The following is a 57,504-nucleotide window of genomic DNA, read 5'->3' as shown; positions in this document are numbered from 1 at the left end:
GTCACGATTCCGAATGCAGGTGAGGCCGATATGGTGAAAGCCGCACTGGCTGAACTGCAAAAGGATGCCGGCGACGGCAGCGTCTCTCTATGGAAGGACGTACATATTTTGGCCGTCACTCTCAATGACGGCATCGTAACGGTGGACATCCACATTCCGGACGAAGCCCGTCTGGGCGCGCCCGGCGAGCTTCAGATGGTCGAGACACTCAAGAGCACGCTGTTCCAATTCTCATTCGTGGAAGGCATCGACATCCTTGTCGTAGGGGAAGCGGTTGAGAGCATGATGGGCCACGTCGATCTGGATCATCCAATCGTTCGATAAGAGCTCTATCACTTACATTATTCGAAATCGACAAAGGAGACGACCTGGATGCCAATCGAATTATCCTGGAAAAAAATACTTACGGGAGCGCTTGCTGTTACACTTGTAACGGGAAGCGGTTCTGCCGTTTTATCAACACCTATCGCTGTACATGCCGCTGCGGTTACAGCTTCAACGCCGTTTCTTGATGTGAATGCGGGACACTGGGCCGAGAAGCATATCGCCAAGCTTTATTTCCAAGGTATTATTGACGGTTATAAAAATACGGCAGATGGCACGGCGACGTTCAAACCGGAGAAAAGCGTGTCTCAGCAGGAAGCCGTTTTGATGGCTTTGCGTTTTGCCGGTTTGATTGACAAAGCACCGACGAACTCTATGATTATCTTTGATGAATCCTTTGAAGTAAGCGAATTTTTCAAAACCTACATCGAGCTTGCCTTCAAGGAAGGATTGCTTGACCGTGAAGAAGAGTACGCGCTAGCCAAAGCGGATACCGAAAACGCTTGGGGCTCCAAGCCTGCCAGCCGTGAGTGGGTTACGAAATTGATTGTGAAAGCGATTGGACAGCAAGCAGTAGCAAGCCAACTTCAAAATGCGTCGTCGCCTTTCCAAGATGCCTCATCTATTAGTACCCGCTATAAAGGATTTGTAAACGCAGCATTCCAGCTTGGCCTGGTCAAAGGGATGACGGAGACTACGTTCGAGCCTGCCAAGACGATTACACGCGCCAGCTTGGCTACTCTGTTCAGCAGAGCACAGTCCAGCTATCCGGTCGACTATGAAGGCCAGTTGTCGGGCGTTGTATCCGATCTGACCAGCACGGGACTGACCTTGTACCAAGATGGGAAAGAGACGAGTTATACACTTGATTCCAGTACGGTATATTTCCATTTCAACTCCGAGAAGCCGATTACGAAGGACCAGCTGCTTGAATATGGCGACGTAACGGTTATCGGGAAAGATGGAAAAGCGCTGTACGTTGAGGTGGAGAGCGATACCCAGCATACGAAGACGGTAGAGGGCACGTTCCTAAGTTATAATGCTACAGACAAATCGTTTTATATCTGGGTGGACAAAGACCCTAAGCTTTTCGTTTTTGATTCTTCATTTATTGTAGAAGATGCTGATGGCAAAACAGTTACAATTGATTCGATTAAACGTGATGCGAAAGTAACCGTTGTACAGGATAGCTTCAGAAAAGAACCGCGGACACTGAAGCTAACGACTGCTGTTGCTCCTAATACGACAACAATCAGTGGTGTTTTCCAAGGATCAAATAAAGAATATATTACTATTAAACAAGATGATAAAACTCTGGTATCGAAGTTCTTGGCTAAAAATGTAACGGTACAAATTGATGGTGTACCTAACTCTTCAATAAGTGATTTGATTGCTGAGGTAGACAAGGTTGAGGTTACACTTGATGCTACAGAACAAGTTGTTTCCGTCAAGGTTTCGAATCGTCAAATGAATAAAATGTCAGCAGCTCAGCTCAAATATTTTGACGACAATAAAGGGTTAATAATGGTTGAGGATTCAAGCGGAAACAATGCTCAGGCATTATACATTACAAATGCTACGAAGTTTGCTTATCGCGGCGAGACCATGAAGCGCGAAGACGGAATGAAATTAATGAATCAATTCAAGAACATTATTGTCAGTTACTCGCATAATAACATTATCATTCTGGAGTTCGTGGACAAGTATGTAGGTGAACTCGTTACTTTGAACGAGACGGACCAGCAGGTAACAATCAAGATTGCTAATGGTGAATTGATTACGATTCCTTATAACAAATCTAATGTTGATCTGAAAGACAAGCCATCAGCTAATCTGAGCGACCTGACAAAGGGTGCGACGATTACACTTGATCTGGAGTATGACCAATTCTTGATTTACCAAATTAAGATCCATCAAAATATCCAGTACGAGATCGTATCCGTAGATTCGGTAAACAAGAAGCTGAGAGTCAAAACCGGAACACAAGCGGCGTTCGACCTCTCAACAGCAAGCATTGATATCTTCAAAGCCGACGGTACAAAAGGCGCGTTCAGCCAATTCAAGGCTGGCGATAAGATCAATGCTACGTATGTAGGCTCGACGCTGGAGAAATTGCAAAGCGTCACAACAACTTCCAACGGATAGGAAAAATGCCGTTTAAGCCATCATTCCTATAAAAGCAGGAACGTTTTGTGAAAAAAACTGCCCTTATGGGCAGTTTTTTTATGGAATTATGCGGATTTATGGTTGCGTACCGTGTCAAATTTCGCTACACTTTGAACGATAGTGCTAAACTGGAGGGGAATCATGAGTGCAAAGCAGAAGATGCGTCATATATTGGATACCATAGCAGAGATGTTCCCGGACGCGCATTGCGAGCTTATTCATGACAATCCGTTTGAGCTGACTATCGCAGTATTGCTCTCGGCTCAATGCACAGATGAGACCGTCAACAAGGTTACGGCAGGTTTGTTCCAGAAGTACAAGACGCCCGAGGATTACTTGAGCGTGCCTCTGGAGGAGCTGGAAGGTGATATTCGCCGAATCGGGTTGTTCCGAAGCAAGGCTTCCAATATACAGAAGTTGTGCCGCATTCTGATCGATAAATATGAGGGTGAGGTTCCAGCCAGCCACGAAGGATTGATCGAGCTTCCCGGCGTCGGGCGCAAGACGGCTAACGTCGTCATGTCCAATGCTTTTGGCGTACCAGCCATTGCGGTTGATACGCATGTCGAGCGAGTGTCGAAGCGACTTGGCGCAGCCAAGCCCGATGATACAGTGCTTGTCGTCGAGCAGAAGCTGATGAAGCTGGTTCCGAAAGAGGAATGGACACTAACTCACCACCGACTCATTTTTTTCGGACGATATCACTGTAAGGCGCAAAATCCGCAATGTCCTGTATGTCCCTTGCTGGATATATGCAAAGAAGGAAAAGCGCGTATGAAGCCAGCGGTTAAGACCAAAAATAAAGGTAAAAAACTAAATTAGCCAATGAAGGATGATGAATGATGAAATGCATTTCCGTGTACACGAACAACTTTGAGCTTTTTTCCGATATTTACGAGCAAGTGCTTGAATCCCCGCCGCAAGAAAATGAAGATATCGTAATCGATGGCATAACGGTAAGCGGCTCGGGCGATGTGCCTGATCAATATATCGACCGTATGCGCACGAAGCCTGAGGTTGTCGTCATGAGGGAGAAGGAACGCAACATTATGATTCTTCAGCATGGCAATGTATTCGAAATTTGCCTGCCGACTGACGAAGAGGAAGCCGTCTAGGATTTCTGGGAGATGACAACAATGACGGTACAAGGCATAGCGGAAGCACTTCGGACCGCAAGCGCCGCAATGACCGAGGCAGGAGACCCTATACGCGCGCGGCAGGCGCGTGAGCTAACTAGTAAGCTGACCGAAGGTCGGCTTACTGTTGCGTTATGCGGACATTTCTCGGCAGGCAAATCTACGCTGGTCAATCGGCTTTGCGGAGCTCAACTGCTCCCGTCCAGTCCGATTCCGACCAGCGCTAACGTCGTATCTATTAGAGGCGGCGAGCGGGCTTATGCGGAAGTAGAGAAAGTGACGGGAGACGGCACAACGATTCAAGCGGAAGTGCCGATCGGCGAGCTAGATCAATATTGTGTAGACGGCGAGCAATATACGTCCGTGTCGATTGTTTATCCAAGTGAACTGCTGGGCAATGAGACGGTCCTGCTTGATACGCCTGGCATCGACTCGACGGACGATGCGCACCGGATGTCCACGGAATCGGCGTTGCATTTGGCGGATGTCGTGTTTTATGTGATGGATTACAATCATGTCCAATCGGAAATCAACTTTGCGTTCGCCAAGGAATTGAAGGATTGGGGCAAGCCTTTATATTTTATTGTCAATCAAATCGATAAGCATCGTGACAGGGAGCTTAGTTTCTCCGATTATCGCAATAGCGTAGAAGAAGCATTTCAGGCATGGCATTTGGAGCCTGCCGGTATTGTCTATTTATCGCTTAGAAAACCGGAGCATCCCCATCATGAATGGCATAAGCTGACCGGTCTGATCAGCAAGCTGGCTGAGCAGCGCGAGGAGCTTTGCGCGTATAGTGTAGACGCTTCGCTCAGACATCTGACGGAGACTCATCTGAAGTGGCTTGAAGAGCGTCAGGAGCCGGAGCGCGAGCGTCTAATCGCGGAAGCCGGAGGCGAAGAAGCGATGGCAGCCGTGTCTGGTGAGCTGCAGGAGCTTCGTGCGCGGATTGACAACCTTGCCGCCCAGCAAGAAGTGTATCGAACGAAGCTGCGTCAGGAGCTTCAATCGCTGCTGGATAACGCGAATATTACGCCGGCGCCTCTGCGTGACTTGGCCCATGCCTTTCTGGAGAGCCGCAAGCCGGGCTTTAAGACCGGGCTTTTATTCGCGGGCGCAAAGACGGCCGCTGAGCAGGAGAGAAGGCTGGAAGCCTTCCAGGCGGAGCTGTCCAGTCTGGTAAGCGCATCGATCGAGTGGCATGTCAAGCAGCTGCTGCGCAAAGCGGCAGAGGCGGCGAGCTATGGCCTGGAGAAGCTGGAGGGAAGTCTGGCTTCGGAGCTTTCTTGGGCACCGGACGGTAATTGGCTGATCGGCAGAGTGAAGGCCGGAGCCGTCATGGGCAACGAATATACGATGACGTTCAGCAAGGAGCTAGCTGCAGACATTAAGAGCGTCTATCGTCAGCGTGCGCTTGACGTCATTGACGAAATTGCGGTCAGCGCATCTGCGGCAAGCGAAGCTGAGCGTGCAGAGGCAGGGCAGCGGCTGGCCGAGGTTCAAAGCCAGGCTAATGCGATTCACGAGCTGGAGAGCATAGCAGCGAAGCTGGAGCAGGATGCAGCCGAGATGCGGCGGATGCTGCCGGCGCCGATTGCGGCGCCTGTGCTGCCTAAGCCTGCTGAGACTGTGTCATCCTCAGCAACGGAACGCAGCGATGCATCTGCCCAGCTTGACGGCTCCGCTGCTGTAAAGGAAGAGCAAGTGCAGGCAACGCCTGTTGTCTCGCATCCTGACCGTCCTGATAACCAAGTGGCAGCTACATTGGAGGCAGGGGTGCATCGCAGCACTCAGGCTGCTTCGGGATTGAATAATGAAGCTGTTCGCTCCAAACAGGGCGAAGCTGCGGGCAAGCTCATTCAGGCGGCTGAGCTGATTTCTTCGCAAGCGGCGCTTCGCTCGGCTGCTCTTGCGATGCGTGAGAAGGCTGAGCGCCTCCAGAGCAGCCGGTTTACGGTTGCGTTGTTCGGCGCATTCAGCGCTGGCAAGTCATCGCTCGCAAATGCACTGATCGGCGACGCTGTATTGCCGGTGTCTCCGAATCCGACGACAGCGGCGATTAATCGTCTTATGCCCCCTACACCGGAATACGGGCATGGCGAAGCGCGTGTCGTGATGAAGAGCAGGGAGGTTGTACTAGCCGACTTGCGCTACTCTCTTGCGCTGCTCGGCGAGCAAGCATCCGAAGCCCATATGCCGGATGCGGCCTCAATCCTGAAGGCGATCGACAAGCTAACGCCGCAATCCATCGGCGCAGGCGGACGGCCTCATTACAGCTTCCTGCGCGCAGCGCGTCAAGGCTGGGAGCGGCATGAGCCGCTGCTTGGCAAGGAGCTGAAGACGGATCGGGCGGATTATGCCAAGTACGTGGCGGAAGAATCCCGTTCTTGCTTCGTTAACGAGATTGATTTTCACTATGAATGCGCGTTAACAGCCGAAGGCATTGTACTGGTGGATACGCCTGGAGCAGATTCTGTCAATGCGCGCCATACAGGCGTAGCGTTCAATTATATTAAAAACGCGGATGCGGTTCTGTTCGTAACCTATTACAATCATGCATTCTCGCAAGCGGACCGCCAATTCCTCGACCAGCTGGGCCGAGTGAAGGACCAGTTCGAGCTGGATAAAATGTTTTTTGTCGTCAATGCGGCGGATTTGGCTGCAGACGAAGAGGAACTGCAGGGTGTACTTGCGCATGTAGAGTCCAACCTGCTGCAGCATGCGATCCGTTCGCCAAGATTGTTCCCGGTATCCAGTATCGAAGCGCTTGACGGCAAGATGGACGCCGATCATCAGCTGCTGGAGCGGTCTCGTATGCCGCAATTGGAATCGGCTTTCCTATCCTTTATTACTAATGATTTGGGACGGCTCGCCGTAGAATCCGCTTATCAGGAGCTGGCCCGTACGATAGGGACAGTGAGCGGCTGGGTGCGCGGAGCCGAAGGCGACGCTTCGCAGCGTGAAGCGCAGCTGCGTCAATTATCTGATGCGGCAGGGCAGTCGGCGGCACTTGTGGATACGATGGCCGCCAGTATTATTCCGCATGGACTGAAGCAGGAAATCAACGAACTTCTCTATTACGTCATTCAGAGACTGCAATACCGATTCGGCGATTTCTATCATCTGGCCTTCAATCCGGCCTCTCTGCAGGACGATGGCCGCGATTTGCGCCGGATGGTATGGACATCATGGCTGGAGCTGCAAAGACTGATGCAGCGTGAGTTGTCGCAGGAGCTTCTGGCGACCACGCTTCGTATGGAGCGGGCGCTGCATACCAACCTCAAGAAGCAATACGATCGTTGCAGTGAAGAATTGACGGAGCTGCTTGCAGACTATTTGCCAGCACCTTATCCGGCTGAGAGCGTGCAAGCTCCCGAGCAAGCGAAGGATTGGGAAGCGGAGGGCATGGACGCAAAATGGCTGTGGAGCCGCTTCAAGTCGCCTCGCCAGTTCTTTGAGGGAGAAGGCAAAACGCAGCTGCGCAAGGAGCTGGAGACACGCATCGCACCAGAGCTTCAGCGCTGGATGGAAGTTGTCATTGCCGATTGGACCGTTCATTATGAGCGCGTCTGGCAAAGCGCTGCCGGCCAGGCTAGCGGCTTCTTGAAGCAGGATGTGACTGCCTTTGCCGATGGCAAGCGCGCAACGCTAAGCGACAGCGGGCAGCTGGAAGAGTTGAAGAAGCTTCAGGCGAAGCTTGCAGTAATCCAAGGCTAACAGAGGGACTGCTGTTGTCTCATCCGATTTATGGAATGCTTTCACGGAATTTCTTTTCCGGGAAAGCATTCTTTTTTTCGAGCACGCTTGGCTGAACTGGAAAAAAGTTTAGGTTGTCTTGTGTGAAAATATGCAAAAACGGAGTAATACGCACATTATGGTATCGATTCGGGACGATTTGGGAGGTTTAACCGTTTCCAATTCCGCTAGCGGGAGTTTAAGCGCTTCTACATAAAAATTCGCAAAATTATCGAATTTGCTCCTCTAAAGCGATGCTGATAAGATTCATTCATGCTTACATAACAGAGATGGGGAGTTGGGTTTCGTTGGACGTACTGAGGCAATTAAAGGCTTTTTATATGCCGGAGAGAAAGTTCTTAATTGCATCGATCTTGTTTTTGATGATCGCCACGGCGCTGGGGCTTGTCTACCCGAATCTGTTGCGTTATCTGATCGATGATGTCATTACACCGCGGAAGTTCGAGCTTGTACCGCAGCTCGCGCTCATTGTCGTGGGAGTCATTTCTTTGAAAGCGCTCAATCAGTTCCTGCATGGCTTTTTTGGCGGGAGACTGGGCAACAGAGTCGCCTTCCGCTTGCGCAACGCCTTGTATGACAAGCTTCAGACCTTATCCTATCAATATTACGACAAGGCCAAGACGGGCGATCTCATGTCGCGGCTTACAGCAGACCTAGAGGCTATCCGCAACTTTATCGGATTTGGCTTCGCCCAAATCTTGAACATGGTGCTCATGATTGCTTTCGGAGGCGCTATGATGCTGTATCTGAACTGGCAGCTGATGCTTATTACGCTGTTGCCGATTCCGATCCTCGCGATTCTGGCTCTTCGCTTCGAGAAGCTGATTCATCCGGCATTCCGTGAAATGCGGCAAGCGATGAGCAATCTGACGACGGCCGTTCAAGAGAACATTACAGGCGTTCGCACGGTCAAGTCCTTCGCCCGAGAATCGCATGAAGTATCGAAGTTCTCCGTACGCAGCGAAGCGTATCAGACGAACCAGGTAGGAGCGGCGCAAATCTGGGCGAAATTTTTCCCGGTTATGGAGCTGGTGGCCAATATGAGCGCAGTCATTCTGCTCATTACCGGCGGGATTATGGTCATTAACGGTTCGCTGCTGCTAGGCGAATTCGTAGCCTTCTTCAGCTTGATCTGGTATATTATCGGCCCTATGTGGGGACTCGGCTTTCATATTAACAACTACACGCAGTTCAAAGCGTCGGGCGAACGCGTGCTTGGCCTCCTGAACGAGCATGTACATGTGAAAAACGTAAAGGACGCTGTGGAGCTGGACGCACGCAACGTGAAAGGGCATGTCCGCTTTGAAAATGTGACGTTCAATTATCCCGATAAATCGGCCGCTCTGACGGCTATCGACATTGACGCTCCGGCAGGATCGGTGATTGGCCTGTTGGGCGGCACGGGATCGGGCAAATCGACGATCATTCAGCTTCTGATGCGGGCATACAACGTGAAGAATGGCCGTATCATGCTGGATGGGATGGATATCAAAAATGTGGATATCGAGTCGCTTAGACGGCAGATCGCGCCAGTGTTCCAGGAGACATTCCTGTTCTCGGCATCGATCCGCGACAATATTGCCTACGGTATCCGGGATGTCACCCAAGAGCAAATCGAGCATGCCGCCAAGCTGTCCAAAGCGCATGATTTCATTATGGAGCTGCCGCTTGGCTACGATACAGTCGTCGGGGAGCGGGGCATGGGCCTGTCCGGCGGACAGAAGCAGCGTATCGCCATTGCGCGCGCGCTGATCAAAAACCCGCGCATCCTGATTCTGGATGATGCGACAAGCGCGGTCGACATGGAGACGGAGCATGAGATTCAAGCGGGCTTCAAGGAGCTGATGGCTGGAAGAACCACGTTCATTATCGCTCATCGCATCTCATCCCTGCGTCACGCAGACGAGATTATTGTGCTTGATAAGGGGCATATCGTGCAGCGAGGCAAGCATGCTGAGCTAATTGCACAGAAGGGGCCTTACCGCGAGACCTATAAAATCCAATACGCGGACTATGTCAATGACGATGAGGATGAATATGCCGTGATTGATATTCAAGACCGGAGAAGGAGCAACGCAAAATGAGTGCAAAAGCATCCGCCAAAGGGCGAAGCCGCAATGAACGCTTCGTCTATCAGGACGACGAGGCGATTGAAAAGCCGTTTAACTGGGCGCAGCTGCGCCGTCTCTATACGTACATGATGCCATACAAGCGAGAGCTGATGCCCGTCCTTGTCATGATGATCATCGGCACGCTGACCAGACTTGCGATTCCGTTCCTGATGCTCTATGTCATCGACAGCATTCTGGATGCCGATAAGGGCTCTAAAAGCACCGGCATGCTGGCGGTAATCGGCGGGCTTATGCTGGCGCTCTACATTGTGCAATGGGCGTCTAACCGATACCGGATCAAGTATACAAGCATCATTGGGCAAAAGGTCATTTATGACCTGCGCAACCATCTGTTCCAGCATATCCAGAAGCTGTCGTTCCGCTTCTATGACAAGCGTCCGGCAGGCTCCGTACTCGTTCGGGTTACGAATGATGTCAATGCCTTGCAAGACTTGTTCACAAATGGTGTCGTGAATCTTCTGATGGACTGCATTCAGCTTGTGGGCATCGTCATTATATTGCTGGCGCTGAACGTCAAGCTGGGTCTGGCTGTTATGATCACCGTTCCGATTATGTTCATCGTATCGACCTCCTTGCGCAAGCGCATCCGCTTCGCCTGGCAGGATGTGCGGATGAAGCAATCGCGGATCAACGCCCATTTGAACGAAAGCATTCAAGGAATGAAGGTTACGCAAGCGTATGTGCAAGAGAAGGACAATATGGCCTTCTTCAACCATATGAACACGGACAATATTAAGTCCTGGAACAAAGCGTCCGCGCTGAACCAGGCCTTCGGCCCCGTCATTGAAGTGACGGCTGCCATCGGTACTTGTATCCTGTTCTGGTATGGCACGCATTTGATCCAGATTCAGGCGATCACGATTGGTCTGTTGTTCGCCTTCGCCAACTACATCGGCAACTTCTGGGAGCCAATTAACCGATTGGGCCAAATGTATTCCCAGCTGCTGATCGCTATGGCGTCCTCCGAGCGGATCTTCGAATTTATTGATGAAGAGACGACGGTAGCCGAGACTAAGGACGCCAAGCCGCTTCCTGCGATCAAAGGCGATGTCAAGTTCGATCAAATCATTTTCGAATACGAGAAGGACAGACCGGCGCTGAAAGGCATCAGCATCGACGTGAAGGCAGGCCAATCGATCGCCCTTGTCGGTCATACCGGCTCCGGCAAAAGTACGATTATCAACCTGCTGTGCCGCTTCTATGATCCCGTGCAAGGCCGGGTGCTTATCGACGGCACCGACATTCGCGACGTCTCGATTGAGAGTCTTCGCTCGCAGGTCGGCATCGTGCTGCAGGATACCTTTATCTTTGCGGGTACGATTCGCGACAATATCCGGTACGGCCGTTTGAATGCGACCGATGCGGAGACCGAGGATGCGGCGAAAGCCGTGCATGCCCACGACTTCATTATGTCACTGCCTGACGGGTATGAGACAGAAGTAGAGGAGCGGGGCAACGTATTGTCCATGGGACAGCGGCAGCTGCTGTCGTTCGCGCGGGCTTTGCTGGCGGACCCGCAAATTCTCATTCTTGACGAAGCGACCGCAAGCATCGATACGGAGACCGAGCTGAAAATCCAGGAAGCGCTGAAGACGCTGCTTGCAGGACGCACGTCTTTCATGATCGCTCACCGCTTGTCCACGATTCGCCATGCGGACGATATTATCGTACTGGATCATGGCTTAATTGTAGAACAAGGCAATCATGAAGCGCTGATGGCAACAAAAGGCGTATATCATGGCTTGATTGAAGCGCAATATCGCTATTTATAGCCTCAAAAACCGAACGTTTCAGCAATTATCTGCTCCTTTATATTGATTTTTCACGAAAGAACCTCCACAATGGAAGAAAACCGTTTTTGTCTGAAAGGGATCTCGTTATTCGAGTGAAACCAGACGAAGATGTTCCAGGAGGTTCTTTCTCATATGTATGGCTCACCCTTAACATCGAACGCTCGAAAAGTGCTGTTACTAGGATCGGGAGAATTAGGCAAGGAAGTCGTTCTTGAAGCGCAGCGCCTGGGCGTAGAGACAATCGCGGTAGACCGTTATGCGAATGCGCCGGCGATGCAGGTTGCACATCGCAGCTATGTGGTCGATATGCTGGACGGAGAAGGTATTCGCCGCATTATTGAGCAGGAGAAGCCAGACTTTATTGTGCCGGAGATTGAAGCGATTGCGACCGAGACGCTGCTTGCGCTGGAGAGCGAAGGACACCGCGTCATCCCGACTGCCCGGGCTGCGCGATTGACGATGGACCGCGAGGGAATCCGCAGGCTGGCAGCCGAGACGCTGAGCCTGCCGACAGCGCCGTACCGTTTCGCCGATACGCTGGATGAACTGAGGGCCGCTGCAGATGTGCTGGGTTATCCATGCGTCATCAAGCCGATTATGAGCTCATCGGGCAAAGGCCAAAGCGTATGCCGTTCGGAGGCTGAGCTGGAGGGCTGCTGGAATTATGCCATGGAAGGCGGCCGCGCCAAGAAGAGCCGTATTATTGTAGAAGGATTTGTGACCTTCGAATCGGAAATAACGCTGCTCACGATCCGTTCAGTGAACGGCACCAGCTACTGCGCGCCGATCGGGCATGTGCAGAAGGATGGGGACTATATCGAGTCGTGGCAGCCGCATGACATGACAGACGTGCAGATCCGCCAAGCGGAAGAGATCGCCTATCGCATTACGGAGGAGCTGGGCGGCTACGGCCTTTATGGCGTTGAGCTCTTCCTGACGAAGGACGGGGTTCTCTTCAGCGAAGTATCGCCTCGTCCGCATGATACAGGCATGGTCACGATGGCGACGCAGGATCTGTCGGAATTCGCGCTGCATATTCGTGCGATTCTGGGCTATCCGATTCCGACGATCCGGCTTCTGTCGCCGGGCGCTTCGCATACGCTCAAGGCGGACCGCGAATCGCAATCCTTCCGCATTGGCGGGCTAGAGGATGCGCTTGCTGTACCGAATACGCAAGTCCGCTTGTTCGGCAAGCCGGAAACGAAAGTAGGCCGGCGTATGGCTGTGGCTCTCAGCACGGCCTCTGATACAGAGTCGGCACGCGCGCTTGCGCGCAGAGCGGCGGAATCACTTCATATTGAATACGATAACGAGTAGGTGAATCAGGATGGCAAAGAAAGGCAAGCAGAGGCAGCCGCAGCCGAAGCGCAGCAATGAGCAGGAGCGTACGGAAGCGGGAGGCGCTACGCTAAAGGAATTGTTGGGTGCGGATACCCTGCAAAAGCTGAAGGCGCAGGCAGACGAGCTGAAGACAGCGGAGGCCGATCGCAAGGAGAAGCAGCGCTTGCAGGAGGAAGAAGCGAAGAAGCAAGAGAAGAAGCGTCTGGAGAATGACTTCTCTTACCTGCTGGAGAACAGCGACAGCAATTGGAGCAAATATAAATAAGATCAGGAGCCTTCCGCCACTGTGCGGGGGCTTTCTTTGTATCTAGGCACCAATTCCGGCAGAGGCCCATACTTTAATCTAATGAGAATTTTGGAGGGTGAAGGAGGCATTGACGTCATGCAAGTTACGGTAAGAAGCGGGGATTCGCTCTGGAAGTACAGCATCCTCTTCGGTGTTCCCTTCCGTCTAATCGTGGATTCCAATCCTGGAATTGAGCCGGAAGCGCTGTACATCGGCCAGGCTGTGCAAATACCGGGATTCCAGTGGGTAGAATACCGGATCGCAAGCGGGGATTCGCTATGGCGTATCGCAACGCGCAACGGCATTTCGGCGGAGCTGCTGCTGCAGACCAACCCGGGACTGCAAAGCAATAACCTGCAGGTGGGAGATACAATACGCATACCAAGACGCGTCATGGAGCTGGTCACCAATCCGCAGCGCAATTATAACGTCGCAGCTCTTGAAGAGGATTTGGGCAGACTGCTTGACGTTTATCCGTTCCTGAGACGCTCCTCGATCGGCAATAGCGTAATGGGCAAGCCCCTAACGGAAATTCGAATTGGCAGCGGCGACCGAATCATTCATGCGAACGGCTCCATTCACGCGAATGAATGGATTACGACTCCGGTGCTCGTCCAGTTTCTGAACGAATACGCCATGAGTGTTACGAATAGCACGGATTGGCAAGGGACAGCCATGTACGCGCCTTATTTGGCTGTGACGCTGTCGGTTGTTCCCATGCTGAATCCCGACGGCGTCGATCTGGTGGTGGGCGGACTGCCGGAAGCGGAGCCCGTACGCAGCGAGGTGCTTGCTATTAATGAAGGCAGCTCGGACTTTAGCGGCTGGAAAGCCAATATCAGAGGCGTCGATCTGAACAAGCAGTTTCCGGCCTTGTGGGAGCGCGACGCGGCTATCGGACCGCAGTCGCCTGCTCCGCGAGACTACTCTGGTGCAGCACCGCTTACCGAGCCTGAGGTGCAGGCGCTGGCTGAGCTGACCCGGAGGGATTCGTTCCAGCGGGTATTGGCCTTCCATACGCAAGGGGAGGTGTTCTTCTGGGGCTTTGAAGGCTTGGAGCCGCCGGAGTCGGTGGCATTGGCTGCGGCTTTCGCCGAAGCGAGCGGTTACGAGTCCATCCGCAATGTGGACAGCACGGCAGGCTATAAGGATTGGTTCATTCAGGACTGGCGCAGGCCGGGTTTTACGATTGAGCTGGGCAAAGGGACCAATCCGCTCCCGCTTGAGCAATACGGTCAGATCTATGATGCGGCATCCAGCATAATACGGGTTGCCATTACGCGTTAACAGGTTCGGAGCTGCTATCATTTATCGGATTCAACGAACGGAACAAGTCCCTGCAGGATGCGCTTAGCGCATCTTTTTTTTTCGTGCACATGGCATAAGGCGCGGCGGAAATGCAAACCATGGTAACATCTGACACGACAGATGCAAGATGCCGGTTATGACGAACAAGCCGACTTGGAGGGGCGAATATGAAGAGAACCCGAATACTGTGGGGCTGGATTGCAGCTTGCTCCCTCCTGTCGACGGGAGTGCTAGTGACGGGGCTGGGCATTGTAATCAGCGATATGCTGATTGCCCCCGCGGTCTTGGCCCAGAGGCCGGCTCCTGATGGTACATCCCAGCCTCCTCCGGGGCATGAGGCATCTCTCGCAGACCTAAAGGAGATTCGAATCGTTGCACTAGGCGATTCATTGACGAAAGGCACCGGGGATGAGACGGGCAAGGGATACGTGCAGCATGTGACTGACGGATTGAAGAAGAAATACGATAAGCCGGTGCAAGTCTTGAACAACCTGGCAGTGAATGGGATGCAGGCATCTGAGCTTGTGGAGCGCTTATCCGAGGATTCCGGCTATCAGTATGCGGTGAAGCAAGCCAATCTGATTCTCTTCACGATTGGGGGCAATGATCTGTTCCTGTCTGCCCGTGCAAGGATGGCTCAGAAGGAATGGAAGACGCTGGGCGTTGACGGGCTGGCACAGGGAATTGAGGAGGCTTTGGAGCGCTTCCGCCGCATCGCAGATACGCTGCATCGCTTGAATCCCGCAGCAAAAGTCGTTTATATGGGACTCTATAATCCCTTCTATGATTTGGACAACCTCAGGGGGGCGAGCATAAGTATGCAAGAATGGAATACGGGGACTTATGCGGCTATTCATCCTTACCCCAATATGATGATGGTGCCAACCTTTGATTTATTCGAAGGTCGTATCGGGGACTACTTGTCGTCGGATCATTTTCACCCGAATCGCAAGGGCTATGAGCGGATTGCCGGCCGTATGCTGGAGTCGCTGGATTGACGAAAGGAGGAAGGCTTGAATGGAAGGAAATGATGTGCCCGTTCTTCGAGTGAAGAATCTGCATAAATCGATTCACGGCCGTGTGATCGTCGAGCAGATGAGCTTTGACATCCAAAAAGGAGAGAAATTCGGCTTTCTCGGTCCCAATGGAGCGGGGAAAACGACGACAATCCGCATGCTCGTCGATCTGATCAAGCCGACAGGCGGCACCGTTGAAATTTGCGGGCATAACGTCCAGCGCCGCCCGGAGCAGGCGCTTCGGCATGTTGGCTGTATCGTTGAGAATCCGGAGGTGTACAGCTATATGACAGGCTGGCAGAACCTGGAGCATTTTGCGCGTATGGCAGAGGGAGTGGGTGCGGATCGTATTCAGGAGGTAACGGCAATCGTCAAGCTGCAGGATCGCATTCATGATAAAGTAAAGACATATTCCCTCGGCATGCGTCAGCGGCTTGGCATTGCTCAAGCGCTGCTTGGGCGGCCTAAGCTGCTTATACTCGATGAGCCGACCAACGGACTGGACCCGAAAGGGATAAAGGAGCTGCGGGCATTCGTGCACAGGCTTGCGGAGCAAGGCATTAGCCTGCTTATCTCCAGTCATATGTTAAGCGAGATTCAAATGCTGTGCGAAAGAGTGCTTATTATGGACCGCGGGAGAATAATCGCCACAGGCAAAATCGAGGAGTTGATTCAAGGCGCTTCCGGATATGTCTATTGGCAGTTCGTCAATAGGGATGAGGGCGCGGCTGAGCTAGGCAGGGACCCTCGCATTCAGATTCGGAGCGGGACCATAGCCGATAGCCAGCCGGCGGATATCGTCGTTGCGGCGATGCCGGAGACAATCATTGCGGACACAGTCGAGAGGCTGTCGGCCAAGGGAATTGGCATAACAGCGGTCTATCAGGCGGAGCCGACGCTGGAAGAGCTCTTCTTGGCGCTGACAGGGAGCGATTCTCTTGCTTAAGCTGGCGGGGCTAGTTCAGAATGAGGCGCTTAAGCTGTGGCTGAAGAAGCGTTTTATCGTTATCGTCCTTATTCTGTTGATTCTTATACCGGTATTTACTTATGCCGAGCATAAAGTCGTAAGTAATCAAGCTGAGCACTTTGCGGATTGGCGCAACCAAATTCTACAGCAAATTGCGGATATGGAGAACACGCTCGCTAGCGACCGAATTCCGGAGGATTGGAAGCGCGGCCGACGGATCGCCGTCCAGCAGCTTCACTATTATCTGGATCATGACATTAATCCCAGCGAGCCGAGCGGCGTACAATTCACGCGGGAGTGTCTGGGCAATTCGATCACGCTATTCATTCCGATGCTGGTGCTGGCGATCGGCTCGGACATCGTCTCGGGCGAGAGGACAAGCGGTACCATTAAGATGCTGCTGACGAGACCGGTGAAACGGTGGAAGATCTTATTCAGTAAACTTTGCGCTCTGACGTTTTATGTTTCATTAACCATTGCGGTAACGGTTATATTGTGTTACCTTATATCCGGCTTTGTTTTTGGTTACGGAGGCTGGACGGCACCGGTATTGACCGGATTTCGGATCGAGGGATCGGCCATCGACAGCTCGGCGGTCCATGCGGTACCGCAATGGCGGTTTTTACTTATGGAGGCTGGGCTAAGCTGGTTCTCCGCTATGACCGTCGCCGCGCTTGGCCTTATGGTAAGCGTACTGATTCGCAGTACGGCGGCCAGCTTGGTAACGATGATGTCGGCGATCATTGCCGGTACGATTTTGTCCTCTATGTCCTCTTCATGGAGGAGTGCGAAATATTTATTTTCGGTCAATCTGAAGCTGACCAGCTATCTGGAAGGAACTCCGCCGCCCATTGAGGGCATGACGCTTCCTTTTTCTTTGGCCGTACTGGCTCTATGGGGAGCTGCGGGATTGATCGTTTCGTTTCGCGTCTTTACGAAAGGGGACATCTTGAATTAAAATAGCTTGAAGATATGAGAACGAGACTTAAAAGCAGATACGGATTGGGGGAAGCTCATGGCTGAGCAAATGGATTTTCTCGCAGGCACAGCGGCCGCAGACCGAAACTATGAGGCCGATGATATACAGGTATTAGAAGGCTTGACTGCTGTACGCAAGCGGCCGGGCATGTACATCGGCAGCACCAGCACGTCGGGCTTGCATCATCTGGTATGGGAAATCGTCGATAACGCGGTGGACGAGCATCTGGCAAAGTTCTGCTCCGCGATGGACGTGACGCTGCACAAGAACGGCTCCATCACTGTCCACGACAACGGGCGCGGAATTCCGACCGGCATGCATAAGACCGGTATTCCAACGCCGCAAGTTGTTTTCACGATTCTGCATGCGGGCGGCAAGTTCGGCGGCGGCGGATATAAGAAATCCGGCGGTCTTCACGGCGTTGGCGCTTCGGTAACAAATGCGCTGTCGGAGTGGCTGGAAGTTGAAATTTACCGCGATGGAAAAATACATAAAATGCGCTTCGAATACTGGATCGACGACAAAGGCAAAGAGCATGTCGGCGAGCCGGTAACGGGACTTGAGATTATCGGCAATACGAACCGGACAGGAACGAAGGTGACGTTCAAGCCGGACGCACGTGTCTTCCAGACCGGAACATCCTTTAACTATGACACGCTCGCTGAGAGGCTGCAGGAGATTGCGTTCCTGAACTCGGGGCTGAAAGTGACGATCAAGGACGATCGCAGCGGCAAAACCGATGTTTTCCATTATGAGGGCGGCGCAAGCCAGTTCGTTCAATATTTGAATGAAAACAAGACGGTGCTGCATGAGGTCATCCACTTTGCCGGCGACCGCGATGATATCGAGGTTGAGGTCGCTTTGCAATACAATGACGGCTATACGGAGACGATCGCTTCGTTCGTTAACTCCATTCCGACCAGAGGCGGCGGCACGCATGAGACGGGCTTCAAGACCGCTTATACGCGCGTCATGAACGATTATGCCCGCAAAGCTGCGCTGCTCAAGGAGAAGGACAAGAATCTGGAGGGCAACGATCTTCGCGAAGGCATGATGGCGGTCATCAATATTAAGATGTCTGAGGTGGAATTTGTCGGACAGACGAAGGATCAGCTCGGAAGCGCTTCTGCGAGAAGCGCAGTCGACGCGGTCGTAACCGACAAGATGCAGGTTTTCCTAGAGGAGAATCCGCAGATTGCCCAGTCGCTGCTGAAGAAAGCGGTACAGGCATCCAAGGCGCGTGAAGCGGCCCGGAAGGCGCGCGAGGAAATCCGCAGCGGCAAGAAGAAGAGCGAAAGCTCCAATCTGGGCGGCAAGCTGACGCCTGCGCAGTCGAAGGACTATACGCGCAACGAGCTGTTCATCGTGGAAGGCGATTCCGCTGGAGGCTCTGCGAAGCAAGGCCGCGACTCCAAGCATCAGGCGATATTGCCGCTTAAGGGCAAGCCGATGAACCCGGAGAAGGCGAAACTGGCCGATATTCTGAAAAACGACGAATACAAGGCGATTATCTCTGCAATTGGAGCCGGTGTTGGTCCGGAATTCGAGGCGGAGGAGAGCAACTATAATAAAATTATAATTATGACGGATGCGGATACGGACGGTGCGCATATTCAAGTATTGCTGCTGACGTTCTTCTATCGTTATATGAAGCCGCTGATTGATACCGGCAGAATCTATATTGCTCAGCCTCCCCTTTATAAGATCACAAGAAAATCAGGCAAGCTGGAGACGATTCGTTATGCTTGGACGGACGAGCAGTTGCAAAATTATTTGAAGGAATACGGCAAAGGCTACGAGCTTCAGCGGTATAAGGGACTTGGCGAGATGAACCCGGATCAGCTATGGGAGACGACGATGAATCCGGAATCCAGAACACTGCTGCAAGTACAGATTGAGGATGCGGCCAAGGCGGAACGCCGCGTATCGACGCTTATGGGAGACAAGGTCGATCCTCGTAAGCGCTGGATCATTGAAAACGTAGACTTTACCGAATATGAAGAATAGGGGGGAGCAAGCATGAGTATCCTGGAACAATTCCTGCCGGCGTTCCTTGAGGAGGTCGTAGGCGACCGCTTCGGACGTTATTCGAAATACATCATACAGGATCGCGCGATCCCCGACGTACGAGACGGGCTCAAGCCCGTACAGCGCCGCATTCTGTACGCGATGTACGATTCAGGCAATACGCCGGACAAGCCGTACCGGAAATCGGCCAAAACCGTTGGCGATGTGATGGGCAACTACCATCCGCACGGGGATTCTTCGATTTATGAAGGTATGGTGAGAATGGCCCAGCCATGGAAGATGGGGCATCCTCTGGTCGACGGTCACGGCAACTGGGGCTCGCAAGATGATGATCCAGCTGCGGCGATGCGCTATACAGAGGCGCGGCTGTCCAAGATTGCGATGGAGCTGCTGCGCGATATTGATAAGCGGACCGTCCAATTCAAGGACAATTTCGACAATACGACCAAAGAACCCGTTGTATTGCCATCCCGATACCCCAACCTGCTGGTTAACGGGGTAAGCGGTATTTCCTCTGGATTTGCGACAGAGATCCCTCCGCATAACCTGCGTGAGGTGATTGATGCCTGCATTACGTATATGATGAAGCCGAATTCCACGCTTGAGGATTTGATGACAATCGTCAAAGGACCTGACTTCCCGACGGGCGGTCTGATCATGGGCGAGGAAGGCATCCGCGATGCGTACTCTACGGGCAAAGGCCGCATCTACCTTCGCTCCAAGACAGCAATCGAGGATATGCGCGGCGGCAAGCAGCAGATCGTCATTACGGAGATTCCGTATCAGGTCGTGAAGTCGCGTCTCGTGACAGCGATGGAGACGATTCGTCTGGAGAAGAAGATCGAAGGCATTGCGGAAGTGCGGGACGAGAGCGGCCGTAATGGTCTCCGTATCGTCGTAGAGCTGAAAAAAGAAGCTGATGCGAACGGAATATTGGCTTATTTGCTTAAGAAAACCGATCTGCAGGTTACATACAACTTCAATATGGTTGCCATCGTGAATAAGGCTCCGCAGCAGCTGGGACTTCTCCCGATGCTGTCAGCATACATTGACCATCAGAAGGAAGTTGTTACCCACCGCACGAAGTACGAGCTGGAAAAGGCGGAAGACCGTGCGCATGTGGTGGAAGGGCTTGTCAAAGCGCTTAATATCTTGGATGAGGTTATCAACACGATTAAAGCGTCCAAAAACCGTGCTGACGCCCAGGACAACCTGATTGCGAAGTTTGGCTTTACTGAACGCCAGGCCGATGCAATTCTAACGCTCCAGCTCTACAGACTGACGAATCTGGAGATTACGTCGCTGGAGAAGGAATTGAAGGAAGCGCAGAAGAAAATTGCTTACCTGCGTTCCATTCTGGAAAGCGAGAAGAAGCTGATTGGCGTAATCCGTGATGAGCTGGTCGAGATCCGGGACAAATACGGGGTCGACCGCAGATCGGATATTCAGGGCGAAGTGGAAGAGCTGAAGGTGAATCTGGAGGTTCTGGTTACGCCTGAGGATGTGCTTGTGACGCTTAGCCAAGACGGCTATATGAAGCGGACCAGCATGATGTCCTTTACCCGCTCGGGCGGCGAGCTGGACAGTGCAGGCGTGAAGGACGGGGATGTCATTCGGGATTTGCTGCAAGTGAATACGATTGATAATTTGCTGCTGTTCACCCGTAAGGGACAATACTACTTGCTGCCTGTGCATCAAATACCGGATTTCAAGTGGAAGGATACCGGCACGGCAGTCGTGAATATTATTCCTCTGCCGAAGGATGATGCGATCATCAGCGTCATACCGATCAAGGATATAGCGGAATCGGGCTTGTCGCTTGTATTCGTGACGAAGCGCGGTCAAGTGAAGCGAACGGAGCTGAAGGAGTATGCGACGACGCGCTCAACTGCCGTCGCGGCTTGCAAGGTTGCAGATGGCGACGAGGTCATCAGCGTTACGGTTAGCGACAGCCAGAAGCAGCTGCTGCTTGTCTCTCGCAACGGTATGAGTATCCGCTTCGCGGAGATGGAAGTGAATCCGATGGGCCGCGTAGCGGCTGGCGTAAGAGGCATGCAGTTGAAGGATGATGATGAGCTGGTCTCTGCGCTTTGGGTGTCGGATGATGAGGGAGAAGTGCTTGTCATCTCCGATATCGGATATGCGAAGCGATCTCTGCTGCTGGATTATCCGATTCAGGGCAGAGGCGGACGAGGCGTTCAGACGTTCGAATTCAAGGAAGGCAAGCGAGTACGGTCCAATGGCGACAAGCTGGCGGCTGCCTACTATTGCAGACAGCCGATTGAGATTGTGGCGCTTACATCAGGAGGCGCTAAGCTGACGCTGAATTCGGAGAAAGCGCCTATCGATGAACGCAAGTCAGTCGGCAAGGGACTGCTGTCGGTAGAGAAGAACGACAGTATTGTGACGACATTTGTTCGCAACGTGCCGGAGCTTAGTCAAAAGGCCGATTAGGCGGGTCGAGCCGTTCAATTAATTCAAGGAAGGCTTCCAGCATGACCCACATTGGCACAAGCTCATCCGGGCGGTCAAGCCAATGTGGGTCTTTTATGATGCCGTAAGTGCGTATGCGCTCCATGACTTCAGCCTTTCTGGTGTCCATAGGGATCACGCTCCTTCTTATCGTCAGGGTTAGTGGAATTTCGCCCGTGAAGCTGGGCTGTCGCCACATTATATGTCAATTGCTGTCAAACGGTTCGCTATTATAGCGATTAATGACGCAAACTATTAATTGGGTTAACCTTTTATTCGACATGAGCAATTGCTATAATAGACATAGAAGAGGTTAATAGGACAGAAAGCGGGTGGGAAGTTTGATTTCTGAAGATTTTACTCGGGTGTGGACGAAGCTGTCGCGCGAGTGGAAGATCAATCTGGAGCAGGCGCTTGCTCCGCTCACAGAAGGTCAGCTGAATGTACTGGAGCTTCTGCTGGAGTCTCAGCCGATGAAACCGTCTGATCTTATTCAGTTTTTGTCCACGACGCCGGCCGCCATTACGACGCTGCTGGACAGGATGGAGAGAGGCGGGCTCATCGCTCGCACGAGAGACGATAACGATCGCCGCATTGTATGGATATCGGTGACGGAGAAAGGGCTGTCGGAAGCCGAGCGCGGGCGGGGCATACGCAATGGCATGATCGAGCATTCGCTTGATCGCATCTCCACTCATAATCAGCAATTGCTAGTCTATCTGCTGGGCAAAGTCGCCAATTCATCATAAGCAGGGCCGCTTCCATCATGGAAGCGGCCCTATTTGTTATTTCATAGATTCCAATCGCTGCAGGAGCATATCGAAGTCCTTTTGCATTTGATCATATTCCCCTGCTTTCAGCAAGCTGTCGCTTCTCGCGGCAAGCGTCTCTTCCACGGGAAGAATGCGATAGCGGAAGGAACGGTCAGGTTTGTAACGGTGTACCCAAGTTGGGATAGCTTCGATCTCGGTCAGTGTGGTGATATCTTCGGTTACATTTTTACGGACACCGACCTTGAAGATGACGCCGTAATCCTTGGAATCCCCCCGCTGATTGGAGATGAAGTTGCCCATGGAATAGATGATGAGCGAACGTTTCTCGTTGCCGTTATCATCGTGGCCTTCGATTACCTCATAGGGCTGGATCACGTGAGGATGAGCACCGGCAATAATGTCGGCGCCGGCTGCTACGAGCGACCTTGCCAGCGTCTTCTGACTCTCCGATGGAGTAGTCTGATATTCATTGCCGAAGTGAAGAGCGACTGTAACAAGGTCGGCTCCGTTCTGTTTCAAACGGGCAATGTCTGCTTTGATTTTCTCTTCGTCGATGAGGTTGACGAGATAAGGCTTGCCTTGCGGGATTGGAATGCCGTTGGTGCCGTAGGTGTATGCAAGAAGCCCCATACGGATACCATTCTGCTCCGCGATGATTAGCGCATCGCCTTCTTCCTGCGAAGAAGCGGTGCCGATCGCTTGCAGATCAAGCTCCTTCAGATGCTCAAGCGTCCGCAGCAGCCCTCGCTCGCCTTTGTCCAGGGAATGGTTGTTTGCCGTGGAGAGGAGATTGAAGCCGGCGTTCTTCAACGCCTCCGCAAGCTCGTATGGCGCATTAAAGGTTGGATAGCCGGAATAGCCGAAGTCTGCACCGGCAATCGGCGTCTCCAAATTGGCCATAATCCAGTCGCCTTTGCTTAGAATGTCCTTCACTTCCGCAAAAAACGGATTGAAATCATACACGCCAAGCTTGGCGTCATATGCGCCAGGCAGCTGCGGTGAATGGCTCATAATGTCTCCGACGCCAACCCAGACTGCTTCCGTGAACACCGGCTCAGGCGTCGGCGTCGGTTCCGGCGTAGGAGGCGGGGGAGTGGCTGCGGCTTCCGAGGGGGCAGCGGATACCAGCCCTTCATTGCCTACCTTGTCAGTGGCGATTTTGTCACCTATCGTTTGAGCTAGCAGATACAGAATAATGATGGATAGAACACTTAATAGAAGAATGACGGGAATTAAGACGGTCTTGCGTCGCATAAGGCTTATACTCGTCCTCTCATAATCAATGGGAAGCCGGCTCTAGCCTGGACTTCCCATTGATGTGTTAGATATAAAGTTTGGCTGCGTACGCCAGTTGGTCTTGCTCCCACCAGCTCCAGGGAGCAACCGCCTCCGGCAAGGAATGAAAGACAACCTCCTCCTTGGAGATGGGATGGGGAACCGCAACGGAGGTTGACCAAAGCCCGATATTCGTAACACCGGGCTGCTTGGCTGCGCCATACTTCAAATCCCCGACAAGCGGACAGCCAATATGGGCCAACTGTGCGCGGATTTGATGCGACCGGCCCGTATGGAGCTTAACGGCAATTAAGCTGAATCGTTCATGAACCGCTACAACCTTGTACTCCAGTATCGCTTCCTTCGCATCCACTTCAGGCTTTTCGAATACGGTAACCTGATTGCGCTTCTGATCCTTCCAGAGATAATGCTTTAAGGTGCCTGCAGGGGACGCTGGGACGCCTTGTGCGACGCACATATAGGTTTTGCCGAAGGTACGGCTGCGTACCGCTTCGGACAGCCTGGAGGCCGCTTTGGACGTCTTAGCGAAGATCATGGCTCCACCGACCGGGCGGTCCAGCCGGTGAACGAGACCGAGAAAAACATTGCCGGGCTTGCCATGCCGCTCCTTCAGATCCGCTTTCAGCAGCGTAAGCATATCCGGATCGCCCGTTTCATCCTCTTGCGAGGGCACCCCCGGCGGCTTCACGACTGCAAGCAAATGATTGTCTTCATATAATACGGGGATCCGCATTAGTTGGACTCCCAGCGACCCAGAATGCCGCATGGCAGATTAAGGCCGGATCTCGTAATTGGCAATCCGATCTCGCCGCAGCTGATTGTGCCTCCGTACTTGGCATTCATGGTCATATGAAGCATGTTATGAAGAACGGTAGGTGACAGGCCAGTCGTATACGAATTGATGAGCAGGAATAACGGGTTGTCCGACAGGATCGTTGTGCAGGATTGAAGGAAGGGATACAGATTCTCCTCCAGCTTCCATGTCTCGCCGTTCGGTCCGCGTCCGTAGGAAGGCGGGTCCATAATGATCGCATCGTATTGGCGCCCGCGGCGCTGCTCACGCTGGACGAACTTGAATACATCGTCCGTAATGTAACGGATCGGCGCCGATTCAAGGCCCGACAGCTGCGCATTCTCCTTCGCCCACTGCACCATGCCTTTGGCAGCATCGACATGGCATACGTCAGCGCCGGCTTTGGCTGCAGCTACCGTAGCACCGCCGGAGTAGGCGAACAGATTCAAGACGCGAATCGGCCGGCCGGCATTGCGGATCTTGTCCATCATCCAGCTCCAATTGACCGCTTGCTCCGGGAACAAGCCGGTATGCTTGAAACTGGTTGGCTTTATATGAAAGGAGAGTTCTCCATAGGTAATGGTCCATCTCTCCGGCAGCGTTGCCGACATCTGCCACTTGCCGCCGCCAGAAGAACTCCGGTGATAGTAGCCATCCGTTTTATTCCAAGGTCCTGATTCATCTGCAATCGGCCAAATAATCTGAGGGTCCGGCCGGCGAAGGACGTAATTGCCCCAACGCTCCAGCTTATCGCCTTCTCCTGTATCAATAACTTCGTAATCTGTCCATTTATCTGCTATGTACATCATTTCTCTTTCCTTCCTTGACTCTAGTCTTGTCACATCTTAATATCATCGATTATTATAACGAAGCAGGGAAAACTAAGCAATGAAACTTACCCATGGAGGCGGTATTTATTCGCAAGGAACGGAACTGTTGGTTAATCATGCTGATCATCGGCATCACCGGATTTGTCTTTGCAGCCATAACGGTGCCGGATAACGGAGGTCACCTCCTCGACCAATGGGCACATGATGGATTAACGGAGTGGAGGAGCGAGGGACTTACGACTCTGTTAAAAGGGATGTCCTTGCTTGGTTCAACCGCTGTCATTGTCGCGATCACACTTATCGCAGCAGGCTGGTTTGGATATCGTTATGCTTGGCGGTATGCCGGCATGCTGATCGGCAGTGTGTTAGCCGGATATCTTATCAATACTTTACTGAAAAATGGGTTCGGTCGCGTGCGTCCCGATACCGCATGGGAATTAACGGCGGATGGGGCCAGCTTTCCAAGCGGCAACGCCATGCTTGGCATGGTGATGTTCGGTATGATTTTGATTATACTCCTACAAGAGAGCAGATGGAGCGGAGGGGCAAAATCGGTCATTGCCGTCATTCTCGCTCTGCTGATCGTATTGATGGGAGTAAGCCGTATTTATTTTCACGTTCATTACCTATCAGATGTGCTCGCCGGTTATAGCGCGGGGTTGACCGTGATCGCGGTTACGCTGCTGCTGGCCAATATCCGGGGACGCAAGAGAGGAGCTTATTCATGATACATATGGAATGCGAATGCGGCAATCGGACTAATTTATTCGCAACGGGTGACCGGGACGAGCATGGCCGGGAATATATCGAGCTTGAAGATGATGACCGTTTCAGCTTTGTTATTGGGGAAGACAGCATTGTGTTCAAATGTTCGTTCTGCGGCTATCGGTATCGACTGAAGCACTATGAAGCACAATGAATAAGATGTTGACATTGATAATCGTTATCGATATGATGAAAAGAAAACGATAACGAAGGTGATTCCATGTTCATCCAATTGAGAACAATTGTTGTAGAGCCAGGTCATGCGGAGCAGGTTGCAGAGCGCTTCGGCTCCACCGGCGCGATTGATGAGATGCCAGGTTTGGTCGACCGGACCGTGATGGTCAGCCGCAAAAATAAAGAATCAGAAGAAGTTATCGCCATGATCCGTTGGGAATCCGAGGAAGCATGGAAAAACTGGGAGAAGAGTCCTGCCCATATTGCCGGACACCGCGAGAAGCGTAACGATGCGCCTCCTAGCTATATCCTTAGCACCACTGTGAAAATGTACGATGTCAAAAAAGTAATTGCCGGCTCCGCAGCTGGCGTATAACACTAGGTCATAAAGGGACAAGGGCTGGCTTGCGACGATGGTCGCGGGCCAGCCCTTGCCGTTTAGTAACAATAATATTTCTCCCATAGCTTCCATGAGTCGCTCTCATGCTGCTTCCACCAACTGAAGTCATTCCACCAGCTGCGGTCGTTCAGCCAGTCCCAGAGGCCCCCCTTGCTGCCCTTCTTGTCGTTGTAATGCTTGTTATAGTCGTATGTATCTTCCTTCTTGTCTTTGCTGTTGGAGCCCCCTAAGAAGGAGAAGAGGGAGGAGATAGAGGCTAGCAATCCTTTGTTCCGATCGTCATCATAGCCGGATGACTTGCCGGAGGCGAAGGCGGATGCCGGGAATGCAAGCAAGGTGAGGAGCGTGGCGCATGCGATGACCCGTTTCAAGGTTTTCAACTGGATCCACTCCCTAGTACAATATAGAGAATTCATGTGTTCTCTATAAAGAATATACCGCAACAACTTTGAATTGTAAACGGTTTTTTGGGACTATAGTCCAGCGCTTGTAGGGCAAAGGAGAGGGGGACAAAAAAACAAGCTGATACCGATAGGGATCGGCACCAACTTGTTGTGAGCTTAGCGAACTAGATGTTGCGCTCTGGCAAGGATTAAGGAATGACTTTCCATACATCGCCTGCAGGAGTACCAGGGATGTTGTTAAGCGTCCACCATTTTGCTTCATAGTTCACGCCGTTATATGTTACTTTGTCTCCGCCAACATAGACTTGTGTCGAGCTCCAAGCCGGGAATGTTGATGGTGCGGAAGGCGTAGTTACGCTTACTGCGTTGCTTGCAGCGGATACGTTACCTGCAGCATCTACTGCTTTGACGGTGAACGTATAAGCTGTGTTCGCGGACAGGCCAGTTACCAGGTATTCAAGCGTGGAGCCGGAAACCGTAGCAACCAGAGTTGTGCCGCGGAAAATTTGGTAGCCAGTTACGCCGACATTGTCTGTCGATGCGCTCCACATCAGAGGTACGGAGTTTTGGGTTGCGCTGCCCATGACATGAAGTCCGCCTGGAGCAGTAGGCGCAACCGTATCCGGTCCGGAGATGTTCGAAGTTGTGAAGGTAATGATGGAGCTCGCGTTGGATACATTACCGGCCGCATCAAATGCTCTAACGGTAATATTGTAAGCCGTATTGGCGGATAGTCCCGTCAAATTATACGTTAGCGCGCCAGTCGTGGAACCGATTTGAGTCGCTCCGTTGAAGATCCGGTAGCCGGCTACACCGACGTTGTCAGTGGAAGCGGACCAGGATACAGTAGCGCTAGTCGCAGTAACATTGGAAGCGCTTAAATTGGACGGAGCAGTAGGAGCTGTTGTGTCGCCATTGCTCGTTCCGCTCAAGTTTACGTCAATCGCGTTGTAGAAAGCGTTTACCGTATTGTCGATATCCCATACTGCCAGGATCACATGGTATCCGGAGCGGTCAGTTGGAACGTTACAAGTATGGGAATAGCTCATCGGAGGCTGGGCGCCGCCGTAGTTCACCGTACAGAACGGAGTGGACTCGAATTGGTCACGAGTCAGCGGGGAGTTTGGATTCCAGTTTGCTTTTGTAATGAAGTAGCGGAAGGATGTTGTTGCATGGTTAGCTGTGAATTTCCATGTAAACGTTTGCTGTCCGCCGGAGAGTGCAACTTTGCTCCAACGTGTGCTGGATTGCTCGTCAAGCTTAGGGAATGCGCCGCCTGCGCTAGCGATTTTGCCATCTGCAGGACCTGCTGCCGGGAAGCCCTTTGGCGCTTCCAAGCTTTGCGGTTCGTACACAATCGCGCCACAGTCCGTATTTACGCCGTTTTTGCAAAGTATAGCTCGGCTTCCTGGTGATTCAACATAGCCGTGAGCGGATACTCTGTCGGCCATAATTGTCATGATTGCCACCAGAACGAGTGCGAAGCCGCTAACGAGCAAAGCCTTTACGAATAGTTGACGCGGGTTTTGAAGCAGTGTCATTGGTAGATAACCTCCTAATAGTGATAGAGTAGAGCGATTAGACCATTATGCGGTTCTAGTTGATGACATTGCAGGTACTGCCGTGAATCTTAGGGAAGCTTAAATAACCTAAATATTCCGATAACGTATAAGGCGATCTCCTTTCTCTTGAGGTTTTATATAAACTCAAAGAAGAGCTTATACACGCATGTGAAAAAGCCGTCAGTTCGTCTTGGATGCAAGTTGTTGATGGTAAAAGGTTGGTTGTTGATTGAAGTTGCAGGTGAAACGCAGTGAATGAATCAAAATTCAGATCGAAGGAATTGCAAGCGCTTTTGCAATCATATGATTGGACTTGGGAGCGGTCAATCGGGTGATCGTTAAGGATTTGTTGAAGATGTGTCTAGTATAGGGGAATAATCGGAGATTGTGGAGGGGAATTATTATTTTAATCAAATTTTCCCCCTATTTCATCATTTTTAATGAGGTTTAATTTCAATATTACGAATATTTCTTGCAAATTGTGTAAATTTACTAGTATTTGTATCATGTCTTGTCCTAAAAGAGGAGGCCCCGTAAAGGGCCTTACGACTTATTTTGATAAAAAAATTGGGGTGAAACGATGTGATCCTCATAGTGCTGATGGAAGATATGCGTCGTCGCAGGGGAGAGCGGCGGAACAAGCCATGACCAGCGGCCTGTCACCTCTCGGCGGCTTTCCCGTTCATTGCGCTCGAAGCGCATAAATTGCTGGGCTGCGGTATGATGGTCAACGATCGTAACGCCGTGAGCCTTATAAGAATGGAGAACGGCGACATTCAACTCCACCAGCGCCTTGTCCTTCCAGAGCGAGGCGTTGCTGGAGGTATCCAGCCCCATCAGCCGGGCGACGTCGGGAAGCATGTTGTAACGATCCTTGTCAGCCAAGTTGCGGGCGCCGATCTCTGTACCCATATACCAGCCGTTAAACGGAGCCGCTGTGTAATGAATGCCCCCGATCTCCAGCAGCATGTCCGACACGAAAGGTACGGCATACCATCTCAACCCTAGCTCTTCGAAAGCGGGTATATCGGGATGGGAGAGGGGCACTTCGAGCGTTAGCTCTTTCGGTATATTATACCATTTTTTCTCACTGTTGCCTATGCTGAGAACAAGCGGCAGAATATCGTGTGGTGTGCCGGCCCCTTGCCATCCAAGCTCCTGGCACAGCCTGGTGAAGGAGACGGAGGCGGGGTCTCCAACCGTAGTACCATCATCCGATTCATACCCTGCATAACGGATCAACTGATGGTTCCAGATGCGCGGAGGATGCGCCGGGAACCCGGTCGAAGCCGGGAAGACGGTAATGAATGGCCGGATCTTGCCGCCGTTTGTTGCGGAGCTGATATGCTGCCAGATCGCCTCAGCCATCTCATCAGTCGTACCGGCATGCCGGGCGTCGATGACGGAAAGGTTGTCCCAGAACAGCCGCCCGATGCACCGGTTGCTGTTGCGCCATGCCATCTTGGCGCCGTGCGCCAGCTCTTCAGGCGTATGCTTATAATGATCTTGTTGCATAATCTCCGCTTCGACTTCATGTAGACGAAGGCTGATGTCTTGCGCGGACTTGCCAAGCTCCCCGTAGCATCGGCGGATGAAGGCGGTCGCATGCTCCAAGAGGTCTTGCTGTATGCTCGTGACGTTCATGCTGGTTCTCTCCCGTACCGGAATGTTATGGCCTTATTATAGCAAGATTGCATCGAAGACAAACCGGGCACATGTGAACAATGTATGACCCGAACAATGCAGTCGGTCAGGCGCGTTTCTTCATCCCCAAAAAAGACCATACTCCGTCATCCTTCCGCTTGAAGGCATAGGAGAGATCATGCCAGCTATGCCGGAACTCTGCCGGCGATACCGGATACAGCACATGCTTCTCCCGGTTGTTCCATACAAAGAAATAGCCGCCCGCATCCGAGTCTACTTCCGCTTTGCAGCCAAAGCCTTCATAGACGCCCTTCAGCAGCTCAAATTCCTCCGGCTTCATTGGATAGCGAGGAGGCTGCTCGGGCACGATCGCCTCTTCGCCAAGCATCAGATCGGCCAGGGAGCCAGCAAGCTTCGTCGACGGGACAAAATCGTAATTGGTAAGCAGGATGACCGTTACGCCATCATCGGGATAGCGGTGCAGCTCGCTCCTGAAGCCGCGATAAGCTCCGCTATGGGAGATTCTTCTCCGATCGTGCTTCCTGTCCAGGAACCAGCCCAGCTCATAGCCGTCTTCTGTAAAATCGAACATTTGGTCCGTCAGCTCCTTGCTGATCAGCCGGCTGCTGCTCAGCGCTTGATCCCACTTGAGCAAATCCGCGGCGGTCGCATACATGCCTCCGGCCGAAGTAACGGTGCTCATATCGATATACTCCGCAGGCGCAAGCTCTCTTTCGCTGGAGGAATAAGGGGATGCGATATTCGGAATGACGCTTCGTCCGTTGTTCACGCCTGTATGATGCATGCCGAGCGGCTGCAGGATACGCGAAGCGACGAAGGATTCAAAGGACATGCCAGATACTCTCTCGATGATAAGGCCTAATACAAAGTAACCTGTATTATTGTAGGCAAACGATTCGCCAGGCGGGTAATCGAGCGGCTTGTCCTGCAACAGAGCCAGCGTCCGCTCCACGTCCAGCGGCCATTTGTTCTGGTGCGCATTGTACTCCGGCATGTTCGTAAAGTTAGGCAGCCCGGAGCGATGCTGCAATAGATGACGAATGGTCATCGGCCCAAAGGTCTTGAACGACGGGACATAATCACTGACAGGGTCATCGAAGCGGAGCAGGCCTTCCTCTGCCAGCATCGCAACCGCCATTGCGGTGAAGGATTTGGTGATGGACCATATGCCGAATTTCGTATCCGGTTGAATGGGGATGCCATGCTCTGCGCTTGCGTAGCCGAATGATTGGTCATAGACAGGCTCATCGTGGAGAGCAATCAGAATTCTGCCGCTGAATGGATACAGATCGGTGTAGGATTTCATATAGGCTGCTAATTTATGGTGTATGATTGTCATCTTGTTTAACTCCCTTCAGAAGGCTATTCTACCATATGGCCAATAGCTGGCACACGGTTTTCCGGGCGGATGAAAGGCCTGGAATTATAATAGAAGTCCGCGACCTGCAGCGGGGTCGTCGGACTCTCTTCCATGGACAGTGGTCAAGCAGGAGGGAAGTCCAAGCCGTATCGCGGATTCGTGAAGCAGGGGCGGCTACTTCCATAAGTTATTGGGCCGTTCATGAAGCATGAAATAATTGTTTGACACAAAACCGTCCAGACGGTATATTAAAAATAAAAACCGTCTAGACGGTACATATTCGGGAGGGGGATTCGGATGAGCGCGAAGGCAAGTTCCAAACGCGAACATATTTTGAAATCTGCGATGCAGTTAATCTTAACGGTCGACTTCAACGGATTGACGCTTGATGCGGTAGCAAAGGAAGCGGGCGTCAGCAAAGGCGGCTTGCTGTATCACTTTCCGAGCAAGGATGCGCTGCTGCAGGGGATAACCGTTCATATCTTTGACCAGTTCACGGAGATGTTCCATTCTTATGCGGATGAAGACAGTCGTGAGCACGGCAAATGGTGCAGAGCGTATATACAAGCCTCAAGACAAGACTTGAAGAAGCATGGTGGCATTCTGAACGTCGGCGTGATGTCGGCGGCGCTGCTTGAACCGGTCTTTGTCGAGAGCATGAACAACAACTATGCTTATTGGTTCGGAAAACTGAGCGAGGACGCGCTTGATCCCGTTGTCGTTAATCTGATCCGTCTCACGATAGACGGACTGTATTATTCCGATATGTACAAGCTCAAACCGCTGGACGATGCGGCGCTGGACGCGGTGATCGAGCGGCTGTTGAAGCTGACAGAAGAAGGTGAGACCCTATGAATCCTTACATCCTGCTCATGCTCGCAATTGTAAGCGAGGTATTCGGGAGCTCTATGCTTAAATTGTCAAAAGGTTTTCGAAATGGCTGCCGAGCCTCGGCGTGTTGCTGGGAATGGGCTCCGCCTTCTTCTTCCTGTCGCAGACGCTAAAGGAGCTGCCGCTTGGCGTTGCATATGCCATTTGGTCCGGCATTGGCACAGCCTTAACTGCTGTGGTTGGCGTCGTGTTATGGAAGGAAGCGCTGAATGTAAAGAAGGTGCTTGCCATCGTATTGATTATTGCGGGCGTTATCTTAATGAAGCTGTCTACGGACATGAGCTGAGGGGGACTCATCATGAATAAAGGGTATGTAGCGTTATCTGTATCCATCTTATTTGAAGTGTTCGGTACGACCATGCTGAAGCTGTCGCATGGATTTACGGAATTGCTGCCGTCCATTGGCGTCCTGATTGGCTTTGGCGTCGCTTTCTACAGTCTGTCCATCTGCCTGCGTACCATTCCGCTGTCGATGGCTTATGCCATTTGGTCGGGAGTAGGTACGGCATTGACGGCGCTCATCGGCGTTATTCTATGGCGAGATCCATTTAATATGCTGACCCTGTCCGGCTTTGCGCTTATTGTAGGCGGGGTGGTGCTGCTGCACGCATCCGATTCGGCACCGAAGCCGGCGAGGGGAGAAGCGGCATGAAGGCGCAGCTGACGGTTGTTACATTGATTACGAGCGATGTGCCGGGTATGGCTCGCTTCTACAGGGAAGCGCTAGGCTTCACGATAGCGGTCGATACGGAGCATTATGCTGAGCTTGAAAACGAAGGCACGCGGTTTTCTTTAAGCTCAAGAGAGCTGATGGCAGAGCAGAGCGGAGGGCATCCGTCTTATGTGATTCCGCAGTCCGGACAAGCGGTGGAGCTGTGCTTCCGTCTGGAATCGCCCCAGTCGGTCCGCTCTGCCTATACCCATCTCTTGTCATGCGGCGCTGGGGCGGTCAAGGAACCGGCAGTCATGCCATGGGGACATACAACCGCTTTTTTCGCTGATCCGGAAGGGAATATTCATACGATATATGCGGAGTAGGAGTTCAGAGGCGCCGCAACGATGGCTTGCAGCTTGTCGAAGGGGTATAGTTGGTGAGACATCACAAAGGGCAGTTCCAGATCGCTAGCGGTCTGGAACTGCCCTTTTCTTTCATCTGATTAGCCTTTGATACGGTCCAGATGCTCTTCCAGACGATCCATCGTCTCGGAGAAGCCATACTCCATACCCATATCCAGCACGGTTTGAAGCGCTTCGGCAGAGACATAGCGGGCAATATTGATCAGCTTCGTGCATCCGTCCTGCTCCTCGAATATGAGCGTAATATCCGAAGACGGCATGTCCTCAGGCACATTGCCTTCGGCATCGGAGAAGTAATCCGTATATTCGATCTTCTCGTCTTGCACAATCGTGCTGTAGATGCCTTTGCCCCATGATTCCATACCGTAGAAGTCGCCTTGATTGCGATCAAGACACTTCATGCAGTAATGCCATACGCCGCCCGGGCGAAAATCGAGATGGCATACGGTTACCTCCCATCCGCGAGGCCCCCACCATTGCTTGATGTGTTCCGCATCGGAGTATACCTGGAATACTAGATTGCGCGGCGCATTGAATTCGCGCTCGATCGTCAGTACATTGCCGTCTACTTTGGTCATCATTTTGTTTGTCATGGGTAACGCCTCCTGATTAATGGTTGTCTTTTGGTTTGGATTGCAGAAATGCCAAGTATTGATCGAGATTGTCGTAGCGCTCGTTCCAAAGCCGGCGGTAGGAGTCGAGCCATTCGTCCAGCTCGCGAAGCGGTTCCATCCGCAGTCCATAATGCCTGCGATTGGCTTCTGCCTGCACCTCGACGAGCCCCGCCGCAAGCAATACGCGGAGATGCTTGGAAGCTTGCGGCTGCCTAAGCGACAGCTGCTCCGCAATATCACCCACGGACAGAGGGCCATCCATTAACAGCTCTACAATTTGCAGGCGGTTCGGCTCGGCCAGTGCGCTGAATGTCGTCGTATCCATAATCCGACTTCACTCACCTCTTTTCTAGGACTAACTTGTTCTTATTGTGATTACAATATACCTCGTAAGGAATATTCCTGTCAAGGAATATTGTTGTCAAGAGATCGTAAGAATTATCCATTACACTATCATCTTGATTCATAAAGGAGAACGCGTTTATGACGATTTGGAGACGATAGCCTTGTCGAACAAATACGGTAGAGGAGCCCAAAGCGTGGCGGCTTTGAATGACGTGAACATGGAAGTAGAGGAAGTCGCATTTGTTGCCATTGTAGGCACCTCGGGAAGCGGCAAGTCTACGCTTTTACATATGCTTGGAGGACTGGACCCTCCATGTTATCTCTTATCCAGAATAGCTCTCAGCATGGAGGCAAAAAGAAACCGCATCTTGGAAAATGGAGATTGACCTGCCATTTTCAAGTAGTGCGGTTTCTTTGTACATCCATATACTAAGGTTCTGCTGTTGTCATAGGCATGACTATCGTTCGTCAGAGCCATACTCCCGCTCAACCTTGCAGATCTTGACAGAATAATGTTTATACCAGTCCAGCTTGCCCTTCTCCTGGGCGATCAGATGAGCCTCGTTCGCCTTCCAGTTGCGGATGGCTTCAAGGCTTTCCCAGTAGGATACGGTTATGCCGTCGCCCGATGCGTCTCTGACGCTGTCGACTCCGATATATCCGGGCTGGCGGGAAGCGAGCTCAACCATCCGGTCCGCCATATGACCGTAGCCGTTGTCTCCCTCCGTACGCGTGCTGGTGAATATGACCGCATAATACGAGCTGTTGCCTTCATGATGACGTACTGATTCCATGCCTGAAGTCCTCCTTGGTTGAAGCGTATGAATAGATAAGATTATACTCAAATTAGAGCGCAATGAAAACCAGCATTCATATCAATGGGACAGGACGGTGCGAGGATGAAAGTGATCATAACAGGAGCAACCGGCATGGTCGGCGAAGGCGTGATGCATGAATGTCTCCTTCACCCCGATGTATTGGAGATTCTGCTTCTTAGCCGAAAGCCAAGCGGCGTCGTTCACGCCAAAGTGAAGGAGCTTGTTCATGACGATCTTCTTCAGCTGGAGCCCCGCGCAGGGGAGTTTGCAAGCTATGATGCCTGTTTTTACTGCCTCGGCATATCTTCTGTAGGCAAGAACGAAGCCGACTATACGAGAGTTACCTATGATTTGACGCTGCATGTAGCCCGTATCCTCTCTGAGCAAAATCCGGAGATGGTATTCTGCTACGTGACCGGAGAAGGAACCGACAGCTCCGAGAGCGGCAGAAGCATGTGGGCGAGAGTGAAGGGCAGGACAGAGAATGCCTTGTTGAAGCTTCCGTTCAAAGGAGCTTATATGTATCGTCCCGGCTATATTCATCCTACGAAAGGCTTGGCCCATACGCATGGCTACTATAAGCTGCTGGGAGCGCTGTATCCCATTTTGCGCAGGCTAATGCCGCGCCATGTCACGACGCTTAAGGAACTCGGGTTATCCATGATTCATATTGCGCAGAACGGATATGACAAGACGATAGTGGATAACTTATCTATCGCCAAGCTGGCTAAGTCGAACAAAACTGGATGAATGATAGCAAATGATTCAAAACATGAGTTGGACGACTAGCGCAAGCCAGAGCTGAATGTAGGTGCTTTGGCTTGTTTTTTTTTTATCGGAATGCGTGAATCTTCGAAATATGTAGTTAGGAGCACGGCGAACCGCTATGGAAACGGAAGAGAAGGGGATAAGCATACAAGCCCTGAACCGGATCACTCCGGTTCAGGGCTTGCTTGTTGCATCTGCTTATGGCATCTTGCCTATAATTATTTGGCTCTAAGCACTTTCGTCCAGAGCTCCGCATCCTCGTAGCCAAGCCGCCATGCGGCAACGCCTGCGAGATCGTATTTCTTGGCAATGGCTATTCTGGCAAGTACGGTGTCATGCGTCTCTGCCCAGAATACATGGGTATAGCCGTCTTTGCTGTACGTATACTTCCATTGCCCGGATACCGCGTCGAATTCACCTTTGGCGCCAGTATCGGCAATGAGCTTAGGCAGCTCCTTCATAAAGATGGCGCGATTGTCGACCAGCTTGCCGTCGGGCGCGATCCGCCATTCTCTGACGTAGAAAGGCATGCCCAGCATCAGCTTGCTGCGCGGAATGCCGTAGTCAAGGTATTGCTTGACGCCTTCCTCGACCCACTTCAAGCCCGCGACGGAGCCGGGCTTGTCGCTGCCCTTCCAATGCTCATCATAAGCCATAATGATGACCGTATCCACAATGGCGCCGATAGCGGCATGATCGTAAGCGGTCAGATGGTTCCAGCTAACGCTGCCGCGCGGCAAATCAATCGATACTTTCAGCCCTTTGGCATGAGCCGCAGCTGTCAGCTTCTTCACGAAAGCGGTGTAAGCTGCCCGATCGGCGCCGGCCACTTCCTCGAAGTCGATATTGATGCCGTATACGCCAAGCTCAGCGGAACGCTTGACAAGCGCGTCGATAAACTTCTGCTGAGCGGCAGCGCTCTTCAAGAACTCGGTCGTCATCTTCCGGTCGAAGCCGTTATGAAGCAGCGGTGTGACCAGAATGCCCTTGTCCTTCAAAGCTTTGACTACAGCGGGGTCAGACATATCCTTCATCGTACCGTCTGCTGCGGTCAGCTCGAACCAAGTCGGCGAGTCAATCGTCAAGCCTTGTGTATTGGCGACATGATTCATAATGGTGGAGCTGGCGCTGCTGCCGTTCCAGCCTAGAATCTGCAGAGACTTGACATTATTCCATAACGCGCGTCCGTCTAGCGTGCGTATCGTGATGTTGGCATAATACTTCGCATAGGAGAGCGCCGAGTCTATTTGATGGAATGTCTTGATTTTCCGGTCGCCCTGGAATACTTCCAGGTACGAGTAGCTCGACCACAGCGCTGCGCCGTTCTGCAGCACTTCCGCATTTGCTAGCGTCTTGGCATATTTAACGGCAGCGTCAAGGCTGATATAGCTCTTGATGAGCTTGCCGTTCTGCTTAACCTCAAATGCCGGAACGTTGGAATGCACAACCTCATTCCGTACCGTATTCACAACCTGGCTGTTCGGGATATCGGCCGAAGCCGCGACCGCGTTTTTCAGGAAGGAGTACAGCTTGGCATCCGCTGCCGGTTCGCCATTCACCACGAGCTGGTAGACGGCTGCTGCCGAGCTTTGCGCTTTCACCTGGGCTGCGGTCAGGTTATCCCAGATCCACTTGTTCGTGGATAGGTCGATAATATGCGCGTTGCCCCATTTCGCCGCTTCCTTCTTGGCTTCATCAAGCGTATGGAAGGACCAATTCGGCAATGTTTTGTCGCCTTGATAGAGTTGGTATCTAGGATAGTTTTCATAGACCCAGCCCACATTTTGCAAATCGCGGATATGTACATCCTTCAGGTACTTCGCTGCGTTCAGCGCTTCCTGATAGGTACGGAACTCCAGCTTCGTATTGGATTCACCGCGTTGGTACACCTTGTACCTCGGGAAGTTGTTCCATAGCCACTTGCGGTCTGCAATCTGCTCGACATGGCTGTAGTTGAAGCTTTGGGCATACCGGATGGCATCGGCTTCCTTTGCGAATTCCTTGAGCGCCTTGTCATACTGGTAGACCCGATACTTGGTAGCTTGCGCTGCTTCAGCGATATGGGCGCCAGGCGTCAGGAACGACTGGAGCAGCAGAATGAGCGCCACCACCATGCTTATTCGTTTTGCGTTACGTATTAGTACCACACTCCTCTCGTAATCTACTCTATTAGACGCGGAAGAGGAGGGAGGAGTTGCTATAAAAACAGAATGAAAATAGTGGCAGCAAATAAAGCGTTAAAAAACTGGCTTGCTTGCAGGGAACAAAAAAAGCAGCGCTCGAAAGCGCTGCTTCTTGATCATTGCCCTGGTGCTATTGATCTGCAATATCCGCAAAAAATTCGCCTGCATCCTCGTCAATATCCAGCTTGATATCGGAGCGGAAAACTCTGCGATTGTAATGCGAATGCATGTATTGCTCGATCGACTCCAGCAAGTTGGATTCAATCAGGTATTGACTGCGGCCGGAAACCCAAAGCTCTGCGGTGTAGCCGTACTCTTCATCCCAGGAGAGCTGCACTTCGATCTCGCTAGGCTGTACGCCTCTGCGCTCGGCGTAGTTCAGGCATACTGCATTTATAATCTCATCGGTGTAGATTCTCACGATTAGTAAGGTCTCCGTTGATCAGGCGTACCGTTGTTATTATTGTTCTTATTCTTGTTGTTGCGCAGGTACACCCAGGCAACGCGAATGAGCATAATAACCGCGAAGATGGCCATCACGTTAATCAGTAGTCCCAAAATCTCGCCGAAAGCGCCCATGCCGCCGAACAATCCGCCGAACAGCATACCAGCAAGACCGCCGATCATAAGACCTTTCATCAAGCCGCTGCCGCCGAACAATCCGCCGGACTTCGCAGCGCCGCCAGTAGCGCCGGGAGTTGCCCCCGCTTTTGTGCCCGGATTGGACTGGTTGACGTTGTCCGTCTTCTTAGGCGTTTGGGTGAAGCTTTGTTTTGGCGATTTGAAGCCGCCGCCGCGTTTGGCGTCTGCTACTTGTCCGAAACCGAAGCTCAAGAACAGTGTGAGAGCCAGCATTACGAGAATTCCTTTTTTCATTATGATCTTTCTCCTCCTGCTTGGTGATGTGCATATATTGCTATCATCCTGAAATACGGCTAAGATGAACGAAGGTTTCATTTTTATAAAATATTTTTTGATTTTTTTCGGAAACGGACAGGAGGGACGCTCCTATGGGCAAATACCCTGATGCTTATATTGCGTATCTGGTTGAATTTCATGCAACGCGCGACTATTTCGAATGCCATGAGCTGCTGGAGGAGTATTGGAAGGAGCATCCGAATGACGGCATGGGCGATACCTGGGTCGGGCTGATTCAGATTGCGGTCGGACAATATCATGAACGGCGCGGGAACAGGCGAGGAGCCGCCAAAATGTACGAAAGCGCAGAACGAAAGCTTTCGGATGAGCAGCTGATGCAGCTTGGTGTGGATACCCGGTCGCTCCGTGCTCAGCTGCAAGTACGCCGGGAGGCTGTAGAGTCCGGTACTTCGTTCGAGGACATCGCGTTCAAGCTGTGGGATGAAGAGCTGATTCAGCTGTGCAGGCAAGCTTGTGATATCCGGGGACTCATTTGGGGAACGGCTAGTCCCATGAAGGACGAAGAGATCATCCACCGCCATCTTCGCCGGGATCGTACGGAGGTTCTTGCCGCCAGAGAGGAAGCCTTATGGAAGAAACGGGCTGATAGACAGTCTTAATCGTAATCGCTGCATGATTAGAAGAGGGAGCGGCCGCCGGCTGCTCCCTCTTCTTTATGTATAGTAATGTAAGGCGCTTATTCGCCTTTGTCGATCAGCTCCAGCTCGCCTGTATCGGGATCGATAATCAAGCCGTGAACCAGAATGTTGGCGGGAAGAAGCGGATGATTGCGAATGATGCTGACGCTGTTCACGACGCTGTCCCTCACGTTGTCGAAGCCTCTTAGCCAGCGGAGCAGATTGACCCCGGAATGCTTCAATGTCTCGATGGTGGATTCCGGCACGCCGCGCTCGGTCATATGCTGGATAATCTCTTGCGAATTCAGACCTGTCATACCGCAATTGTGATGGCCCACGACGAACACTTCATCGGCTTGAAGCTCATATACGGCAACGAGTACGCTGCGCATGACGCTGCCGAATGGCTGGGTGATGATGCCCCCGGCGGTTTTAATCACTTTGGCGTCGCCATTTTTAAGATTCATCGATTTGGGCAGCAGCTCGGTAAGCCGCGTGTCCATGCAGGTCAAGATGACCATTCTTTTGTCGGGAAATTTGCTGGTTGCGTATTGCTCATATGCTTTGGTCGAGACGAATTGCTCGTTGTAGCTCAGGATGTCTTCGATTTTGCCCACTTGATATCCTCCTAGCTTTCGATTGACTGCAATGGAACGAGCCGCAGCTGAGTCGTATAGGTCTGATTGTCGCTGCGCAGCGAGAAGCTGTGGGTTGCCGGATTAAAGTCAACTTTTAACTTCGGTTCATAGAACACTTCATGCCTGGGCTCGTAGAGGAAGGGGAACGGGTCGCCGGCCGCTTCCTTGTCGTCAACTGTAGCCTCACGCACCAGCTGAAGCGCAGGCACGCCGCTCATGACGCAGCCGCAGCCTTCGGTATCATGCAGCAGCTTAAGCTTGGCCGTACCGTCCGCTAATAGCGGGGCCAGTCGGCTTGCGGCTGATTCTGTAAATGTAATATGCATTGAAAATCTCTCCTTCTCATGTTGCGAATGCCGGTCGTGCAGGTTTAAGATGATTATAAGGAGTGAATACTCCAAGATCAAGCATGCCGGGTGATTCGGTAGCCGGCGAGAGAGGCGGAATGGAAAAATGACGGAAGCAAATGGAACCGTACTGAGCCAATTCAGAGATACCGTACATAAAATTAAAAGCTATGAGGAAGCGCTTGGCGTTCTCTATTGGGATTTGCGCACCGGGGCGCCGCGCAAGGGAATGGACACACGCTCGGAGTCGATTGGCATCCTGTCGGCCGATATGTTCAAGGTGTCGACTTCGCCGGAGCTTGGCGAGCTGCTGTTGGCACTGGAAGAGAAAAGCGCCTATGAAGGGCTGTCTGAGATCGACCGCCGTCTTGTAACGGAGACGCGCAAGGAATATGACCGCAGTGTGAAAATACCGCCGAAGCTCTACCAGGAATATGTCGTACTGGCTTCGCAGTCGGAGAATAAGTGGGAGGAAGCGAAGGAGAACAACGACTATGCCGGCTTCCAGCCTTACCTGGACAAAGTCATCTCGTATACGAACCAGTTCATCGATCTGTGGGGAGTGAAGGACACCCGGTACGACGTCTTGCTGGATCAATACGAGCCGGGCATGACGGTAGCCCAGCTGGACAGCATCTTCGGCGGCTTGCGGGATCAGCTGGTGCCGCTGTCTGCTGCCATCGCAGCTTCTCCGCATCAACCTGATACGTCTTTCTTGCGCCAGACCTTCAACAAGTCTGCACAGAAGGAATTCAGCTTGTTCATTTTGAAGCAGATGGGCTACAACTTCGAAGCGGGGCGCCTCGACGAAAGTGCGCATCCGTTCGCGACAGGGCTGAACCCTGGCGACGTCCGCATCACGACCCGCTATCTGGAGAATGATGTGACAAGCGCATTGTTCGGCACGATCCATGAAGGCGGACATGCGCTGTATGAGCAGAACATTATGCCGGAGCTGACGAATACGACGCTGTGCACAGGCACGTCGATGGGCATCCATGAATCACAGTCGCGCTTCTGGGAGAATGTGATCGGACGCAGCCGTCCGTTCTGGGATCGTTACTTCGGCGAATTGCAGAATCGGTTCCCGGGACAGCTGGACGTATCCGTGGATCAATTTTACCGCGGCAACAATATCGTCCAGCCGTCGCTCATCCGTATCGAAGCTGACGAGCTGACCTACAACCTTCATATTATTATCCGCTACGAGATGGAGAAGCTGATCTTCAACGGCGGCGCGAAGGCTTCAGATCTGCCTGCGCTCTGGAACGACAAGTACAAGGAGTATCTTGGCATTACACCTCCGAACAACGCGGAAGGCGTTCTCCAGGATGTACACTGGTCGGGCGGCGCATTCGGCTACTTCCCATCTTATTCACTCGGCAATATGTATGCCGCACAATTCGCGGATACGATGGAACGGGAGCTTGAAGGTATGTGGTCGCTGGTCGGCAAAGGGGAGCTGCATCCGATCAAGGATTGGCTGGCGGAGCGCATCTATAAGTACGGCAAGCTCCGTACGCCGTCCGAGCTAGTGCAAGCCGTTACGGGCAAGCCGCTTGATCCGCAATACCTGGTCGATTATCTGACGAAGAAGTATACGGACATCTACAAGTTGTAAGAAATTGCATATAATTGAAGAAAGCCGGTTTGCGGTCGTCCTGAGACGAGCGCGGACCGGCTTTTTTGCGTTCGTGTCAACCTTGCTATCACAGCGCTGATGGCTCCCGCATAGGCTGTGGTACATCTATTTTTGCCTATTGGCGGGAGGTATGGTTATGAGCAAACGTGCATATGGCACGCTGCTGCTTGCATTTATGCTAGCGGCTGCTGCGGCCCTTGCAGGCTGCGGAGGGGGAGATTCGGACAAGAAGCTCATCCGGATCGGAGAGGTGACGCGATCGCTGTTCTACGCGCCGCAATACGTAGCGATTGAAAAAGGCTTCTTTGAGGAGGAGGGACTGAAGATTGAACTCACCACGACGCCGGGCGGCGACAAGACGATGACAGCGCTGCTCTCGAATGTGATCGACGTGGCGCTTGTCGGTTCGGAGACATCCATCTATGTCTATCAGCAGGGCGCAGACGATCCGGTCATCAACTTCGCTCAGCTGACGCAGACGGATGGCACTTTCCTTGTCGCAAGAGAGCAAATCGACCATTTCGATTGGAACTCGCTGAAGGGCAGCGTCTTCCTGGGCCAGAGAGTTGGCGGCATGCCGCAGATGGCCGGGGAATTCGCCATGAAGAAAAACGGCATCGATCCGCATCATGATCTGGAACTGATCCAGAATGTGGACTTCGCCAATATCCCGGCTGCCTTCTCGTCCGGCACTGGCGATTATGTGCAATTGTTCGAGCCTACGGCATCGATCTTCGAGAAGGAAGGCAGAGGGCATGTCGTCGCTTCCTTCGGTACGGAGAGCGGACTTCTGCCCTATACCGTGTTCATGACGAAAGGAAGCTTTATCGAGAAAAACGGCAAAGATGTTCAAGCGTTCACCAATGCCGTCTACAAAGCGCAAAATTGGGTTGCTGATCATAGCGCGGAAGAGATTGCCGATGTTGTGCTGCCTTACTTCGAGAACGTGGACCGCGATATCTTGGTAAGCTCGATTGACCGCTACAAGCAGCAAGGCTCATTCGCAACAGATCCGATTGTAGATGAGGCGGAATGGAACAATCTGATTGATGTCATCACATCCGCAGGAGAGCTGGACCAGCGGCCGGAGCATAGCGTCCTGGTGAATACCGAATTCGCCAAGGAAGCTATCGCTTCGGTGAAGTAGAATAATCGGATGCGAGGGGGCGATGGAATGAAGGATACTCCGGCGCTGGCGCTGCAGCGGCTCTCTCATGTGTATGTGAATGACAAAGGGGCATCGCTGGCCGTCGAAGGAATAGACCTCTCCGTAGCGCAAGGAGAGTTCGTCAGTCTCGTCGGACCTAGCGGATGCGGCAAGACGACGCTGCTCAGCTTGCTGGCAGGACTGTTCCCGCCGACAACAGGGGAAGTATTGCTCGGGGGAGAGCGGGTGAGCGGGCCTTCGTCTAAGGTCGGATATATGTTGCAGCAGGATTACTTGTTCCCTTGGCGCTCCATCAGGGACAACGCTGCTATCGGGCTTGAGATTAACGGCACCAAATCCCGCAAGACAATGGAAGCTGTGGAGGGATGGCTCACGGAGCTGGGGCTGGGTGATTCCGGTCACCGCTACCCGCATGAGCTGTCGGGCGGCATGCGCCAGAGGGTGGCGCTTGCGCGGACACTCGTGACGGAGCCGGATGTGCTGCTGCTGGATGAGCCGTTCTCGGCGCTCGACCTTCATATCAAGCTCCAACTGGAGGACTTGGTCGTACAGACACTCAAAAAGCTCGGCAAAACCGCCGTCCTGGTCACGCATGATCTGGCGGAGGCTGCGGCGATGAGCGACCGGATCATTGTGCTTGGCCGCAATCCGGGACGTATCCGCAAGGAGATTGAGGTTCCTGAGGAGATCAGATTGGCTGATCCGATGACGGCACGCAAGCTGGCGGGTTTTCAGACGCTTTTCGAAGAGCTGTGGTCAGAGCTGGATGCGGTTGATGGAGCTGGAGGTGAAAGCGATGAATGACAGCCATCCGGCTAAGGATGGAAGCGACAGGGAATACAAGGCAGATGACCAGCTGGGATTGTCCGGTATTCAGGAAGACCGGGTTACACTAATGAATGGCCTGTACGATAAGCATAAACGCAAATCACGATCATTGTCCTGGGCAGTGGGCACGACCCAGCTTACGCTGCTTGTGCTGTTTATTGGCTTGTGGGAAGCGGCAGGAAGGAATAAGTGGATCGATCCCCTTCTGTTCAGCTATCCCAGCAAGCTCTTCGATCAGATTCTCCGGACAGCAACGGACGGGACGCTGTGGCCTCATGTAGGGGCGACAGTGACAGAGACGATAGTGGGCTTCGCGCTGGGCACCATTCTAGGCACCGTCATTGCGGCTCTTCTATGGTGGTTTCCGTTTCTCTCCCGTGTGCTTGATCCTTATTTGGTCGTATTGAACAGCATGCCGAAGGTCGCATTGGGCCCCATATTTATAGTAGGTTTGGGACCGGGCTTCATGTCTATCGTCGCCATCACCCTGTCGGTAACGGTCATTATTACGACCATCAATATCTATAATCGGTTCCGGGAAATCGACACCGGCTACATTAAAGTCGTTCGCTTGTTCGGGGCATCGAGGCTCCAGCTGTTCCGTCTGGTCATTCTGCCCGGCTCGTTTCCTGTAATTATCGCGACGTTGAAGGTCAACGTAGGACTCGCTTGGGTCGGCGTTATTGTAGGGGAATTTCTGGTGGCGAGAGTGGGTCTTGGCTATCAGATTATATATGGGTTTCAAGTATTCAACTTTACGCTTGTCCTCTCCAGCCTTGTTGTGATTGGCATTGTCGCTACCATGATGTACCAGTTGGTCGCAGCGCTGGAGAAGCGGTTGACGGAGGGCTGGCGGGAACGGTAGGATGATGGAAGGAAATTATTCTACCGGATTAGAGGGCATCATCATGGGCATTAGGGTAATCAAAACAGCGCTGGCGGCAATCGCCGCGATCTATACCGCTTATTATTTGGGATTGGAGCCAGCCTTGTCTGCTGGCATGCTGGCTATACTCGGCGTTGAGGTGACGCGGAAAAAGGGGCTGAAGAGCGCCACTGCCCGGTTCGTCGCCTCGGTGCTGGGTCTTTTTTTCGCTTCGCTTATCTTTACGGTATTTGGCTTCCATTATTGGGCGGTAGCCATCTACATTCTCGTTTCGTTCCCGATCCTGTCCAGATTCCAGCTTAAGGACGGCATTATTACGAGCGCGGTTATCGTCTTTCACTTGTTCACGCATGGACAAGTTACCGCTTCCTTCCTGGGCAACGAGATTCTGCTGCTGTTCGTCGGACTCGGCTGGGCGACGGCCATTAACTTCATCTATATGCCCAAAGACGAGAAGGAGCTGCTGGCGGTGCGCTCGCAGCTGGAGCATGCGCTCAGCACAATCTTCCGCGAGATGGCTGCGACGCTGCGTGATCCGATTCATCTATGGAACGGCTCGGAGCTGCTTGATGCTCACCGTATTATAGAAGACGGGGCGAAGCGTTCCGTCCGCAATTCGGAGAACCGGCTATGGTACCAGGAGCCTTCGACCTACTGGCCGGGCTACTTCGAGATGCGCAGACAGCAGCTCTACTCGATCCAGCAGATGATTGCGGAGCTTGCGCTCGTCTACGAGAAATGGCCGCAAGGCGAGCTGATCGCCGAGCTGCTGGAACGGCTTGCCGGGGATGTCAAATCGGAAGTCTATCAAGGCAAGGCGGAGGGAATGGTATTCAACCTGATGCGTTCATTCCGGGAGATGGAGCTGCCGAAGACACGCGAGGAATTCGAGATTCGCGCGGCGCTGCTAACGCTGCTGCATGAGGTCGACCGCTACCTGGCTGTAGCGAAGCGCATGAAGAAAAAGCCCGTTCCGGCGGAAGGGGAAAAGAGGAAGAGCGGCTCAAATTAAGCTTCTTATCTCATATTTCGACCGGCGGCTGAATATAGATGTACAGAAGAAATGTTACCGACGGCCTTGCATTCGTTTCCTGCGGGGAATGGCGCTTTGCCGCAGGAGGCATGTAAAATAAATTTCGTTGATTAGACTCGTTTAATCAACAAACGCCTATGACCTGCATACACTTTAATTGAATGATTGTATGGAGGAGGTTAAATCAATGACTATTGCAGATAAACAGCTACAGTGCAGAGAAATTATTACTAAAGCTGTCTGCGGCAAAGGTCGTAAGTTTTCCACTGTAACCCATACCGTTACACCGCCTCACCATCCGACCAGTATTTTGGGCGCATGGATCATCAACCATCAGTATGAAGCGGTTCGTTCGGGCGACGGTATTGAGGTGATCGGTACTTACGATATCAACATTTGGTATTCGTACAACAAAAATTCGCAAACAGATGTAGCCAAAGAATCCGTACAATTCGTCGAAAATGTACCGCTCTCGTATGTAGATCCTAAACATAGGGTTGCCACGGAGGAAGTGTCTGCGGAAGTGCTCCAGGAGCCTAACTGTATCGAAGCGAATATCTCATCGAGCGGGCAAAACGTTATCGTTCGTGTAGAGCGTGAATTCGCGGTTGAGATGATCGCCGAGACGAAGGTATGCGTAGCGGTTATTCCAGGCGGTTGCGACGACCTGGATGACAAGGATTTGGATTTCAGCCTCGGCGATGACGATGGTGATTACGAGGACCTGGACGCCGACCTGCTGGACGACGAGCTGTAAGGGAATGAACTCTTCCGCGCTGGGAGCGGATAACGCAGTATATGCCGGATGTGCGGCAGATTCGAGGGCGAAAGCCCTCCTTTTTTTTGACCGCAGCCCTTTTTTTGGCGTGAAACCTGGCAGGAGACAGCGATGAAGCGGGCATACAAGACGGCTTCATACTAGCTTGAGGGGAAAGAGGCGGATGGCGATGGCAGCGACATGGCTATGGAGAGGGGAGGACGGCGACCTTGCCGGCGTACAGCTTGCAGAACCGCCGGAGGAGCAGACCGCGGGCAATGGGGCTGTTGCAGCCAGTGCCGGCTTGTGTGCGGGGGATGCGGTCATTGCATCGTCGCTGCGAGTGCCCATTTCGCCCGATGCGTTCGACGGTGTATGGGTCGTGAACGCAGGCGCGGCGCATGCCGCCCGCATGAGCACAGAGCAGCGATGCCGGTTATGGAAACGGGCAGGACTGAGCTGTTCGGAAGCGGGAGAAGCCGAGGCGAGACTATACCGCGTGACGGTGGTCAATCTGGAGCCCTATGCCATTAACCGGCTTGTGAATGGCCGCTCCCTGTCGCTGGCCGCCGAGGGATGGCCGGAGGCTCCGCCGCTGCGCCGCGTGGCGAGAGTCGCGGTCCGGGCGCTGTATGCGCTCGGGCTGGAGATCGGCGATGCCGAGGTATCCCTGAGCGACGAGGGGCGCGCCGCGATCGTGGCGGCATGGCCGCTTGCGGCGGATACGCTGCAAGGCGCGGAGCTGGCGCGGCAGTTCGCGGCGAGGTATGCCGCCGCTGCAACAGGGATGCAGGGGAGGCGGCTGCTTATCGGCGCCGACCCCGAATTTGCGCTGCTGACGCCGGCGGGCAAGCTGGCTCCGGCGTCGCGGTTTTTCGGCGAAGGCGCAAGGGGCGCAGCCGGCGCCGACGCGATGTACATCGGGCGGCGGCTGCTCTATCCCGTCGCCGAGCTGCGGCCCGAGCCGGCGGAGACGCCCGCCGCGCTCGCCGCGAATGTGCGGCGGCTGCTGGCGCGCGCCGCCGTGAAGATCGGCGACCCGGAGCTGCGCTGGGTCGCCGGGGCGATGCCCTTGCCGGGGCTGGCGCTCGGCGGGCATATCCATATTAGCGGAGCGCCGCTTACCGGCCGCTTGCTCCGCCTGCTGGACAGCTGCGCGGCTTATCCGTTCGCGCTGGTGGAGGACCCCGCCGGGCGGGGCCGCCGTCCCCGCTACGGCGCGCTCGGGGACTTCCGCCCGCAGCCGCATGGCGGGTTCGAGTACCGCACACTGCCGAGCTGGCTCGTATCCCCGGCAGCGGCGAAGGCGGCGTTTGCGCTTGCACTTCTGTGCGCACGGGAAGCGCTGCGGATGCCGCGCATTCCCGCTCAGGAGGAGCGCTTCGCGGAGGCATATTATACCGGCGACCGCACAGAGCTGGCCGGCTGCCTGGATGAGGTCGCGGATGCCGTGGCCGCGACGGAAAGCTACCCCGCGCTGGCCCGCTATATCGAGCCTCTGTTCGAATCTGCGCGGCAAGGGAAGACCTGGGACGAAAGCAAAGATATCCGGGCGAAGTGGCGCATACCGGTTCCCGTCGTATGAGGGCTCGTTCTGTTTTCAGAACGTTTATACCTCCTATCTCCTTTCTCCGGGTTATAGCCTAGACTCCTTCCGATTGGTATAATGAAGAGATGGTTTGATACCGGACAGAAGATTCAGCAACTGCGCTTGCAAGTGCAGAGGCGGGATTCTGCTGCGTTCGGACAACCCTATCTGATCAGACCGCTTAACAGGACAAGCCGCTTCAAGAAGCGGCGGTTCTTCATGCATACACGCCAGTGATGATCAAGTACATATCGGGAGGAACGAAGAGATGGCCGGTTATACTCCGATGATTCAGCAATATTTGTCCGTGAAGGAGGAAGCGAAGGACGCTTTCCTGTTTTTCCGATTGGGCGATTTCTATGAAATGTTTTTTGACGACGCCATTAACGCCTCGCGCGAGCTAGAGATTACACTCACAGGTAGAGAGGGCGGCGGCAGCTCCAAAATTCCGATGTGCGGGGTTCCCTATCATTCCGCTGAAAATTATATTAACCGCCTGATCGAGAAGGGCTACAAGGTTGCGATCTGCGAGCAGGTGGAGGATCCGTCCGCGGCCAAAGGCGTCGTCCGGCGCGAGATCGTCCGCATCGTAACGCCCGGCACGGTTATGGAGGCCAAGTCGCTGGAAGGCAAGTCGAACAACTTTATCGCCTCAGTCGCGGCCGCTGGCGGCATGCTAGGCGTCGCGGCATGCGATCTCTCGACGGGAGAGTTCTATGTTACTTCTTTTCCGGAATCTCCGGCTTCGATGATTGACGAGCTGAATGTCTATGTGCCGTCGGAAGTCGTAGGCGATGAAGCGCTTATCCGGCTATTGTCGGGCGACGCGTCATGGGGCCGCCAGATTCCGCTGACGGAGCGCGGCGCGGTGTCCCGCGAGCGCGTGGCGGCTCAATTCGGCGAGGAGCAGCTTGCAGGCTTGCAGGAAGCCAGGCTGAAGGCGGTTAGCGTTCTAACCGGTTATCTGGAAGAGACGCAGAAGCGCTCGCTTGGCCATGTAACGGCGATCAAATCCTATGAACCGAATCAATATATGATTCTGGACCACTATACAAGACGCAATCTGGAGCTGACCGAGACGGTGCGCGACCGCAGCAAGAAAGGCTCGCTGCTCTGGCTGCTGGACCGGACAGGCACCTCGATGGGCGCAAGGCTGCTGCGCCGCTGGATTGACAAGCCGCTGCTAAGCCAGAGCGCAATCGATCGCCGGCTCGACGCGGTGGAGACGCTGTACCGCGATCTCATATTGCGCGAGGATATTCGCGCCGAGCTCTCGCCGATCTACGATCTGGAACGGCTTGTGGGGCGCGTCGCGTACGGCAATGCGAACGGGCGCGATCTGAATGCGCTGAGAAGCTCGCTGCGCCGTATCCCGTCTCTGACCGCACTATGCGAGGCATCGGGTTCCGCTGTGCTGCAGGAATTGGTGCGGGATGCCGACGATTGCTCTGATCTGGCGGATATGATCGAGACGGTCATTGTCGAGGAGCCTCCTGTATCCATTCGGGAAGGCGGGCTGATTCGCGCAGGCTACGACGAGTATCTGGATCAGCTTCGCGAAGCGAGCACGAACGGGAAGAAGTGGCTGGCCGAGCTGGAGCGTTCGGAACGAGAGGCGACAGGCATCAAGTCGCTGAAGATCGGCTACAACAAAGTATTTGGCTACTTCCTGGAAGTGTCCAAAACCAATCTGTCGATGCTGCCGGAAGGCCGCTACGAGCGGAAACAGACGCTCGCCAATGCCGAGCGGTTCGTCACACCGGAGCTGAAGGAGAAGGAACGACTCATACTTGAAGCGGAAGACAAGATGGTCGATCTGGAATATGCGAGATTCCTGGAGCTGCGCGACCATATCGCCTTGCATCTGCATCGTCTGCAGCGCGCCGCCTCCATGATTGCGGAGCTGGATGTCTACCAATCATTCGCAACGGTCAGCGCCGAACGCCGCTATATTCGGCCGAGCATGACGGAAGGCTTCGATATTGGGGTAGCAGAGGGACGCCATCCCGTCGTCGAGGCGGTGATGGACGGTGAGCCGTTCATCGCCAATGACACGCGCCTGAGCGCAGAGGAACAGCGCATCCTGCTCATCACGGGTCCGAACATGGCGGGCAAAAGCACCTATATGCGCCAAGCGGCACTGATTAGCGTAATGGCGCAGATCGGCTGCTTCGTGCCAGCGAAGTCGGCTGTGCTCCCTCTTGTCGACCGCATCTTCACGCGCATCGGCGCGGCGGATGATCTGATCGGCGGCCAGAGCACCTTTATGGTCGAGATGAAGGATATTCAGACGATGACGGAGAAAGCGACGTCCGCAAGTCTGGTCATTATTGATGAGCTGGGCAGAGGCACATCTACTGGCGAAGGCATGGCGATCGCCCAGGCAGTCATCGAATATGTTCATCACCATATTGGCTGTAAGGCGCTTGTCTCTACGCATTTCCATGAGCTCGCGCATTTGGAGGATTCGCTTAAGTCGCTCTCGAACGTCCGTATGGCTGTGGAGGAAAGCGGGGATGACGTGACTTTCCTGCGCAAGCTGATACCGGGTGCGGCAAGCACGAGCTACGGCATCTATTGCGCTCAGCTGGCGGGACTGCCCAATTCCATCATCGGCAGAGCATACGAGCTTCTGGACGAGACGGAGAGCAGCGACAATGGCAAGCGGGCGTCATTAGAAGCTGATATGCTTCATGAAGCTGCCGACCAGGCTGCAGCATCCTACAGTCCCGCTGCGCCTTCGGAACCGGTGATCGTTGCGGAGTCCGCGCCTGCTAAGACCACTGCTGTTGTGCAGCTGTCCATGTTCGAGGATTCGGCGGCGGCAGCGGAAGCGCCGAAGGCGCGCAAGGCATCGGCCAAGGCGGAGCAGCTGGCAGAGGAGCTGCGCAGCCTGGATCTGTTCAATATGACGCCAATGATGGCGATGCAGTGGCTGAATGACAGGAAAGCAAAGCTGAGAGATTAGTGCTGTCCATAACGGAAGGAGCGTGAAGACATGTCGAGAATTAAATTGCTGGACGAGCAGCTGGCGAACCAGATTGCCGCCGGCGAAGTAGTGGAGAGGCCATCCTCCGTCGTCAAGGAGCTTGCGGAGAATGCGATTGACGCAGGCAGTACGGAGATTGATATCACCATCGAGGAAGGCGGTCTGACGCTGATCCGGGTGACGGATAATGGAGGCGGCATCGAGCCTGATGATATCGCGACGGCCTTCCAACGCCATGCGACGAGCAAAATCTCGACGAGCAGCGATCTGTTCCGCATTGCGAGCCTTGGCTTCAGGGGAGAGGCGCTGCCCAGTATTGCAGCGGTCTCCAGGCTGACGTGCATGTCGGCCAATACAGACAGTGGACTTGCCCGCAAGCTGGTAATTGAAGGCGGTCATGTCACAGCTGATGAGCCTGCCAACGCACCGCGAGGCACGGACATGAGCGTGCGCGATCTGTTCTACAATACGCCTGCCAGGCTTAAGTATATGAAGTCCATTCAGACGGAGCTCGGCCATATCTCCGATTATATTAATCGGCTGGCGCTGGCACATCCCGGTATTGCCTTTACCTTGAAGCATAATGGCAATGTATTGCTGCGTACAATGGGGACCGGCGACAGACTGCAGGTTATCGCTGCCATCTATGGCACCAGCGCAGCGAAGGCGATGCTTCCCGTCTCCGGATCGGATGCCGATTATGAATTAACCGGCTTCGTGTCGAAGCCCGATCTGACCCGGGCGAACCGGAACGGCATTACGGCGGTGGTGAACGGGCGGTATATCCGCAGCCATGCAGTGAATCAATCGCTGCTGCAAGCCTACCATACGCTTCTGCCGATCAACCGGTTCCCGCTTGTTGTGCTGGAGCTTGGCATGCATCCAGGCCTGCTGGATGTGAACGTGCATCCTTCGAAGATGGAGGTGCGGTTCAGCAAGGAGACGGAGCTTCGTGCATTGATTGAGCGGACCGTGAAGGATGTACTCGGGGCGCATCGTTACATACCTGGAGCAGCGACGGGGAGCAGCCGCTCCAAGCCGCAGTATGTGCAGGATGCGATTTCGTTCCATATCGCGGACCGCATAGGTGATCCCGTTCAAGGGAAGGGAGCGGCATATTCGGCGACTTCTGGAGCTGGGGCTTCACCGTCATCAGCTGCCCGTTCCGAGGCGGCAGCGACTGCAGAAACGACCGCTGCGCCAGATCGAGCCGACACCCGAATGGACGGAGCGCCAACGGCTCCTATTGAACAATCGAGAGAGGTTTTTCATTCTGATGGACCGGCTCGAACGCCATATGGAAGATCGGCTGCTTCATCCGATTCCGGAAAAACCGGCTGGTCGGCAAGCAGCGATGATGTTCGCCGTTCAGCCCAGCCGGGAGGCCGTTCCGATCGGCCGTCCTGGCAGTCTCAGCCTCCCCATCGGGAGCAGGTGCCGCGGGATGCCGCGGAGAGGCTGTATGCGCCGTCTGCACCGACGCCTGATCCCCGTGAAGGGGATTGGACATGGCGGGAATCCGCGACAGCGTCATACAACTCAGAGAATCATGCAGGGCTAACCGCTGAGGATGAGGGATCGCCGCCTGTCCATCTGCAGCCCGATCTGTCCGACAACGATGCTAAGCAATCGGCTTTCGAAAAGGAGGCCGGAGCTGCTGAATCATCAAGCTTCTCTGAGGAAGGAATGCCGGCTAATACCGAGTCAGATGCTGATATCTCAGGAGATCGGCAAGCCGACCAGATGCCAGCCGCTGATCCTAGGTTCCCGGAGCTGCATTGGATCGGCCAGCATCACGGCACCTATATTGTCGCGCAAGCGGATGACGGCTTATACCTGATCGATCAGCATGCCGCGCATGAACGAATTAATTATGAGTATTACCTTCATAAATTTGGGAATCCTGTTGCTGCAAGCCAAGGCCTTCTTGTCCCCCTGACGCTGGAATTTACGCCGGGGGATGCATCGCAGCTGCGGGACATGACCGACTTGTTCCGCGAGGCGGGTGTCGAGATTGAGCCGTTCGGCGCGCAGACCTTCCTCGTTCGCGCCTATCCGGAATGGATGCCGGAGGGCCAGGAGCAATCGCTGATTGAGGAAATGGCGGAGCTGCTCATTGAGGAGCGCAAATCGATTAACGTGACGAAGCTGAGGGAGAAGGCGGCGATTATGTGCGCCTGCAAGGCGTCCATCAAAGCCAATGACCGGATGACAAGAGAAGAGGGCGATGCGCTGCTGGCGCGGCTGTCCCGCTGCTCCCAGCCATACACTTGTCCGCACGGTCGTCCGATTATTGTTCACTTATCTACTTATCAGCTTGAAAAAATGTTCAAACGGGTGATGTCATGATTATTACGACGGCTCCGAAGCCTACGCCCAGATCGCTGGAACAGGCGGGCAAGCTGGCTGCAGAGCTTCAAGCGGACGCCAGACCGCGCAAAGGCATGTCCGTGCGCAAGCTGCTGGAGATTAGCGGCGATAATCGTGTTATCATCGTCACGGATACCGAGACGCGGTATTATGAACACCCGGAGGAGCCGCCGCTGTTCTTCCATCCCAGCATGGCATTTGTCCGGGTGAAGCGGCTGCGCAAGGGCGAGAGTGATCCGCTCATTGGGCTGTCGCGCTGCGAGCCGGGCGACCTTATTATCGATTGCACGGCCGGCATGGCGGCAGACGCTCTTGTCTTCTCGTATGCGGCAGGAGAGGGGGGCGAAGTCATCGCGCTGGAGAGCGAGCCGGTTCTCTGCTCGCTGGTGAGACAAGGTCTGAAGCACTACGATACGGGGCTGCCGGATGTGAACGATGCGATGAGGCGGATTCAGATGACTTGCAGCAACCATGCCGAATACTTGGCTGCCCAGCCGGACAACAGTGCGGATATCGTCTACTTTGACCCCATGTTCCGCCAGCCCATCATGGAATCGGCCGCGATAGGCGCCTTCCGCTCGCTCGCCAATATGGACGAGCTGAGTCTGGAAGTGGTCGAACAGGCGAAACGCGTCGCCAGGAAGACGGTTATTATGAAAGAAAACGGAGTCAGCGACGAATTCGACCGTCTTGGCTTCACGCGCACCCAGTTCAATTCATCGAAAATAGCATACGGAGTGATTACCATTGACTGATCTAACGGGAGTACCGGAGAATCGTGCTGCAGGCAAGCCGCCGCTGCTCGTCCTCATCGGCCCGACGGCTGTCGGAAAGACAGCGCTTAGCCTGAGCATCGCCCGTTCTTGGAACGCGGAGATCATATCCGGCGATTCCATGCAGGTGTACCGGACGATGGATATCGGAACAGCGAAAATAATAGAGGATGAACGGCAGGGCGTGCCTCATCATCTTATCGATATACGGGAGCCGGAGGAAGCTTATTCCGCTGCCGACTTTCAAGCGGAGGCCGCCAGCGCGATAGCGGATATCGCCAACCGTGGGAAGCTGCCGTTCGTGGTTGGCGGTACGGGGCTTTACGTTGAGTCGCTCTGCTATAACTATCAATTCGCCGACAGAGGTTCGGACGAGGTCTTTCGCACAGAGATGGAAGCCTATGCCGAGCAGCAGGGAGCAGAGGCGCTTCACCGGAAGCTGGCTGATGTCGATCCGGTTGCCGCCGAGCGTCTGCATCCCAACGATATCCGGCGCGTGATCCGCGCGCTGGAGGTGCATCATACAACGGGACAATCCTTCACCGAGCAGCAGGCGGGCCAGAAGAAGGAATCCCCTTACAATCTGGTGCTCATCGGTCTGACGATGGATCGGGCGGTACTGTACCGCCGCATCGAGCAACGCATCGACGAGATGCTGCAGGAAGGTCTGGTCGAGGAAGTGGAGCGGCTGCTTGCCCGCAACTTGCCGCCGCATGCCGTGCCGATGCAAGCGCTCGGCTATAAGGAAATCGCCCGTTACTTGCGGGGCGAGTGCAGCTACGAAGCGGCTGTAGAGCTGCTGAAGCGGGATACGAGAAGGTTCGCCAAGCGGCAATTATCCTGGTTCCGGCATATGGGAGATATCCACTGGATCGATATGGGGGAAAATTTTCACAACAATTTGCGCTCGATTCATGCTATAATAGCAGGAAAGTTTCAAGATCATCTTGAATATACTTCTAATCAATCTTTTTTAGACGGGGGTAACGTCCAATGAACAAATCAATCAATATTCAAGATACGTTCCTGAACCAGTTGCGAAAGGATAACATTCCGGTTACCGTTTTTTTGATGAATGGTTTTCAAATTCGGGGCGTGATCAAAGCCTTTGATAATTTCACAATTATCATTGACAGCGAAGGCCGTCAGCAGATGGTGTACAAGCACGCAATTTCCACCTTCGTACCGCAACGGAACGTTTCTTTGATGCAGCAGGAACAAAACCCGTCTGAGGGCTAGTTTAGCGATCAATGTGAAACTTTCTTATAGAGGGATTCGTTTAACTAGATAGCGGCATGCAAGGGCAACCCGCTCTGAGCTGGGTTGCTCTTGCCTTTTCGCGGCAATGCTAGATAAAACGAAGCAAGGAAGCAGGAGGGGAGTCATCATGGCTGAACAACCTAGGAGAAGGACCACCACTACTACTACGAAACCAAAAACAAAGACAAAGAAAAAGAGACGAATGTCAGGCAAAGCATGGTTTTACGGTCTCTTTTTTACTGCAGTAATTGCAATTGTATGCGGCATTATCGGTTATCTATTAATTGTACTCAACGGTGAGAGGCTGCTTGAGGAGCATGGCAGCAAGCTTGAATTCGGAGAAGCATCCATCATCTATGATGTGAATGGCAATGAGATATCCAGGTTATACGATGTATTGGATCATCGCGAAGTAGCGGAGTTTTCGGAAATTCCCGATTTCATGAAAAATGCAATTGTTGCCACGGAAGACCAACGGTTCCGCGAGCATTCGGGGCTGGACTTCTGGGCGATCGGACGTGCGCTTGTGAAGGACGTTATCGCCCGCAGCGCCGTCGAGGGCGGCAGTACGATTACGCAGCAGCTGGCCAAAAACGTATTCCTGTCAGCAGACAAGACGTTCTTCCGCAAAGCGACGGAGGCTTCCATCGCGGTTGCGCTTGAGCAGCAGCTGACCAAGGATGAAATATTGACGATGTACTTGAACCGGATTTACTTCGGCAAAGGGATTCATGGCGTGAAGGCTGCAGCCGAATTTTATTTCGGTGTAGAGCTGGAAGATATGAAGCTGTGGCAAGCCGCAACGCTGGCCGCGATGCCGAAGGCGCCAAACCGCTTCAATCCGCTTATCAATCCGGATGAATCGATGAACCGCAGAGCGGTCGTGCTTCGTCTGATGTACGATCAAGGCTATATTACGGAAGCAGAGATGAAAGAAGCGCAGGCTGTCGTCTATGAGGTGCCGCCTAATCAGAACGCAATGAAGAGCGGTAAGTATTATGCTTATTCCGACTTCGTGCTGAATGAGGCGATGAAGATTACCGGCTTGTCCGAGGAAGAACTGCGCGTCGGCGGGCTGCATATCTATACGTCGCTTGACCCGCAAGCTCAGGATACGATGGATAAGGAGTTCGCCGATCCTTCCAACTTCGAGGAGAGCAAAGACGATCAAATCGTACAAGGCTCGATGATCATCATTGACCACCGCAGCGGTGAGATTAAGGCTATTGCCGGCGGACGCGATTATT

The 57,504-nt window shown here is 53.3% G+C and carries 54 protein-coding genes and 2 pseudogenes (2 of these 56 running past the window's edge); 40 read left to right on the top strand and 16 right to left on the bottom strand.

Annotated features, from left to right (window positions below; genetic code table 11):
- The 15 genes from AC0YNW_RS13950 to gyrA all read left to right on the top strand — a co-directional run.
- Positions 1-324: the 3' portion of a GerMN domain-containing protein gene (locus AC0YNW_RS13950; RefSeq protein ID WP_475832503.1), read on the top strand. Its footprint begins 276 nt before the window's first position; only the last 324 of its 600 coding nucleotides appear in the window; its start codon lies off the left edge, out of view; it ends in the stop codon at positions 322-324.
- 48 nt (positions 325-372) lie between these two features.
- Positions 373-2,469: an S-layer homology domain-containing protein gene (locus tag AC0YNW_RS13945; RefSeq protein WP_475832502.1), complete on the top strand. Its 2,097-nt coding sequence runs from the start codon at positions 373-375 to the stop codon at positions 2,467-2,469.
- 162 nt (positions 2,470-2,631) lie between these two features.
- Positions 2,632-3,312 (top strand): endonuclease III, encoded by a 681-nt coding sequence (gene nth, locus AC0YNW_RS13940; RefSeq protein WP_387473560.1) that lies wholly within the window; start codon positions 2,632-2,634, stop codon positions 3,310-3,312.
- 20 nt (positions 3,313-3,332) lie between these two features.
- Positions 3,333-3,605, top strand: coding sequence for an NAD/NADP transhydrogenase alpha subunit (locus AC0YNW_RS13935; RefSeq protein ID WP_387473557.1), 273 nt, complete (start codon positions 3,333-3,335; stop codon positions 3,603-3,605).
- 21 nt (positions 3,606-3,626) lie between these two features.
- On the top strand, positions 3,627-7,343 hold the full coding sequence (locus AC0YNW_RS13930) for a dynamin family protein (RefSeq protein WP_475832501.1): 3,717 nt from the start codon (positions 3,627-3,629) through the stop codon (positions 7,341-7,343).
- A 326-nt stretch (positions 7,344-7,669) separates the two neighbouring features.
- On the top strand, positions 7,670-9,466 hold the full coding sequence (locus AC0YNW_RS13925) for an ABC transporter ATP-binding protein (RefSeq protein ID WP_475832500.1): 1,797 nt from the start codon (positions 7,670-7,672) through the stop codon (positions 9,464-9,466).
- Positions 9,463-11,286 (top strand): ABC transporter ATP-binding protein, encoded by a 1,824-nt coding sequence (locus tag AC0YNW_RS13920; protein ID WP_475832499.1) that lies wholly within the window; start codon positions 9,463-9,465, stop codon positions 11,284-11,286. Before AC0YNW_RS13925 ends, AC0YNW_RS13920 begins: the two co-directional genes overlap by 4 nt.
- Positions 11,287-11,439: 153 nt before the next feature.
- The gene (gene purT / locus AC0YNW_RS13915) at positions 11,440-12,624 is read left to right on the top strand and encodes a formate-dependent phosphoribosylglycinamide formyltransferase (RefSeq protein ID WP_475832498.1); all 1,185 of its coding nucleotides are present in this window, start codon (positions 11,440-11,442) and stop codon (positions 12,622-12,624) included.
- 10 nt (positions 12,625-12,634) lie between these two features.
- Entirely contained in the window at positions 12,635-12,913 is a 279-nt protein-coding gene (locus AC0YNW_RS13910; RefSeq protein WP_475832497.1) for a YqkE family protein, read from the top strand.
- A 117-nt stretch (positions 12,914-13,030) separates the two neighbouring features.
- Positions 13,031-14,221, top strand: coding sequence for a M14 family metallopeptidase (locus tag AC0YNW_RS13905; protein ID WP_475832496.1), 1,191 nt, complete (start codon positions 13,031-13,033; stop codon positions 14,219-14,221).
- 188 nt (positions 14,222-14,409) lie between these two features.
- Entirely contained in the window at positions 14,410-15,240 is an 831-nt protein-coding gene (locus AC0YNW_RS13900; RefSeq protein WP_475832495.1) for a GDSL-type esterase/lipase family protein, read from the top strand.
- A 19-nt stretch (positions 15,241-15,259) separates the two neighbouring features.
- Entirely contained in the window at positions 15,260-16,204 is a 945-nt protein-coding gene (locus tag AC0YNW_RS13895; RefSeq protein WP_387473539.1) for an ABC transporter ATP-binding protein, read from the top strand.
- Positions 16,197-17,183, top strand: coding sequence for an ABC transporter permease (locus tag AC0YNW_RS13890; protein WP_475832494.1), 987 nt, complete (start codon positions 16,197-16,199; stop codon positions 17,181-17,183). The genes AC0YNW_RS13895 and AC0YNW_RS13890 overlap by 8 nt, the downstream gene beginning before the upstream one ends.
- Positions 17,184-17,240: 57 nt before the next feature.
- Positions 17,241-19,211: a DNA topoisomerase IV subunit B gene (gene parE / locus AC0YNW_RS13885; protein WP_387473534.1), complete on the top strand. Its 1,971-nt coding sequence runs from the start codon at positions 17,241-17,243 to the stop codon at positions 19,209-19,211.
- 12 nt (positions 19,212-19,223) lie between these two features.
- Positions 19,224-21,686 (top strand): DNA gyrase subunit A, encoded by a 2,463-nt coding sequence (gyrA, locus tag AC0YNW_RS13880; RefSeq protein WP_387473532.1) that lies wholly within the window; start codon positions 19,224-19,226, stop codon positions 21,684-21,686.
- On the opposite strand, the gene AC0YNW_RS13875 is transcribed toward gyrA, so the two are convergent.
- The gene (locus tag AC0YNW_RS13875; RefSeq protein ID WP_387473530.1) at positions 21,667-21,834 is read right to left on the bottom strand and encodes a hypothetical protein; all 168 of its coding nucleotides are present in this window, start codon (positions 21,832-21,834) and stop codon (positions 21,667-21,669) included. The two genes, gyrA and AC0YNW_RS13875, sit on opposite strands and share 20 nt — an antisense overlap.
- Positions 21,835-22,045: 211 nt before the next feature.
- Here AC0YNW_RS13875 and AC0YNW_RS13870 point away from each other — a divergent pair, with 211 nt between their 5' ends.
- A complete protein-coding gene (locus tag AC0YNW_RS13870) occupies positions 22,046-22,453 on the top strand; it encodes a MarR family winged helix-turn-helix transcriptional regulator (protein WP_387474270.1) in 408 nt (135 codons plus the stop codon).
- A gap of 36 nt (positions 22,454-22,489) precedes the next feature.
- Here the strand turns inward: AC0YNW_RS13870 and AC0YNW_RS13865 are convergent, their stop codons facing one another.
- The 3 genes from AC0YNW_RS13865 to AC0YNW_RS13855 all read right to left on the bottom strand — a co-directional run bounded on the left by AC0YNW_RS13865 (position 22,490) and on the right by AC0YNW_RS13855 (position 25,372).
- Entirely contained in the window at positions 22,490-23,731 is a 1,242-nt protein-coding gene (locus AC0YNW_RS13865) for a CapA family protein (protein ID WP_475832493.1), read from the bottom strand.
- Positions 23,732-23,798: 67 nt separating this feature from the next.
- On the bottom strand, positions 23,799-24,506 hold the full coding sequence (locus AC0YNW_RS13860) for an RluA family pseudouridine synthase (protein ID WP_475832492.1): 708 nt from the start codon (positions 24,504-24,506) through the stop codon (positions 23,799-23,801).
- Positions 24,506-25,372, bottom strand: coding sequence for a class I SAM-dependent methyltransferase (locus AC0YNW_RS13855; protein ID WP_475832699.1), 867 nt, complete (start codon positions 25,370-25,372; stop codon positions 24,506-24,508). Before AC0YNW_RS13855 ends, AC0YNW_RS13860 begins: the two co-directional genes overlap by 1 nt.
- Before the next feature lie 95 nt (positions 25,373-25,467).
- Here AC0YNW_RS13855 and AC0YNW_RS13850 point away from each other — a divergent pair, with 95 nt between their 5' ends.
- From AC0YNW_RS13850 to AC0YNW_RS13840, 3 genes are all read left to right on the top strand, one after another.
- On the top strand, positions 25,468-26,124 hold the full coding sequence (locus AC0YNW_RS13850) for a phosphatase PAP2 family protein (protein ID WP_475832491.1): 657 nt from the start codon (positions 25,468-25,470) through the stop codon (positions 26,122-26,124).
- Complete coding sequence (locus AC0YNW_RS13845; RefSeq protein ID WP_475832490.1) at positions 26,121-26,315, top strand: hypothetical protein; 195 nt, start codon at positions 26,121-26,123, stop codon at positions 26,313-26,315. The genes AC0YNW_RS13850 and AC0YNW_RS13845 overlap by 4 nt, the downstream gene beginning before the upstream one ends.
- A 66-nt stretch (positions 26,316-26,381) precedes the next feature.
- On the top strand, positions 26,382-26,711 hold the full coding sequence (locus AC0YNW_RS13840) for an antibiotic biosynthesis monooxygenase (RefSeq protein WP_387473518.1): 330 nt from the start codon (positions 26,382-26,384) through the stop codon (positions 26,709-26,711).
- 62 nt (positions 26,712-26,773) lie between these two features.
- Here AC0YNW_RS13840 and AC0YNW_RS13835 read toward each other — a convergent pair whose 3' ends face one another.
- From AC0YNW_RS13835 to AC0YNW_RS13820, 4 genes are all read right to left on the bottom strand, one after another.
- On the bottom strand, positions 26,774-27,115 hold the full coding sequence (locus tag AC0YNW_RS13835) for a hypothetical protein (RefSeq protein WP_475832489.1): 342 nt from the start codon (positions 27,113-27,115) through the stop codon (positions 26,774-26,776).
- Between the two features lie 212 nt (positions 27,116-27,327).
- Positions 27,328-28,680, bottom strand: a complete 1,353-nt coding sequence (locus AC0YNW_RS13830) for a lytic polysaccharide monooxygenase (protein WP_475832488.1) — start codon at positions 28,678-28,680, stop codon at positions 27,328-27,330.
- Between the two features lie 564 nt (positions 28,681-29,244).
- The gene (locus AC0YNW_RS13825) at positions 29,245-30,345 is read right to left on the bottom strand and encodes a nitric oxide synthase oxygenase (protein ID WP_475832487.1); all 1,101 of its coding nucleotides are present in this window, start codon (positions 30,343-30,345) and stop codon (positions 29,245-29,247) included.
- A 106-nt stretch (positions 30,346-30,451) separates the two neighbouring features.
- On the bottom strand, positions 30,452-31,705 hold the full coding sequence (locus AC0YNW_RS13820; RefSeq protein WP_475832486.1) for a serine hydrolase domain-containing protein: 1,254 nt from the start codon (positions 31,703-31,705) through the stop codon (positions 30,452-30,454).
- A 318-nt stretch (positions 31,706-32,023) separates the two neighbouring features.
- On the opposite strand from AC0YNW_RS13820, the gene AC0YNW_RS13815 reads away from it, so the two are divergent.
- The 4 genes and pseudogenes from AC0YNW_RS13815 (at position 32,024) to AC0YNW_RS13800 (ending at position 33,655) form a co-directional block, all read left to right on the top strand.
- Positions 32,024-32,581, top strand: a complete 558-nt coding sequence (locus AC0YNW_RS13815) for a TetR/AcrR family transcriptional regulator (protein WP_475832485.1) — start codon at positions 32,024-32,026, stop codon at positions 32,579-32,581.
- Positions 32,578-32,903 (top strand): annotated as a pseudogene (locus AC0YNW_RS13810) (DMT family transporter). The gene AC0YNW_RS13815 and the pseudogene AC0YNW_RS13810 overlap by 4 nt, the downstream one beginning before the upstream one ends.
- Before the next feature lie 12 nt (positions 32,904-32,915).
- Positions 32,916-33,269, top strand: a complete 354-nt coding sequence (locus AC0YNW_RS13805; protein ID WP_475832484.1) for a DMT family transporter — start codon at positions 32,916-32,918, stop codon at positions 33,267-33,269.
- Positions 33,266-33,655, top strand: coding sequence for a VOC family protein (locus tag AC0YNW_RS13800; protein WP_475832483.1), 390 nt, complete (start codon positions 33,266-33,268; stop codon positions 33,653-33,655). The genes AC0YNW_RS13805 and AC0YNW_RS13800 overlap by 4 nt, the downstream gene beginning before the upstream one ends.
- 119 nt (positions 33,656-33,774) lie before the next feature.
- On the opposite strand, the gene AC0YNW_RS13795 is transcribed toward AC0YNW_RS13800, so the two are convergent.
- Positions 33,775-34,287, bottom strand: a complete 513-nt coding sequence (locus tag AC0YNW_RS13795) for an SRPBCC domain-containing protein (RefSeq protein ID WP_475832482.1) — start codon at positions 34,285-34,287, stop codon at positions 33,775-33,777.
- Between the two features lie 16 nt (positions 34,288-34,303).
- The gene (locus tag AC0YNW_RS13790) at positions 34,304-34,633 is read right to left on the bottom strand and encodes an ArsR/SmtB family transcription factor (RefSeq protein WP_387473493.1); all 330 of its coding nucleotides are present in this window, start codon (positions 34,631-34,633) and stop codon (positions 34,304-34,306) included.
- Positions 34,634-34,799: 166 nt separating this feature from the next.
- Between AC0YNW_RS13790 and AC0YNW_RS13785 the strand changes: the two are divergent.
- Positions 34,800-34,967, top strand: a pseudogene (locus AC0YNW_RS13785) (ATP-binding cassette domain-containing protein); the annotation flags it as partial.
- 144 nt (positions 34,968-35,111) lie between these two features.
- Here AC0YNW_RS13785 and AC0YNW_RS13780 read toward each other — a convergent pair.
- Positions 35,112-35,447 (bottom strand): antibiotic biosynthesis monooxygenase family protein, encoded by a 336-nt coding sequence (locus tag AC0YNW_RS13780; protein WP_475832481.1) that lies wholly within the window; start codon positions 35,445-35,447, stop codon positions 35,112-35,114.
- A gap of 105 nt (positions 35,448-35,552) precedes the next feature.
- On the opposite strand from AC0YNW_RS13780, the gene AC0YNW_RS13775 reads away from it, so the two are divergent.
- Positions 35,553-36,221 (top strand): NAD-dependent epimerase/dehydratase family protein, encoded by a 669-nt coding sequence (locus AC0YNW_RS13775; protein ID WP_475832480.1) that lies wholly within the window; start codon positions 35,553-35,555, stop codon positions 36,219-36,221.
- A 236-nt stretch (positions 36,222-36,457) separates the two neighbouring features.
- Here the strand turns inward: AC0YNW_RS13775 and AC0YNW_RS13770 are convergent, their stop codons facing one another.
- From AC0YNW_RS13770 to AC0YNW_RS13760, 3 genes are all read right to left on the bottom strand, one after another.
- Positions 36,458-38,386, bottom strand: a complete 1,929-nt coding sequence (locus AC0YNW_RS13770) for a glycosyl hydrolase family 18 protein (protein WP_475832479.1) — start codon at positions 38,384-38,386, stop codon at positions 36,458-36,460.
- Between the two features lie 166 nt (positions 38,387-38,552).
- Positions 38,553-38,846, bottom strand: a complete 294-nt coding sequence (locus AC0YNW_RS13765) for a YxcD family protein (protein ID WP_116044589.1) — start codon at positions 38,844-38,846, stop codon at positions 38,553-38,555.
- The gene (locus AC0YNW_RS13760) at positions 38,846-39,298 is read right to left on the bottom strand and encodes a hypothetical protein (protein ID WP_387473481.1); all 453 of its coding nucleotides are present in this window, start codon (positions 39,296-39,298) and stop codon (positions 38,846-38,848) included. The genes AC0YNW_RS13765 and AC0YNW_RS13760 overlap by 1 nt, the downstream gene beginning before the upstream one ends.
- A gap of 134 nt (positions 39,299-39,432) precedes the next feature.
- Here AC0YNW_RS13760 and AC0YNW_RS13755 point away from each other — a divergent pair, with 134 nt between their 5' ends.
- Positions 39,433-39,960, top strand: a complete 528-nt coding sequence (locus AC0YNW_RS13755) for a DUF309 domain-containing protein (RefSeq protein WP_475832478.1) — start codon at positions 39,433-39,435, stop codon at positions 39,958-39,960.
- Between the two features lie 77 nt (positions 39,961-40,037).
- On the opposite strand, the gene AC0YNW_RS13750 is transcribed toward AC0YNW_RS13755, so the two are convergent.
- Together AC0YNW_RS13750 and AC0YNW_RS13745 are read right to left on the bottom strand one after the other, a co-directional pair.
- Positions 40,038-40,595: a beta-class carbonic anhydrase gene (locus tag AC0YNW_RS13750; RefSeq protein WP_387473477.1), complete on the bottom strand. Its 558-nt coding sequence runs from the start codon at positions 40,593-40,595 to the stop codon at positions 40,038-40,040.
- A gap of 11 nt (positions 40,596-40,606) precedes the next feature.
- On the bottom strand, positions 40,607-40,942 hold the full coding sequence (locus tag AC0YNW_RS13745; RefSeq protein ID WP_475832477.1) for an iron-sulfur cluster biosynthesis family protein: 336 nt from the start codon (positions 40,940-40,942) through the stop codon (positions 40,607-40,609).
- 127 nt (positions 40,943-41,069) lie between these two features.
- On the opposite strand from AC0YNW_RS13745, the gene AC0YNW_RS13740 reads away from it, so the two are divergent.
- The 14 genes from AC0YNW_RS13740 to AC0YNW_RS13675 form a co-directional block, all read left to right on the top strand.
- Positions 41,070-42,584, top strand: a complete 1,515-nt coding sequence (locus AC0YNW_RS13740) for a carboxypeptidase M32 (RefSeq protein ID WP_475832476.1) — start codon at positions 41,070-41,072, stop codon at positions 42,582-42,584.
- Between the two features lie 157 nt (positions 42,585-42,741).
- Positions 42,742-43,752 carry an ABC transporter substrate-binding protein gene (locus tag AC0YNW_RS13735; RefSeq protein WP_475832475.1) on the top strand — a complete coding sequence of 337 codons (1,011 nt, stop codon included), beginning with the start codon at positions 42,742-42,744 and terminating at the stop codon, positions 43,750-43,752.
- 27 nt (positions 43,753-43,779) lie between these two features.
- On the top strand, positions 43,780-44,577 hold the full coding sequence (locus AC0YNW_RS13730) for an ABC transporter ATP-binding protein (protein ID WP_475832474.1): 798 nt from the start codon (positions 43,780-43,782) through the stop codon (positions 44,575-44,577).
- Between the two features lie 91 nt (positions 44,578-44,668).
- Positions 44,669-45,466, top strand: coding sequence for an ABC transporter permease (locus AC0YNW_RS13725; protein ID WP_475832698.1), 798 nt, complete (start codon positions 44,669-44,671; stop codon positions 45,464-45,466).
- A gap of 1 nt (position 45,467) precedes the next feature.
- On the top strand, positions 45,468-46,499 hold the full coding sequence (locus AC0YNW_RS13720) for an aromatic acid exporter family protein (RefSeq protein ID WP_475832473.1): 1,032 nt from the start codon (positions 45,468-45,470) through the stop codon (positions 46,497-46,499).
- A 208-nt stretch (positions 46,500-46,707) separates the two neighbouring features.
- On the top strand, positions 46,708-47,277 hold the full coding sequence (locus AC0YNW_RS13715; RefSeq protein WP_387473463.1) for an outer spore coat protein CotE: 570 nt from the start codon (positions 46,708-46,710) through the stop codon (positions 47,275-47,277).
- 190 nt (positions 47,278-47,467) lie between these two features.
- Positions 47,468-48,862 (top strand): putative amidoligase domain-containing protein, encoded by a 1,395-nt coding sequence (locus AC0YNW_RS13710; RefSeq protein WP_475832472.1) that lies wholly within the window; start codon positions 47,468-47,470, stop codon positions 48,860-48,862.
- Positions 48,863-48,943: 81 nt separating this feature from the next.
- Positions 48,944-49,102, top strand: coding sequence for a hypothetical protein (locus tag AC0YNW_RS13705; RefSeq protein ID WP_475832471.1), 159 nt, complete (start codon positions 48,944-48,946; stop codon positions 49,100-49,102).
- 31 nt (positions 49,103-49,133) lie between these two features.
- The gene (gene mutS / locus AC0YNW_RS13700; protein WP_475832470.1) at positions 49,134-51,833 is read left to right on the top strand and encodes a DNA mismatch repair protein MutS; all 2,700 of its coding nucleotides are present in this window, start codon (positions 49,134-49,136) and stop codon (positions 51,831-51,833) included.
- Between the two features lie 30 nt (positions 51,834-51,863).
- Complete coding sequence (gene mutL, locus AC0YNW_RS13695) at positions 51,864-54,203, top strand: DNA mismatch repair endonuclease MutL (RefSeq protein ID WP_475832469.1); 2,340 nt, start codon at positions 51,864-51,866, stop codon at positions 54,201-54,203.
- A complete protein-coding gene (locus tag AC0YNW_RS13690; RefSeq protein WP_475832468.1) occupies positions 54,200-54,979 on the top strand; it encodes a class I SAM-dependent methyltransferase in 780 nt (259 codons plus the stop codon). Before mutL ends, AC0YNW_RS13690 begins: the two co-directional genes overlap by 4 nt.
- Positions 54,972-55,994 (top strand): tRNA (adenosine(37)-N6)-dimethylallyltransferase MiaA, encoded by a 1,023-nt coding sequence (gene miaA, locus AC0YNW_RS13685; protein ID WP_475832467.1) that lies wholly within the window; start codon positions 54,972-54,974, stop codon positions 55,992-55,994. The genes AC0YNW_RS13690 and miaA overlap by 8 nt, the downstream gene beginning before the upstream one ends.
- The gene (gene hfq / locus AC0YNW_RS13680) at positions 55,991-56,236 is read left to right on the top strand and encodes an RNA chaperone Hfq (RefSeq protein WP_116044566.1); all 246 of its coding nucleotides are present in this window, start codon (positions 55,991-55,993) and stop codon (positions 56,234-56,236) included. Before miaA ends, hfq begins: the two co-directional genes overlap by 4 nt.
- Positions 56,237-56,384: 148 nt before the next feature.
- A protein-coding gene (locus tag AC0YNW_RS13675) for a transglycosylase domain-containing protein (RefSeq protein ID WP_475832466.1) crosses the window boundary here: on the top strand, positions 56,385-57,504 show its start. The gene runs 1,367 nt beyond the window's last position; only the first 1,120 of its 2,487 coding nucleotides appear in the window; the start codon lies at positions 56,385-56,387; its stop codon lies off the right edge, out of view.

Source organism: Paenibacillus sp. J31R120 (assembly GCF_056269225.1).
Note: the sequence above shows the minus strand (reverse complement) of the source record. Positions and strands in the feature narration are given on the sequence as shown.

Bases quoted from the DNA above. Each gene is read 5' to 3' on its own strand.
- AC0YNW_RS13945 (WP_475832502.1), top strand. From the start codon at position 373: ATGCCAATCGAATTATCCTGGAAAAAAATACTTACGGGAGCGCTTGCT.
- nth (WP_387473560.1), top strand. From the start codon at position 2,632: ATGAGTGCAAAGCAGAAGATGCGTCATATATTGGATACCATAGCAGAG.
- AC0YNW_RS13935 (WP_387473557.1), top strand. From the start codon at position 3,333: ATGAAATGCATTTCCGTGTACACGAACAACTTTGAGCTTTTTTCCGAT.
- AC0YNW_RS13930 (WP_475832501.1), top strand. From the start codon at position 3,627: ATGACGGTACAAGGCATAGCGGAAGCACTTCGGACCGCAAGCGCCGCA.
- AC0YNW_RS13920 (WP_475832499.1), top strand. From the start codon at position 9,463: ATGAGTGCAAAAGCATCCGCCAAAGGGCGAAGCCGCAATGAACGCTTC.
- purT (WP_475832498.1), top strand. From the start codon at position 11,440: ATGTATGGCTCACCCTTAACATCGAACGCTCGAAAAGTGCTGTTACTA.
- AC0YNW_RS13910 (WP_475832497.1), top strand. From the start codon at position 12,635: ATGGCAAAGAAAGGCAAGCAGAGGCAGCCGCAGCCGAAGCGCAGCAAT.
- AC0YNW_RS13905 (WP_475832496.1), top strand. From the start codon at position 13,031: ATGCAAGTTACGGTAAGAAGCGGGGATTCGCTCTGGAAGTACAGCATC.
- AC0YNW_RS13900 (WP_475832495.1), top strand. From the start codon at position 14,410: ATGAAGAGAACCCGAATACTGTGGGGCTGGATTGCAGCTTGCTCCCTC.
- AC0YNW_RS13895 (WP_387473539.1), top strand. From the start codon at position 15,260: ATGGAAGGAAATGATGTGCCCGTTCTTCGAGTGAAGAATCTGCATAAA.
- parE (WP_387473534.1), top strand. From the start codon at position 17,241: ATGGCTGAGCAAATGGATTTTCTCGCAGGCACAGCGGCCGCAGACCGA.
- gyrA (WP_387473532.1), top strand. From the start codon at position 19,224: ATGAGTATCCTGGAACAATTCCTGCCGGCGTTCCTTGAGGAGGTCGTA.
- AC0YNW_RS13875 (WP_387473530.1), bottom strand. From the start codon at position 21,834: ATGGACACCAGAAAGGCTGAAGTCATGGAGCGCATACGCACTTACGGC.
- AC0YNW_RS13865 (WP_475832493.1), bottom strand. From the start codon at position 23,731: ATGCGACGCAAGACCGTCTTAATTCCCGTCATTCTTCTATTAAGTGTT.
- AC0YNW_RS13860 (WP_475832492.1), bottom strand. From the start codon at position 24,506: ATGCGGATCCCCGTATTATATGAAGACAATCATTTGCTTGCAGTCGTG.
- AC0YNW_RS13855 (WP_475832699.1), bottom strand. From the start codon at position 25,372: ATGTACATAGCAGATAAATGGACAGATTACGAAGTTATTGATACAGGA.
- AC0YNW_RS13850 (WP_475832491.1), top strand. From the start codon at position 25,468: ATGGAGGCGGTATTTATTCGCAAGGAACGGAACTGTTGGTTAATCATG.
- AC0YNW_RS13845 (WP_475832490.1), top strand. From the start codon at position 26,121: ATGATACATATGGAATGCGAATGCGGCAATCGGACTAATTTATTCGCA.
- AC0YNW_RS13840 (WP_387473518.1), top strand. From the start codon at position 26,382: ATGTTCATCCAATTGAGAACAATTGTTGTAGAGCCAGGTCATGCGGAG.
- AC0YNW_RS13830 (WP_475832488.1), bottom strand. From the start codon at position 28,680: ATGACACTGCTTCAAAACCCGCGTCAACTATTCGTAAAGGCTTTGCTC.
- AC0YNW_RS13825 (WP_475832487.1), bottom strand. From the start codon at position 30,345: ATGAACGTCACGAGCATACAGCAAGACCTCTTGGAGCATGCGACCGCC.
- AC0YNW_RS13820 (WP_475832486.1), bottom strand. From the start codon at position 31,705: ATGACAATCATACACCATAAATTAGCAGCCTATATGAAATCCTACACC.
- AC0YNW_RS13815 (WP_475832485.1), top strand. From the start codon at position 32,024: ATGAGCGCGAAGGCAAGTTCCAAACGCGAACATATTTTGAAATCTGCG.
- AC0YNW_RS13805 (WP_475832484.1), top strand. From the start codon at position 32,916: ATGAATAAAGGGTATGTAGCGTTATCTGTATCCATCTTATTTGAAGTG.
- AC0YNW_RS13800 (WP_475832483.1), top strand. From the start codon at position 33,266: ATGAAGGCGCAGCTGACGGTTGTTACATTGATTACGAGCGATGTGCCG.
- AC0YNW_RS13795 (WP_475832482.1), bottom strand. From the start codon at position 34,287: ATGACAAACAAAATGATGACCAAAGTAGACGGCAATGTACTGACGATC.
- AC0YNW_RS13790 (WP_387473493.1), bottom strand. From the start codon at position 34,633: ATGGATACGACGACATTCAGCGCACTGGCCGAGCCGAACCGCCTGCAA.
- AC0YNW_RS13780 (WP_475832481.1), bottom strand. From the start codon at position 35,447: ATGGAATCAGTACGTCATCATGAAGGCAACAGCTCGTATTATGCGGTC.
- AC0YNW_RS13775 (WP_475832480.1), top strand. From the start codon at position 35,553: ATGAAAGTGATCATAACAGGAGCAACCGGCATGGTCGGCGAAGGCGTG.
- AC0YNW_RS13760 (WP_387473481.1), bottom strand. From the start codon at position 39,298: ATGAAAAAAGGAATTCTCGTAATGCTGGCTCTCACACTGTTCTTGAGC.
- AC0YNW_RS13755 (WP_475832478.1), top strand. From the start codon at position 39,433: ATGGGCAAATACCCTGATGCTTATATTGCGTATCTGGTTGAATTTCAT.
- AC0YNW_RS13745 (WP_475832477.1), bottom strand. From the start codon at position 40,942: ATGCATATTACATTTACAGAATCAGCCGCAAGCCGACTGGCCCCGCTA.
- AC0YNW_RS13740 (WP_475832476.1), top strand. From the start codon at position 41,070: ATGACGGAAGCAAATGGAACCGTACTGAGCCAATTCAGAGATACCGTA.
- AC0YNW_RS13735 (WP_475832475.1), top strand. From the start codon at position 42,742: ATGAGCAAACGTGCATATGGCACGCTGCTGCTTGCATTTATGCTAGCG.
- AC0YNW_RS13730 (WP_475832474.1), top strand. From the start codon at position 43,780: ATGAAGGATACTCCGGCGCTGGCGCTGCAGCGGCTCTCTCATGTGTAT.
- AC0YNW_RS13725 (WP_475832698.1), top strand. From the start codon at position 44,669: ATGAATGGCCTGTACGATAAGCATAAACGCAAATCACGATCATTGTCC.
- AC0YNW_RS13720 (WP_475832473.1), top strand. From the start codon at position 45,468: ATGATGGAAGGAAATTATTCTACCGGATTAGAGGGCATCATCATGGGC.
- AC0YNW_RS13715 (WP_387473463.1), top strand. From the start codon at position 46,708: ATGACTATTGCAGATAAACAGCTACAGTGCAGAGAAATTATTACTAAA.
- AC0YNW_RS13710 (WP_475832472.1), top strand. From the start codon at position 47,468: ATGGCAGCGACATGGCTATGGAGAGGGGAGGACGGCGACCTTGCCGGC.
- AC0YNW_RS13705 (WP_475832471.1), top strand. From the start codon at position 48,944: ATGAAGAGATGGTTTGATACCGGACAGAAGATTCAGCAACTGCGCTTG.
- mutS (WP_475832470.1), top strand. From the start codon at position 49,134: ATGGCCGGTTATACTCCGATGATTCAGCAATATTTGTCCGTGAAGGAG.
- mutL (WP_475832469.1), top strand. From the start codon at position 51,864: ATGTCGAGAATTAAATTGCTGGACGAGCAGCTGGCGAACCAGATTGCC.
- AC0YNW_RS13690 (WP_475832468.1), top strand. From the start codon at position 54,200: ATGATTATTACGACGGCTCCGAAGCCTACGCCCAGATCGCTGGAACAG.
- hfq (WP_116044566.1), top strand. From the start codon at position 55,991: ATGAACAAATCAATCAATATTCAAGATACGTTCCTGAACCAGTTGCGA.